The organism is Actinomadura luzonensis, from assembly GCF_022664455.2.
Taxonomy (GTDB): domain Bacteria; phylum Actinomycetota; class Actinomycetes; order Streptosporangiales; family Streptosporangiaceae; genus Nonomuraea; species Nonomuraea luzonensis.
In genome coordinates this window covers 624,315-680,655 of sequence record NZ_JAKRKC020000003.1, presented here as the reverse complement: position 1 = coordinate 680,655, position 56,341 = coordinate 624,315, and the positions used below count along the sequence as shown (strand labels likewise).

Sequence of the window (56,341 nt, the reverse complement as noted above, 5' to 3'; positions counted from 1 at the left end):
ACAAGCTGGCGGGCAAGCCGGAGCGGGGCGACATCGTGGTGTTCAAGGGCTGGAACGGCGAGGACACCATCAAGCGCGTCATCGGCGTCGGCGGCGACCACGTCAAGTGCTGCGACGCCAAGAAGCGCATCACCGTCAACGGCACGGCGCTGGACGAGACGTCCTATCTCCACCCCGGAGATTTCGCCTCTGGCGATAAATTCGACGTCACGGTGCCGGCCGGCAAGCTGTGGCTGATGGGCGACCACCGCAGCGCCTCGGCCGACTCGCGGGCCCACATGGAGGAGCCCGGTGGGGGCTTCATCTCGGAGAACGACGTGATCGGCAAGGCCGTGGTGCGCTACTGGCCGCTCTCGCGCGGCTACCTCTTCGCGCGTCCCGACATTTTCGACAACGTCAAGTAGAGGTGCTTTCGGTCGCGGGCTGCGGCGAATGGGGCGTACGCTGCCTCTGTCATGACAGTTGCGTTCCGCCCTCGACCGAGCGTCGTCCGGCGCGATTCCGGGCTCTACGCCTATGAGCGGGCGCTCGCCCGCCGCGGCCTCACCCCGATCGCCGGCGTCGACGAGGCCGGCCGCGGCGCCTGCGCCGGGCCGCTCGTGGTCGCGGCCGTCGTGCTGCGCAAGCAGATCGACGGCCTCGGCGACTCCAAGCTCCTCACGCCGGCCGTGCGCGAACACCTCTACGAGCGCATCATGCGCGTCTCCCACGTAGGCGTAGTGATCATCCCGCCGGGGGAGATCGATGCCAAAGGTCTTCACAAGTGCAACGTCTCGGGAATGCGGCGAGCCGTCGCACAGTTGCCCTGTGATCCGGAGTACATCCTGACGGACGGTTTCCCCGTTCCGGGGCTGCCCGCGCCGTCGCTGGCCGTGTGGAAGGGGGACCAGGTGGCCGCGTGCGTGGCGGCCGCGTCCATCGTGGCCAAGGTGACCAGGGACCGCCTGATGGTGGCGCTCGACGAGCGCTACCCGCAGTACGGTTTCGCCGAGCACAAGGGGTATGTGACCCCAGGGCACCGGCTGGCGCTGGGAACGCACGGCCCGTGTCCGGACCACCGTTACTCCTTCGTCACGGTGGCCAGGCAGATGGGTGAGAATGAAATGGGGGCCGGGGTTGCCTGAGCAGGCGAACCGGGGGACCGGTACGACAGGAGGACCGCGATGAGCGCAGAGGATCTCGAAAAGTACGAAACCGAGATGGAGCTGCAGCTTTACCGCGAATACCGCGATGTCGTCGGTTTGTTCACATATGTGGTGGAGACCGAGCGGCGGTTCTATCTGACCAACTCCGTCGACCTCGACGTCCGCACCGCGGAGAACGGCGACGTCTTCTTCGACGTCAAGATGCAGGACGCGTGGGTGTGGGACATGTACCGGCCGGCGCGTTTTGTGAAGAACGTCCGGGTGGTCACGTTCAAGGACGTGAACGTGGAGGAACTGGCCAAGGCTGACCTGGAGATGCCGAAGGAGGGCTTCTCCGGCTGACCCCCTCCTGCGCGGGCCCCACCCGCCCATCCGACGCCCTGTCCGCTTTCCGTGAGGTCCCAGCTGGGGTGAGCGACGTCCCGCCTGAGGCCAGCAGCCTTCTGCCGCTGTGAGCGGTCTCTTCTTGTCCGTGTGAGCGATTTCCTGCGGGCGTCATCGACCTCCTGCCGGCGGTGAAGGACGTCCGGCCAGACGTGCGCTATCTCTTGCTCCACGTTCACGGCCTGCTGCCATACGTTCGCGACCTGCTGCCTGAGGCCAGCAACCTCCTGTTCGACGTCTGCGACGTCCTGCGCGACGCCGGGGCCCTTCCGCTCAACATCTGTGACGTCCTACCTGACGTCAGCAATCTTCTGGACGTCAGCGATCTTCTGGACGTCAGCGACCTTCTGGACGTCAGCGACCTTCTGGACGTCAGCGACCTTCTGGATCTCAGCGACCTTCTGCCCGACGTCCGCGCCACCCTGCCTGAGGCCAGCGACCTACGCTCGGCATCTGCGACGTTCTGCCCACGTCCGCCCGACGTCAAGGCCGAGTCACGTCCACGTCCTGCATGAGATCCCGCCGCAGCAGCCGTCCGTCTGGCCACTTCCGCGGAGCCTCGGCCGCACAGAACCGTCTCCACTTCACCCTTGCGGCCTGCTGCTCGTCCTACAGCCACCACTCAACACACCCACCGTCCGGTCCGCCCTCCGCTCCTTAGCCCGCGCCCCGCGCCGCTTTGCCCGTCTTTCTCTTTGCCTATCTGTCTCTCCTTCCGCCCCCGTCCTCGCCCCCGTCCTCGCCCCCGTCCTCGCCCCCGTCCTCGCCCCTGTCCTCGCCCCCGCCAGGCCGCCCCCGCCAGGCCGCCCTCGCTGGGCCGCTCTCGCTGGGCCGCTCCCCGCCGCGCCCCCTGACCCCGCCGCACCAGCCGGGGCACCGCGCCCTCGCTCCTCTGCCCGTCCTTCGGTCCTCGGTCCGCCCCCTGCCGGCCTTCCCGCCTGCTCCTGGCCCCCCTCTGGCCGTCTGCCCTTGACCGTCCATCTTCTGGCCCTCCGCCATTCGCTTGTGCAAGCTCTCAACCGGCCTGTGGTGTGCGGCGACCACTGCCGTCTGGCTCTCGCGTCCATGCCACCCCTTGCCAGCGCCACCCCCCGCCGATGCGCTGGCCAGACCGCGCCGCCCTGCCTCGCCCATGCCCTGCGCCGCGCCTCTGCACGATGCGCCGCGCCTCTGCACGATGTCCCTGCGTGCCGCTCCTGCACCGCATCCGCGCCGCGCTCCTGTACCGCATCCTGCGACTTGCTCCTGCACAGCGTCCTTTAGACCCCCCTGTACCCGTTCGCCCCCTGCGTCACTTCGGACCGGCGTCCCGTGCGCCGTGCTCCGTCGGCGACCGCCCCAGCAGCGGTGCCACTGCTCCGGACCGCCACGTCCCGCTCCGCCCCAACCCGCGCCCCCACAAGCCCCAGCACCGCTTCACACGGCCTTGGCACCTACCGCAGCTCTTCCCACGAGACGGCCACAACCCCGCAGCCCACAGTCCGCGAACCGCAGCAAGTAGCCGCCCCACCCCCGACGCAGCTCGCCCGTGACTTCCTGCGCCCTGCCTCCCCAAGCCGCACCCACCCACCCCGTCATCCACAGGCACCCGCACCCGCGACACCTCTATCCCCAGAACCACATTCGGCCCCACGACCCCCGCCCCGCCTCCGGCAAGGTCGACCCGGCACGTCCCGAAGTCCCAGCGTCTGCACCACCGAAACAAGCCACCCACCCACCCACCAACCCGCAGGCCCCTCATGACCTCGACCCGACCGGAGGCAACGCCACATGGCCAAGAAGGACGAACTCGGCAAACAGGGCGAGCAACTGGCCGCCATCTACCTGGAGGCCAAGGGCATGAAGATCATCGACCGCAACTGGCGCTGCCGCCACGGCGAGATCGACATCATCGCCGAAGACGGCTCGACCCTCATCGTCGTCGAGGTCAAGACCCGCTCCAGCAGATCCCACGGCACCGCCCTGGAGTCGGTGAACCCCCGGAAGCTCTCCAGACTCCGCCTGCTCGCCGCCCAGTGGCTCGCCACCCAGCCCCGCACCTTCGAAGCCATCCGCGTGGATGTCGTCGCCCTGGAACGCTTCGCCGGTGACTTCGCCCTACGTCACATGCGAGGAGTGTTCTGATGGCCGTGGCCCGCACCCGCAGCGTCGCCCTCGTGGGCGTCACCGGCCGCACGGTGGAGATCGAAGCCGACGTGGGCAACGGCCTGGCGGGCATCCACCTGATCGGCCTTCCCGACACGGCCCTGAGCGAGGCGCGCGACCGGGTGCGATCCGCAGTGGTCAACAGCATGTACCCGTGGCCCGACGCCCGCATCATCGTCAGCCTGTTTCCAGCCACCCTTCCCAAACGCGGCTCGCAGTTCGACCTCGCCATAGCCATGGCGATCCTGGGCGCGGCCGGTGTGGTCCCGGCCGAACGCGTCGCGGACCCGTTCTTCCTGGGCGAGCTGGGTCTCGACGGCCGCATCAGGCCGGTACGCGGCGTCCTGCCCGCCGTCCTCGGCGCCGCCAGGCACGGAGACGCCACGATCGTCGTCCCCTCCGGGAACTCCGCCGAAGCGTCCCTGGTTCCCGACGTCAAGGTGATCCCCATGGCGTGCCTCCGCCAGCTGGTCGAATGGCTGCGCAAGGGCGACGAGGAGGCTCCCGAGCCCGGCCCTGAAGATGATTCCGAGCCCTGCTCGCCGCCCACGAACCCAGCCCTCGACCTCGCAGACGTCGTCGGCCAGCCGGTCGCCCGCCGGGCCCTGGAGGTCTGCGCCGCCGGCGGTCACAACCTGTGGATGCTCGGCCCGCCCGGCACCGGCAAGACCATGCTGGCCGAACGCCTCCCCACGCTCCTCCCCGACCTGGAGCTCGATCACGCCCTGGAGGTCACGGCCATCCACTCGGTCGCGGGCGTCCTGCCGCCCAGCGCCCCCATGATGAGCAGGCCGCCGTTCGTCTCCCCGCATCACACGGCGACCTCGGCCGCGATCATCGGCGGCGGCAGCGCGATCGTCCGGCCCGGGGCCGTTTCCCTCGCCCACCGGGGCGTGCTGTTCATGGACGAGGCCCCGGAGTTCCCCCGCCACGTCCTCGACGCCCTGCGCCAGCCCCTGGAATCCGGCCGCGTCACGGTGTCGAGATCGGCGGGTTCGGTCACCTTCCCGGCACGCTTCATGCTGGTCCTGGCCGCGAACCCATGCCCGTGTGCCCAGACCGACGAGCACGGCGACACCTGCAGGTGTTCCCCCACAGCCAGGCGCCGCTACCTGGGCAGACTTTCGGGTCCCCTCCTCGACCGCATCGACATGAAGGTCACCGTGGCCCGCGCGTCCCGCCGCGAGCTCATGGCCGACCGGCAGTTCACGGAGTCCAGCGCGACGGTGGCCGAACGCGTGCTGGCCGCTCGCGAACGCGCCGCCAAACGCCTCAGCGGCACCCCATGGCGCACCAACGCCGAAATCCCCTCATCCGTCCTCCACAGCGACTACCGCCCGTCGCCGGAGGCCATGAAGCCCATGACCACCTGCCTCGACGCAGGCACTCTGACCGCCCGCGGCCTCGACCGCGCCGTACGCGTCTCCTGGACCCTGGCCGACCTGGCCGACAAGGACCGCCCCGAGGAAGACGAAACGACCACCGCCCTCCACTTCTGGCTCGGAGTGACGTCCTGATGCCCATTCCCTCCGCCCTCCCCACACCACCTTCCAACCCCGACAAGCACCCCCACCCACCCCGACCAGCCTCCTCGACCAGCCACCAAGGCACTCCCCGCTCTCTCCCGTCCACCCACCCCCAACAGCCCCGCCCCGCACTACCACAAACCCCAGGAACCCCGCCACCAGGAACTTCAACGAAAGCAAGCCCACCCGACTCAGCTCCTCCAGATCTCCAATCCCCGCCTACCGCCCACACCACAGGCAGGCGCAACCAGCCCCAGCCGCTTGAGACAAGTCATCATGTCGGCCAGGACCCAACAGGCCACCCGCCAACAAACCGGACCTCCCCGCCCCTCCTCCCATCGCGTCACCACCCGGCCTCGCCGCCAACTGATCCGCACCTTCCAGACGAGCCCGAACCAGTCATCCCCACGCCTCACCACCGACCCGGCCAACCACCTCCTCCCGAAGCCGTCGGCAACACTGAAACCGCTCCATCGCCAACAACCGACCCCATGGCAACGGCTACCGCAAGGACTACGGCCGCATCGACCCGTCCCGCAACAGCCGCCTCGGCGATAAGGCAAAAGGACGTATCACCCGGCAAAACTGCAACAGCAGCAGTAACAGCAGCAGACACCTCTCAGCCCCGAGCCGAGTACGAAGCCCGAGCCGCCTTGATGCGCGCGGCGGATGTCGGCGATCCACTCATGGGCCGCCTGGTCACCCGTTACGGAGCAGCCGCAGCAGTGGAGGCCATCCGCAACCGAAGCCTCCCACCGCACTTCGCGCACCAGGAGACGACGCAACGCGACCGCCCTCAAGAGAGCCTGATATCCCGCCTGAACGCCTGGCACGCCCGCCTGGCGGCCTCCAACCCGATCGCCGACCTCGAGAACGGCCTCGCATCCGGTGCTCGCCTGATCATCCCGGGAGACGCCGAATGGCCCACTCAGCTCGATCAACTGGGCTCCAGTCGTCCCCTCGGCCTCTGGCTGCACGGCACAGCCGACCTCCGCTTCTCCTGCCTGAAGTCCGTGGCCGTGGTAGGCGCCCGGTCCGCCAGCGCCTACGGCGTGCACATGGCGGCCGAATTCGGAGTCGGCCTCGGCGAATCCGGCTGGACCGTCGTGTCGGGCGGCGCGTTCGGCGTGGACAGTGCCGCGCACAAGGGAGCGCTGGCCAGTGGCGGCCCGACCGTCGTCGTGCTGGCCTGCGGCGTGGACGTCTGCTATCCGAGCAGCCATGACGCCCTCTTCGCCGCCGTGCGCAAGCAAGGAGTGATCGTCAGCGAATGCCCTCCGGGAGTGCACCCCACCCGGGCCCGCTTCCTGATCAGAAATCGCCTGATCGCCGCCCTGTCGCGCGGGACGGTGGTAGTGGAAGCCGCCCTGCGCAGCGGCGCCCTGAACACCGCCACCCACGCCCTCACCCTCAACCGCCACCTGGCCGCCGTACCGGGCCCGGTCACCTCCCGCATGTCCGCCGGCTGCCACCGCCTCCTCCGCGAACGCAAAGCAGTCTGCGTCACCTCGCCGGAGGAGATGATCGACCTCGTCGGCGTGCTGGGCGACGACCTGGCCTCGCACTCCCGCCCTCCGGCGGTCGCCCGCGACAAGCTCAATGACCCCACCAAGCGGGTGCTCGACGCCGTGCCCACGCGGGGAGGGGCCGGGCCGGCGTCGATCGCGGTAGCGGCAGGCGTGAGTCTGGGAGAAGCGCTGAGCGCCTTGGGCGGCCTCGCCGCCGCCGGCTACATAGAGCGCTCAACGGACGGCTGGCGCCTGCGCAAAACAACAACGTCCTACCGCAAAGCCCCGGACTCCGCAGCCCTCGTGCCCCGGCGCGCGGACGACGACTCGGACCCGACCCAGGACCCGCCGTTCCCGGACGAGGACGACCTCGAAGACCACGATCACAACCGTGCGATCCCCGACAACCAACCCGACCAGGGCGACAACCCTCACCGGCCGACATGCCAGCCAGGAAGACTATGAACCGACGGTACGGACGAACAGCCTCCCGCAGCGGAACACGTGCGTGTCGTCGACGGCGATCGTGGTCAGGACGAAGACCTCTCGTGCCTCCTTCGGCACGCACGATGGAGCACGCGCCTCTGGCGAGGATGGAGCAGCAGGAGGGTTGTCGCGAAGGAGTGATCCCGCTTCTGAGGCACCTGGCCGGTGCAGGTGCAGCCCACCAGATGTACGCCTAGTTGATGAGGAGGCCCTGGCGGAAGAATCGGGCTCTCTGGTGCCGCCCCCTTTTCGTCCCCGTCCACCAATCCTGGTCCTACGAATAACGAATCATGGTGAAGCTGTGTCGTGGACGGAGGTTTGGGTTTGGGGGTGGGCGGGAGTGGCACGATCGGTGTGATGAATGGTGCTTGGAGGGGTGGGCTTGGGCAGGGATGAGGTCGTTGCGGCGTTCGGGCGGTACCTGCGCTTTGAGCGGGACCTTTCGCCGCACACGGTCAGGGCGTACCTGGTTGATGTCAACAGCCTGCTCGACCACCTACGCGGTCCCATTGAGGAACTCGACGTCGGTGTGCTGCGGGAGTGGCTCGCTCAACAGCACGATGCCGGGAAGGCGCGGGCTACTCTGGCGCGACGGGCGGCCTGTGCGCGTACTTTCACGGCGTTCTGTCATCGGGAGGGGTGGCTGCGGGCGGATCCCGGGCTGCTGCTGGGCAGTGCCAAAGCTCCCCGCGATCTGCCGACCGTGCTTGATCAGGAGCAGGCGCGGGAGGTTTTGGACGCTGCGTCTGGCGTTGAGCCCAAGGAATTGCGGGATCGAGCGATTCTAGAGTTGTTGTACGCCACCGGCGTCCGAGTCAGTGAGCTGTGCGGGCTCGATGTGGATGATGTGGACAGGGATCGGCACGTCATCCGTGTGATGGGAAAAGGGCGCAAGGAACGGTCGGTGCCCTTTGGCTTGCCGGCGCTCCGGGCGCTGGACCGGTGGTGTATTCACGGACGGCCGCTCTGGGTGCGGGCCGGGTCAGGGGCGGCGCTCTTTCTCGGGGTACGGGGAGGGCGGATCGACGCGGGGACGGTCCGGCGCGTGGTGCATGCGGGGCTGGCCCAGGTGGAGGGCGCTCCGGACATGGGGCCCCACGGGCTGAGGCACAGTGCGGCTACGCACCTGTTGGAGGGCGGGGCGGATTTGCGTAGCGTTCAGGAGCTTCTGGGGCATGCGTCGCTGAACAGTACGCAGATTTATACGCATGTTTCGATCGAGCGGTTGCGGGCGGCGTATAAGCAGGCGCATCCACGGGCGTGAGCAGGGGCGGGCGGTGATGTTGGACGGCTGGCGGTGATGTCCGCGGAATGGTTGCGGGGTCCGCCGGCCGGATGGCAATGATGCTTGGCGAATGGGAGTGGTTGCCAGGGTAGGCGAGTGTATCGTCGCTGGTCGCTGGTCGCTGGTCGCTGGTCGCTGGTGGCCTGTCGCCCGTCGCCCGGCGTCTGGCGCTCACTGTCCGCCTGCCGCCGTCCCTGCTTGGATGCTTTTGCTCGCCGTCCGGCCGCTCGCCGTCCGGCCGCTCGCCGTCCGGCCGCTCGCCGTCTGTCGCTCGTTGCTGGGCCATCCGTCGCTCGTCGCCTGGTGTGGTCGCCGGTCGCGTCCCGCGGGTGGTGTAGTTCGGCTCTCGCGTGAGGCTCTGCTGGTTTGACTATGCCGTCATCAGTTCGCTGCGCGGTGCTCGACGCTCACCATTGTCCGCGGTCGGTGTCGGGCGCCCAATGCCACCAGCCGCTGCCTTATTTCCGCTGTCCGTCCTGCCCGCTGGCCGCCGTCTGCGTAGGGCGTGCTACGTAAGGCGTGGCCTCTGTCTGTGAGTTTGCCTTTTGCCGTCTGGGCGTCGGCGTTCGTTGCCTGTCGCATTGCCGTTGTGGTTGGACCTTTCACCTGCGCTTTTGAGGCGGAGGGCTGTCTCGGTATTCAGAAGGAGGGGGTGGAGCGGCCTTTTCGGTGTCTTCGGTTGCCTTCGCTTTTGTGGGCTTCTTGTCGTCTTTTGCGGTGTCGGCCGCCCTGGGCTCGCGGAGAGGGGTTTTGGGGCGTTCGGCTACGGCGTTGGCGGCGGTTGGAATGGTTGCGATGGCGGCGCAGAGCGGTCAGAAGAAAGCACGAGGCGATCAGTAGGGCGATAGGGAGCGCCATTGTGGTCTTGTCTGCGAGGGCGGTGGATTTGCTGAGGCTGTAGGACCTTGGGAAAGGCGCTAGTGGGCGGTGCTGGAAAGAGGAGCGGCGGTTGGGGGTCGGAGGCAGTGTTGGTGATGAAGGGACGGTGATGTCGGAGGCGTCTGGGAGGGGAGTGGCGGGTGCTGCTTGCACGATGGGTTGGTTTGGGGTGAGGCGGAGGAGGTGGTTTGGGGTTGGTTGGGGGTTTTGGCGCAGGGCGGGGTGGAGGGGCTGGTTCTGGGGGCGCCAGGGGACGTGGTCTGGGGTTGGTTCGGGCCAGAGGGGCTTGTTGGCGGGGAGCCATGGAATCTGGTTGAGGGGGGTGGTTGGGCGGAGGGCGTCGTGCGGAGTAGGCCATGGAGCCTGGTCTGGGGTGGGCCAGAGGGGGAGGAGGCGGATGGGGGCTTGGCCTAGGAGGAGGAGAGGGTTCAGGTAGCGGGCTCCGCGGAGGAGGCCCCAATGGAGGCAGGACTCCTGGCAGTGCGGCTTCGTGGGTTGCAGGAGGCCTAGCTCTGTGCCTGGCGTGATGGTCTGGCCTCGTTTCACCGAGGGGGTCAGTGGCATGTAGGTGGTGCGTAGGCCGTCGGTGTGGGCGATGGTCACTACGCCCCTTCCGCCTACCTGGCCGGCGAAGCGGATCGTGCCTGCGCCTGCTGCCAGGACTGGCGTGAAGGGTGGGGCGGCCAGGTCTATGCCTCGGTGGCCGGCGAGCCAGCGCTCCGGGGGCGGGGTGAAGCGTCTGAGGATGCGGGGGTGGCCGGTCAGGGGCCAGCGCCAGTCGGGGGGTGAGGCTCTGGCCGGGGAGGCGGGCAGGGCCAGGAACGCGGTCGTCAGTAGCAGGGGGAAGAGGGCGGTGAAGGGGCGGAGGGTGAGGGCGTAGGTGCCGCGAGAGGCGCGGTGGGAGGTTCCGCGAAGGGAGCGGCGGAAGGTGTCATGAGGGGAGTAGCGGAGGGTGTCGCCTGAGGGGTGGTGGGCGGGGTCCTGTGCGGGGTCATGGGAGGAGGGGTTGGGGGTGACCTGCGAGGGGGTGTAGGCGGGAGAGGTGGGGTGGGGGTGCACGTGGGGAGTTTCGCGGGCGGTGGCGTTCGGTCGGGTGGGTGAACGGGGTTCTGTGGACAGCGGGGTGTTCTGCTGGTCGGCGTGGTGTGTTCCGGGGATTGGGTGGCACTGATTTTTCCTTTAGTGGGGATGTCTGTTTGGGGGGTCGGTTCTCGTCATCACTGTGTCGGGCCGCGGACGGCGGCTCCACCGGTACGGGACGAGGAGTGGCGGGATGGGCACCATCAGCGCCTTTGAGAGCGTCAGCTTGGACGGCGTCATGCAGGGTCCGGGGCGCGCGGACGAGGACACCAGGGACGGGTTCCGGCACGGCGGCTGGGGCGTGGGGTACGCGGACGAGGTGACCGGGCGGTTGGCCGGGTCGGGGATGGCCCGCACCACGGCGCTGCTTTTCGGGCACCGGTCGTACGACGATCTGCTGCGGCACTGGACGTCGGTCGCCGAGCCCAACCCGTTCACCGACTCGCTCCTGAAGCAGCGCAAGTACGTCGTGACCCGTGACGAGGGCGCCGAGCTCGCCTATCCCAACTCGACGCGGTTGGCGGGCGAGGCGGTCGAGACCGTCGCCCGGTTGAAGGCCGAGGTCGACGGGGTGATCACGGTGATCGGGAGCGGGGCGTTGGTGCGCTCGCTGCACGCGGCCGGGCTGGTCGACGAGTACGTCCTGCTGGTCCATCCCGTCGTGCTGGGAACGGGTACCCGGCTGTTCGGCGCGGGTGACGGCGGCCGTACTGATCTTGTGCTTGAGGAGTCGGTCACGTCCACGACCGGGGTCGTCGTCACGCGTTATCAGGTGAAGTGAGAAAGGATCGCGACATGCGTTACATGCTCCTGTTCCACTACAGCGAGGAAAGCGAAGAGTCGATCGGGGCGGAGATGATCGCCGCCGGCATGCGGGCGTTCGCCAGTTACGCCGCGACGCTGGAGCAGGCGGGCATCCTGGTGAGCGGGCAGGTGTTGCAGCCGTCGGCCGCTTCGACCACGCTGACCTGCGTCAGCGGGGAGCCGCGCGTCCAGGACGGGCCGTTCGCCGACACCAAGGAACAGCTCGGCGGCGTGATCATCATCGACGTCCCGGACCTCGACACGGCCCTGGAGTGGGCGCGGCAGGCGCCGCCGGCCTCCTGGGGTACGGTCGAGATCCGGCCCGGCGCCACGCACATCGAGGCCGGCGCGTGGGTGCCGTCGTCATGACCGGCGAGCCGGCCGCGGACGTCGCGGAGCGCACGGCGCGGACGTCCTTCGGCCGGCTCGTGGCGCTGCTCGCTGGATCCACCGGTGACCTGCAGCTCGCCGAGGACACGCTGGCGGAGGCGTTCGAGCAGGCGCTGACGACGTGGCCGCGCGACGGGGTGCCGGACAACCCGGAGGGGTGGCTCCTCACCGTGGCGCGCAATCGCCAGAGGGACTTCTGGAAGTCCGCCGCGTACCGTCGTTCGAGGCCCGGGTCCCTGGAGGACGTCGCTGGTCAGGGAGGCGCCGCGGGTCTCGCGGGTCATGTGGGCCGTGGAAGCCGCTTCGGGCACGGTGACAGCGGGGTCGAGGGCGGGCTCGGGAGCGACATCGGTCATGCGGACGGGCCCGGGGGCGGGAGTGACGGCGGGCGCGGGGGCGGGGGTGACGGCGGGCCCGGAGGTGGGGGTGACGGCGGGCCCGGGGGCGGGGGTGACGGCGGGGGCGACGGCGGGCTCGGGGGCGGGGCCGGGGCGGCGAGTGCTTCCGGTCCGCTGGACGGGCTCGACCCGGACGCGATACCCGACCGGCGTCTTGCCCTGCTCTTCGTCTGCGCGCACCCGGCGATCGCCGCGAACGTCCGCACGCCGCTGATGTTGCAGACCGTGCTCGGCTTCGACTCCGCCGAGATCGCCCGGGCGTTCGCCGTGCCCCCGGGGGCGATGTCGCAACGGCTGGTACGCGCCAAGCGGCGGATCCGCGACGCCCGCATCCCCTTCGTCGTCCCGGGCCGGCAGGCGATGCTCGAGCGGCTGGCGCCGGTGCTGGAGGCGGTGTACGGCTGCTACGCGCTGACCTGGCGGGAACGCGGCGACGGCCGGTCGCTCGCCGGCGAGGCCCGGTACCTCGCCACCACCGTGGCCACCCTGCTCGGGGACGAGCCGGAGGCGTGGGGGCTGGCCGCGCTGCTCACCCTGGCCTCGGCGCGGGCGGGGGAGCCGGGGCGGCCGTTCCAGCCGCTGGAGGAGCAGGACCCGTCAGGCTGGGACCGGCGGCTCATCGCCGCGGGCGAGCGCTACCTCCGCAGGGCCGAGCGTCCCGGGCGGGCGCCCGGGCGGTTCCAGCTGGAGGCGGCGATCCAGGCGGTGCACTGCGATCGCGCGAGGACCGGCAGGACGGACTGGGACGCGCTCCGCACCCTCTACGCCGCGCTGGTGGCCGTCGCGCCCAGCCTGGGGAGCCGGGTGGCGCAGGCGGCCGTGGCCGCGCGCACCGGCTCGCCCGAGGAAGCGCTCGGGCTGCTGGAGGCCCTGCCGCCGGAGCGGGAGCGCTTCCAGCCGTACCACGCGACCCGGGGCGAGCTGCTGGCGCGGCTCGGGCGGGGCGAGGAGGCGGCGAAGGCGTACGCGGAGGCCGCCGCGCTCACCGCTGACCCGGAGGTGCGGGCGTTCCTTGAGCGACGCGCGGCGGAAGCGCGCGCTTCCGCGAGCGGTGCGGTCGTGCGGACGTCTGCCGTGAGGGAGTGACGGGTTCTCGCTGGTCGGGCGGCAGACGAGGCGCGGGGTCAGAGCCGGCGGGTCAGGGCCAGAGGTGGCGCCGGGTGGCCATGAGGTGAGCCACGGTCTGCGGCTGCGGGTCCGGGAGGGAGACGCGGCCGCGGTACGGGCCGCGGGAGGCGGGCGGGCGTAGGGGAGAGGCCCAGATCCAGAGGGCGGCCAGGGCGATGCCCGCGGCGCACAGCAGGATCACCGGGCGCAGGCCCACGTGGTCGGCCGCCACGCCGCCGGCGAGGCCGCCGAGGGCCAGGACGCCCTGGGTGGCGAAGCTCATGGTGGCGTTGACGCGGCCGCGCAGCTCCGGGGGCGTCTCGCGGAGGGTGATGGCGCCCAGGCAGGTGGCGAAGGCGACGACGATGCCGCCGGTCATGAGCCCGGTCGCGGAGAGCGCGGTCAGCTTCCACCACAGGGGGCCGCCCAGGAGGCCCACCGTGAGGATCTCGGCGGGGAAGAAGAGCACGGTGACGAGGAGGATCCGGTTCTCGCCGAAGCGTTTGGTGAGGCGGGCGGTCAGCCAGGCGCCGAGCAGGCCGCCCGCGCCGCTGAGCGCGATCAGGGCGCCGATCAGGGCCTTGGGGATGCTCAGGGTGTTGAGCATGTAGAGCATGTGGACGGCGGTGTACGCCATCGCGAAGAAGTTGATGGTCACGCCGGCGGCCAGGAGGGCGCGCAGGGCCGGGTCGGTGAGGACGGCGCGCAGGCCCTCGGCGATCTCGCGCCGCATGCCGCGGGACGGCGCCGGCTCGTTGCGTTCCTCGGTGCGCATGGAGCGGAGCAGCAGGCCCGAGACCAGGAACGACACCGCCTCGGCCAGCACGGCGAGCGGCGCGGTGAGGAGCTGGACCAGCACGCCGGCCAGGCCGGGCCCGGCCACCGAGGCCAGCGAGTGACACGCCTGGAAACCGGCCATCGCCTCGACGCGCTGGGAGGGCGCGACCGTCCCCGCGACGTAGGAGAAGTTCGCGGACTTGAACACCACCGTCGCCGTGCCGATGAGCAGGGCGACCGCGACGAGCCAGGGGATGCTCAGCACGCCGAGGAGCCAGGCCAGGGGGACCGTGGCGGCCGCCGCGCAGGCGACGAGCTCGCAGGCGATCATCAGCGGCCGGTGCCGGGAGAGCCGGTCGGCGACGGCGCCCGCCTGCAGGCCGAACAGGAGCGCGGGCAGGGAGGCGGCGGCCGTCAGCAGCCCCATCTGGGACGGGGACGCGGTGAGCAGCGTGACGGCCGTCAGGGGGACGGCCACCTTGGAGACCTCGGAGCCGGTGACCGAGATCGTCCGGGCGGCCCAGAGGAGGCGGTAGTCGCGTTGCCGGCGGAGCGGCGGCGGGGTCGCGGGGAGGGCCGGCGAGGTCTGAAAGGTTTGCTTCACAATTTATGAAGGTAACCCTTCAGAGTTCTGAAGGCAATCCTTCATAGTGATTCGTCCTAGCCGGTACCTTGGGCGCATGAAGCGGGACAGTGGCGTGCTCAGCGACCCTAAGGCGATGCGGGCGCTGGCCCACCCGGCGCGGCTGATGATCCTCAACCGGCTCGAGGCGGAGGGGAGCGCCACCGCCACGGAGGTGGCGGAGATCGCCGGCATCACGCCCAGCGCGGCCAGTTACCACCTGCGGATGCTGGCCAAGTACGGGTTCGTCGAGGACGCGCCGCCCCGGGGGGACGGGCGGGAGCGGCTCTGGCGGGCCAGCGGCCGGCCGCTGAGCGTGGGCGTCCACCCCGAGGACCAGCCCGAGGTGCGGGACGCCAAGGTCGCGCTGATGATGGCCTTCCGGAGGGAGGCCAACCAGGAGGCCGACCGGGCGCTGGCCAACGTCGAGACGGAGCCGGAGGAGTGGCGGGACGCGACGGTGTTCAACCGGATCAGGGTGCGGGCGACCGCGGAGGAGCTGGTACGGCTCAACGCGGAGATCCGTGAGCTGGTCGAGCCGTACGCGGCGCGGCGGCGGCAGGCGGAGGGGGACGTGCCGAGCGGGGCCCGGATGGCCGAGGTGCAGGTCAACCTGTTCCCGGTGGCCAAGCGGCCGGTTCCCGGGCTGCCGACGGAGGACCACGGGAGCGGAGGGTGAGCGGCGCGAGGCTCGGCCCCGCCGGGGATCCGGCCGCACGGCGGTGGGCGGCCCGGAGGTGACGGCCCGGAGCACTGCGGGGCGTTCTGGATGGATATGCAGGATGCGGGCCGGCGTTTGACCTCAGGCGGTCAGGCCGGGGTGGTGTGCAAGGTAGACTTTTCGGTGGCCTGTAGCCGCAGGCCGACTTCGCATGCCTCATTGCGGACCGCGCCATCGGTCCGGGCCCAGTGCCCGGCTGGAGCGGGTTCGGGGCATCAGGGCGGCAGACAACGCGCTGCCGCGGCACAACCGAGAACCGCGCCCATCCGCAGGGCGCCCAGACCTGGAGGACCAGCAGATGGCCCCCGTCGTCACCATGCGACAGCTGCTCGAGAGCGGCGTTCACTTCGGTCACCAGACCCGGCGCTGGAACCCGAAGATGAAGCGCTTCATCTTCACCGAGCGCAACGGCATCTACATCATCGACCTGCAGAAGTCGCTCTCCTACATCGACCGCGCCTACGACTTCGTCAAGGAGACGGTCGCCCACGGCGGCACGATCCTGTTCATCGGCACGAAGAAGCAGGCCCAGGAGGCCATCTCCGAGCAGGCCGCCCGCGTCGGCATGCCGTACGTCAACCAGCGCTGGCTGGGCGGCATGCTCACCAACTTCTCCACCGTGCACAAGCGGCTGCAGCGTCTGAAGGAGCTCGAGGAGCTCGACTTCGACAACGTCGCCGGCTCGGGGCTCACCAAGAAGGAGCTCCTCATGCGCCGCCGCGAGAAGGACAAGCTGGAGCGCACGCTCGGCGGTATCCGTGACATGGGCCGCGTGCCCAGCGCGGTGTGGGTCGTCGACACCAAGAAGGAGCACATCGCGATCAGCGAGGCCAAGAAGCTTGGCATCCCGGTCGTCGCGATCCTCGACACCAACTGCGACCCCGACGAGGTCGACTACCCGATCCCGGGCAACGACGACGCCATCCGCGCCGTCGGCCTGCTGACCAGGGTCGTCGCCGACGGTGTCGCCGCCGGTCTCATGGCCCGCTCCGGCGCCGCCCGCGGCGACGAGAAGCCCGCTGCCGCCGAGCCGCTGGCCGAGTGGGAGCGCGAGCTGATCGAGCAGGGCACCGGTGAGGCCCCCGCCGCCGAGGCCGCCGAGGCCCCGGCTGCCGAGGCTCCCGCCGCTGAGGCCCCCGCCGAGGCTGAGGCTCCGGCCGAGGCTCCCGCTGAGGCTCCGGTCGCCGAGGCCAGCGCCGAGGAGAGCGCTCCGGCCGCCGAGGCCGAGGGCGAGGCCCAGCAGCAGGCCTGACCCGTACGCGCGCAGCGGCCGCGCTTCCGTCCCGAGTGCGGGACGGTGACGGTCGCGGCCGGCTCGATCGGGCCGGCCGCGGCCCTCGTCCCCGGCGGGGCGAGCGGGTGGCCCGGGCCTGACCAGGACGGCTGACATCTGAATCAGGGCGGAATCACCGGTCGGCGGTCCGTCGAGGTGCGCGGCACCGGTACGTGGTGCGCGCGCCGCCGGCGGTCAGGCGGCTGGACAACCGGCCCGCCGCGCTGTCGGATGGCTGGGCGGCCGGTCGGCGACGAGCCGGTGAGGGCGGCGGGTGAGCTGAAGTGGTGTGCCAGGTGGTACGGCGCGGCGAGGCTGGGCAGTATGCCAGCGAAGCAGCGGCGACCGGCCAGGCCCACCGCCCGACGGCCCGGCGCCCGCCGGACCCGGTGCCGAAGGCCCCAGGTTCGAAGGCCCAAGTTCGAAAGGCCCAGGTTCAAAAGGCCCAGGTTCAAAAGGCCCAGGTTCGAAGGCCGCAGGAAGGCCCGAAGGTCCGGGGCTCAGGGCCGGACGAGCGCGAAGGCCCGAGGCCGCGAGCAGGACGAAGGCTCCGGTACGGCACGCTCCTGCCGTACCGGCCACGAGGACGACAAAGGGCGGACGACCGATCAGGACGTCCACCCCGACCACGATGACGACGACGAAATCCCACGAGGAAAAAGAGCAATGGCTTCCGTGAACATGGCCGACGTCAAGCGGCTTCGCGAGATCACCGCTGCCGGCATGATGGACTGCAAGAAGGCGCTCGAGGAGGCCGAGGGCGACTTCGACCGCGCCGTCGAGCTGCTGCGCCTGAAGGGCGCCAAGGACGTGGGCAAGCGCGAGGCCCGCACCGCCTCCAACGGCCTGGTCGCGCTCAAGCAGGACGGCGACTCGGTCGCCGCGCTGCTGGAGCTCAACTGCGAGACCGACTTCGTGGCCAAGGGCGAGCGCTTCCAGGAGCTGGCGGCCCAGGTCGTCGCGCACGTCCTGGAGACCAAGCCGGCCGACGTGGCCGCGCTGCTGGAGTCCTCCTTCGACGGCAAGACCGTCAAGGAGCACCTCGACGTGGCCAACGCCGCGCTGGGCGAGAAGATCGAGATCCGCCGCTTCGCGGTGCTCGAGGGCGGCTACATCGGCTCGTACATGCACAAGACCGACCCGGCGCTGCCGCCGGCCGTCGGCGTGCTGGTGCAGCTCGACAAGCCGAACGCCGAGGTCGCCAAGGACATCGCGCAGCACGCCGCCGCGATGGCCCCGCAGTACCTGAAGGCCGACTCCGTGCCCGCCGAGGTCGTCGAGAAGGAGCGCAAGCTCTTCGAGGAGATGACCCGCGACGAGGGCAAGCCCGAGGCCGCCATCGGCAAGATCGTCGAGGGCCGCGTCAACGGCTGGTACAAGGACTTCACGCTGCTGCAGCAGGCGTTCGTCAAGGACAACAAGAAGAGCGTCGGCAAGTACGCCGAGGAGAACGGCGTCGAGGTCCTCGGCTTTGTCCGCTTCAAGGTCGGTCAGGCTTAGGCTTAGGCCAGCCACCACCGGGCAAGCCGCGAAGCCAGAGGATCGATCCACCGAATGAAGGAGGCCGCCGCCGTGCAGGACCACCGGGAGTCAGCCCACGAGACCGCACGGACGGCGGCCGACTCGTCTCCACATCCGCCCGGCAACCACCTCAGGTGGAAGCGGGTGATGCTGAAGCTGTCGGGCGAGGCGTTCGCGGGCAGCGAGCCGCTGGGCATCGACCCGACAATCGTCGACCACCTGGCCGACTCGATCGCCGAGGCGGTCAAGGAGGGCGTGCAGGTCGCCGTCGTGGTCGGCGGCGGCAACATGTTCCGCGGCGCCACCCTGTCGCAGGGCGGCATCGACCGGGCCCGCGCCGACTACATGGGCATGCTGGGCACGGTCATCAACTGCCTGGCCCTGCAGGACTTCCTGGAGCGGCGGGGCGTCGAGACCCGCGTCCAGACCGCCATCACGATGCAGCAGGTGGCCGAGCCGTTCCTGCCGCGCCGCGCGATCCGGCACCTGGAGAAGGGCCGCGTCGTGATCTTCGGCGCCGGGCTCGGCTCGCCGTACTTCTCGACCGACACCGCCGCGTCGCAGCGCGCCCTGGAGATCGGCGCCGAGGCGCTGCTGAAGGGCACGCAGGTGGACGGCATCTACGACTCCGACCCGCGCAAGAACCCGGACGCCGTCCGGTTCGACCACCTCGACTACGGCGAGGTGCTGCTGCGCGACCTCGCGGTCATGGACGCCACCGCGATCAGCCTGTGCAAGGACAACGATCTGCCGATCGTGGTCTTCGACCTGATGGGCGAGGGCAACATCCTGCGTGCGGTACGCGGTGAGAAAATCGGCACGCTGGTGAGTCCCGCAGGGAAATGACGGAGCGAGCCCGACACCGCCAGCTAGAAGACGACAGGGAGCCGCTGTGATCGACGAAACCCTCCTCGAAGCCGAGGAAAAAATGGACAAGGCCGTCTCGGTCGCGAAGGAGGACTTCGCGACCATCCGGACGGGCCGGGTCACGCCTTCGATGTTCAACAAGATCAGCGCCGAGTACTACGGGACGCCGACGCCCATCCAGCAGCTGGCGTCCTTCCACGTGCCCGAGGCGCGCATGGTGCTGATCCAGCCCTACGACAAGAGCTCGATGGGCGCCATCGAGAAGGCGATCCGCGACTCCGACCTCGGCGTCAACCCCACCGACGACGGCCAGGTGATCCGCGTGACGTTCCCCGAGCTGTCGGAGGAGCGCCGCAAGGAGTACATCAAGGTCGCCAGGAACAAGGGCGAGCACGCCAAGGTCTCCATCCGCAACATCCGCCGCACCGCCAAGGACGCCCTCGACAAGCTGGTCAAGGACGGCGAGGCGGGCGAGGACGAGGTCCGGCGCGCCGAGAAGGAGCTGGACGACCTGACGCAGAAGCACGTCGCCAAGGTCGACGAGCTGCTCAAGCACAAGGAAGCCGAGCTGCTCGAGGTCTGAGCGGCGCGCCCCGCGGCGGGCCGCCCCCATCCGGCGGGTCGCCGAGCAGGCGGCCGTCACACCGGGCGGATCGCCCGGCCGGGCGGGTCGCCGAGCAAGCGGGTCATGCCCCCTACGGCCCTCGCCTCGTGGCGGGGGCCGTGGCCCTTTGGAGAGGTCAGTGGAAGAACGTACGGCCGGCACCAGCCCGAGCGGCGGCAGCCGTACCGGTAGGAACCTGCCCGCGGCGATCGCCGTCGGCGTGGTCCTCGGGGCGCTCGTCCTCGTCACGCTCTACACGATCAAGGAGCTGTTCCTCGTGGTGGTCGTCGGCGCGGTCGGCGTCGGCGTGCTGGAGCTGGTCAAGGCGTTCGCGCTGCGCGGCATCAAGGTCCCGGCCGTGCCGGTGCTGGCGGGGCTGGCGGCGATGCAGGCGGCGGCCTACTGGGGCGGGCCGGTGTGGCTGCTGGCCGCGTTCGCGGTCTTCGCGTTCGTGCTGCTGGTGTGGCGGATGTTCAGCGACGGCACTGACGGCTACGTCCGCGACGCCACGGCGTCGGTGTTCACGCTCTTCTACCCGGCCCTGCTCGCGGCGTTCGCCGCCATGTTGCTGCGTGAGGCGGACGGCCACCACCGGGTGCTGATCTTCATCGCGGTGACCGTGGCCAGCGACATCGGCGGGTATGCGGCGGGCGTGCTGTTCGGCAGGCACCAGATGACCGCCATCAGCCCGAAGAAGACCTGGGAGGGCTTCGCCGGGTCGCTGGTGGCGTGCGTCGCGGTCGGCGGCTGGCTGGTGACGTGGCTGCTCGGCGGGCAGGTGTGGCAGGGCGCGCTGATCGGGGCCCTCGGCGCGCTGCTGGCGACGGTGGGCGACCTCATCGAGTCGATGATCAAGCGGGATCTCGGCATCAAGGACCTGGGCACGATCCTGCCGGGGCACGGCGGGCTGATGGACCGGCTGGACTCCCTGGTGACCACGCTGGTGCCGGTCTGGCTGCTGCTCACCCTTTTCTTCTAGGGGGGCCTCCGGCTCAGCGGTGCGCCTCCAGGGCGTCGTGCGTGACGGGGGTGAGCCAGAGCCACCGGACGGCCTCCCCACCGAACGCGAATCCTGACATGTCAGGCATGTGGGGGGCGTCGGCCGTCATCAGCACCCCCGAGTACTGCGGCCCCAGCGGAAACGTCGCCGGCTCGTGATACCACTTGGCGGTGTGCCCGTGCCCCAGCCAGGTCACCGAGTGCCACGGATACTGCGCCAGCCACACCAGCAGCAGCGCCGCGTCCCGCGGGTCCTCGCGGGTGGCCACGGCCAGCTCGATCCTGGCGTACGCGCCGGGCTTGTCGATCCACTGCTCGACCGTCGGCATGCGTTGGCAGCTCATCCCCACGGTCGACAGCACCGCGAAGTCCCGCTTGCCGTGCGGCGGGCGCTCGGTGATGCCGACCGTCGGCAGCCGTTCGCCGCTGGCGTCCCAGTACCGCCCGGCCGGCCCCAGCACCCGGTCCAGGTGCCCCATCACGAACTGCTGGAACGACGGCCACGACCCCTCGCTGTGCCGCCACCGCCAGTACGACCTGGCATTGGCGATACGGGGTTCGAGCCCTTCCAGCGCCTCCGACAGCGCCCAGGCGAACGGCGACTCGCCCACCGCGTCGCGGGCGTAGCCGGGCATGCCGCGGCTCATGTCCGCCCAGCCGGGGATGACCGCCAGCAGGTCGTCGTCCTCGTAGATCGCGACGCCGTCGCCCTCCTCGAACCACAGCGCGGTGAGCTGCCCGAGCGGGCGGCGGCCCGCCGGGTCCAGCGTGTACGGGCGCGGCATCAGCGGCGGCAGACCGGAGTTGAGCCGCGCGAGGTCCACCACGGCGGGGGCGGGCCGGTGGTTGGCCAGCCAGACGGCGCCGTGGACGGTGCCGTCGGGCGAGCACAGGTAAGCTACCGAGGCGTCCTCGTCCCGCTCGACGACGAGCGTGCGGCTCCCGTACGGGTTGCCGACGGCGAGAACCACCTCGGCGCCACCCTCGCCGGACGCCGACCGAAAAATCGCCATACGTGAGCACTGTAGATCCGGCGGAGACCAGGATGCGAGCCGTACGCCGACCAGGAATGCCGCCTCCGCCCCCGACGTTGATTACCCTGGTCCCATACCCCGAGCAAAGGCAGTAACGTGTCCCAGCCACCAGGTCAGCTCACCTTCGTCGCGCCGCGACGGGCCAAGCCCGCCCGGCACCTGGCCGACCTGCCGATGCCCGAGCGGCGGGCCGCGGTCACGGAGCTGGGCGAGAAGGCCTTCCGCGCCGACCAGCTCTCGCGCCACTACTTCGAGCGGCTGACGACGGACGTCGCGGCGATGACCGACCTGCCGGCCGCCGCCCGCGAGAAGCTGTCGGCGCTGCTGCCGACCCTGCTGACCCCGGTCAAGGAGCTGACCACCGACGGCGGCACGACGCGCAAGACGCTCTGGCGGCTGTTCGACGGGGCGCTGGTCGAGTCGGTGCTCATGCGCTACCCCGACCGGGTCACGATGTGCGTGTCCTCGCAGGCCGGCTGCGGCATGAACTGCCCGTTCTGCGCCACCGGCCAGGCGGGCCTGACCCGCAACATGTCCACCGCCGAGATCGTCGAGCAGGTCGTGGCGGGCGCGCGGGCGCTGGCGGCCGGCGAGGTGCCGGGCGGCCCGGGGCGGGTCAGCAACGTCGTGTTCATGGGCATGGGCGAGCCGCTGGCCAACTACAAGCAGGTCATCGGCGCGGTCCGGCGGCTGGTCGAGCCGGCCCCGCACGGGCTCGGCATCTCGGCGCGCGGCGTGACCGTCTCGACGGTCGGCCTGGTCCCGGCCATCGGCAAGCTCGCCGACGAGGGGCTGCCGGTGACGCTGGCGCTGTCGCTGCACGCGCCCGACGACGAGCTGCGCGACACGCTGGTGCCGATCAACACCCGGTGGAAGGTGGCCGAGGTGCTGGAGGCCGCGTGGGCGTACGCGGCGCGGACCAAGCGGCGCGTCTCCATCGAGTACGCGCTGATCAAGGACGTCAACGACCAGGAGTGGCGGGCCGACCTGCTCGGCAAGCTGGTCAAGAACAAGCTGGTGCACGTCAACCTCATCCCGCTCAACCCGACGCCCGGCTCCAAGTGGACCGCCTCGCGGCCGGAGGACGAGCGGGCGTTCGTGCGGCGGCTGCAGTTCCACGGCGTGCCGGTGACCGTGCGCGACACGCGCGGCCGGGAGATCGACGGGGCCTGCGGGCAGCTCGCCGCCGCCGAGTGATCAGCTCCTGAGGCGCCGCCAGGCGTACCAGGCCAGCGCGAGCAGGCACCAGAAGAGGGAGATCGCGGCCAGCTCCGGGAAGCGGGCGAGCAGCTCGCCGTCGGTGGCCGCGCGGATCCACACCACCAGCGGCACCGTCAGCCAGTACGCCGGCGAGAGGCTGAGCAGCAGCATCAGCAGGAACCCGAACACCAGCCCCATGATCGACAGGGCCGGGGAGGGCACGACGGCGCGGCTGGTGAGCGCGCCCAGCGCGGTGCCGACGAGCGCCGCGAGGGCGTGCAGCGCCACCCCGGCGGCGAGCACGCCGGACGGCGGCCGCGCGCTCACGCCGAGCAGCAGCGAGGCGGCCAGACCGACGGCGGCGAGCACCGCGCAGGCCGCGAACGCCGCCACGAGGCCCGCCGCGAGCTCCCTGCCCCGGCCGCCCACGCTCACCGCCGACATCTCCCGCTGCTGGTCGGGCTCGGTGTCGAGCAGGCTCCGGGCGGCCCAGGCCAGGATGGGGATGATCAGGATGGCGGTGGTGGCCAGCACGTTGGCCTCCTCGCCGCGCGGGGCCCGGCTGCCGTGCAGGATCGCCAGCATGGCGAGGGTCAGCAGGAGGCTCTGGTAGACCCGGTGCGAGCGCACGTAGGCGGCCACGCGGAAGACGGCGAGGGCGGTCATCGGGTGCTCTCCTCGATCTCGCGGGCCCGGTAGCCCTCCTCGCGCACTCGGGCGAGGAAGCCGGGCAGCTCGTCGCCGGGCAGGGTGACGGCGACGGTCACCAGCTCGTTCCCGGTGGACGGCGGCGCCTGCGGCTCGTACAGGCGGCCGTCGGCGACCGCCAGGTGGCGGAGGCCCGGCAGCGCGCGCAGGCCGCCCTGGTGGTCGCTGACGACGACGATGCCGCCCCGGCCGGCCACCTCCGCGGCGATCTCCGGCAGCGCGGCCCTGGTCTCGGCGTCCAGCCCGGCGAAGGGCTCGTCCATGATGAGCAGCCCCGGGTCGGCCATGAGCGCCTGGGCGAGCCCCACCTTGTGCCCGCTGCCCTTCGACAGCTCGCTCAGCGGCGTCTCCAGCAGGTGCTCCATGAGCAGCCGTTCGGCCCATGGCTCCCACCGCGCCCCGCCGCGCATGCGCGAGACGTGCCGCAGGTAGGCCGCCACGGTGAACGGCTGGGCGGTGGGGAACCGGTCGGGCGCGAACCCGACGACCGCCGGACGTCCGGTGATCGTGCCGCGCGTGGGGCGGGACAGCCCGGCCAGCAGCCGCAGCAGCGTGGACTTGCCGGCGCCGTTGACGCCGGTCAGCTCGATGACGTTGCCCGGCGCGAGCTCGGCGTCGGCGCCCTCGATGACGAAGGCGTCACGCCGTCGGTAGCGGAAAGAGACCTGGGACAGTCGCATGGTGGTGTAACGGTATATGTCGGGGTGCCTGACGGGCGTAAAGAGCCGCACAATGGTGGCACCCCGGCACGAGTCAGGAGGAGCGTGAGCTTGAACCGCTTTCCACGCGTCATGGGTATGCGTTCAGGCTATGACCCGGCGGAAGTCGACACGCTGATCGGCCGCATCGAGGCGACCCTGGGCCGCGGCCCCCGCTCCCTGGAGCCCGTCACCGCCGACGAGGTGCGCGCGGCCACCTTCCGCGCCCGGCGCGGCGGCTACCAGGAGACCGCGGTGGACTTCGCCCTGGAGGCGTTCGTGGTGGCGCTGGAGACGCAGGCCAAGTGGCCGGTCCGGCTGGCGATGGCCGAGCCCACGGGGGAGATGCTGCGCGAGGAGTGGTTCGAGACGCAGGCCGCCCGGGTGGAGCGCGTCGCCTTCCGCTCCGGCCGCATGGGCACCGGCTACAACGAGGACGAGGTCGACGCCTTCCTCGACCGCGTCGTGGCCACGCTGCGCGGCACCACCGACTACCCCGTGACGGCCAAGGACGTGCGGGAGGTCCGCTTCTCGACCGTGCTGCTGCGCTCCGGCTACCTCATCGCCGACGTGGACGCCTTCCTCGCCGGCATCGCCGACGTCCTGGACCAGCGCGGCGCCTAGCCGCTCTGCACGGCCGTGAGCAGGCCGTGCAGGTCGGGCAGCGCGCGCTGGATGATGCTGTCGTCGGGGGCGCGCTCGCCGAGCCGGTTGATCCACACCCGGCGGATGCCGAGCCGGTGCGCCGGCACCATGTCGTGGAAGTAGCTCTGCGCCACGTGCACCCAGTCGGACGGCTCGTGGGCCCGCCGGAACGTGGCGAAGTGCGCCTGGGACGGCTTGTAGTCGCCGGCGTCCTCGGCGGTCACCACCGCGTCGAACGGCACCGGCAGCCGCCGCAGGGTCCCGGCGATCAGGTCGCGGTCGCAGTTGGTGAGCAGCGCCAGGTTCCAGCCGGCCGCGCGCAGCGCCGACAGCTCGGCGCCGACCTCGGGGAAGACCGGCCAGTACGGGAGCGTGGCGGCCGCTACTGTCGCGTCGTCGTCGCTCAGCTCGATCTTCTCCTCCGCGCAGGCCCGGCGCAGCGTCTCGGCCAGCACGTGGCGGTAGCGGAGCCGCGGCGACTCGGCCTGCACCGCGTGCTCGTGCCGGTTGTACGCCTCCAGCAGCCGTTCCCCCTGGCCGGGGGCGATCAGCTCGGCGCTGGTGCGCAGGCCGTGCCGCCAGTCGACGAGAGTTCCGAAGCAGTCGAACGTCACCCATCTCATACGTCACATAATGGGCGACATGCGGCTGTCTGTACGACCCATCCGCCCCGACGACCACGACCGCGTCGCGGCGGTGCTGCGGGCGAGCTGGGGCGGCACGACCGTGGTCGCCCTGGGCCGGGGTGAGCTGCTGGACGCCGCCGCCCTGCCCGGCTTCGTGGCCGAGCTCGGCGGCGAGGTGGCCGGCGTCGTCACCTACCAGGAGCGGGACGGCGCGGTGGAGATCGTCACGCTCGACGCCACGCTGCCCGGCAGGGGAGCGGGGCGGGCGCTGCTGGACGCGGTCCGGGCGGCGGCCGCCGAGCGGGGCGCGGCCCGCCTGTGGCTGATCACCACGAACGACAACACCCACGCGCTCCGCTTCTACCAGCGTTACGGCTTCGACCTCGTGGCCCTGCACCGGAACGGGGTGGAGCGGGCCAGGAAGCTGAAGCCCGCCATCCCGGCCGCCGCCGACGGCATCCCGATCAGGCACGAGCTGGAGCTGGAGATCCTGCTCTAGGCGTGCAGCACGCGGCGCAGGACGTCCGCCAGCCGCTCGGCGTCCGGCTCGCCGTCGGCCGCCCAGGCGACGTACCCGTCGGGACGCACCAGGACGGCGTCGCGGCCGTAGCGCTCGGCCCAGCGGTGCTCGACGTCGCCCAGTTCGGCGCCGACCAGGTGGGCGCGCACGCCGTCCACCTTCCGCGCGGCGCGCGCCCACTCCTCGCCGCCCGGCCCGCACAGCAGCGTGAAGGCGTCGTGGAACAGGTCGTGGACGCCGATCCTGACGCCGTCGCGGTCCAGCCAGAGGTGCGGGGCGCGCACGCCGGGCCGGGCCACCTGCTCGACCCCGTCGCCGAACACCGGCGTCGGCCCCTCGCCGATCATGGCGGCGGAGGCGTAGCGCTGGCCGAGGATGCAGGTGATCGGGTCGGCCGGGTCGTCCTCGGGGTCGGGGCCGAAGCGAGCGGCCTGGCTGCGCACGGTCAGCTCGGCCAGCTCCAGGGCGACCGGGCGGCGCTCGGCCTCGTAGGTGTCGAGCAGGGCGTCCGAGGCCCGTCCGGCGAGCACGGCGGCGAGCTTCCAGGCCAGGTTGTGCGCGTCCTGGACGGCCGAGTTGGCGCCCATGGCCTGCGCCGGTGGCCAGACGTGGGCGGCGTCGCCGGCGAGGAGGACGCGGCCGGAGCGGAAGCGCTCGGCGATGCCGACGGCCTCCGTCCATGACGCCTTGCTGACCAGCTCGACGGGCAGGTCGCGGCCGATGAGCCGCCGGGCGGCGGCCAGGCAGCGCTCGTCGGTGAAGTCGGCGGGCGACTCGGTGGCGGGGTCGTAGGCGATCGCGATGCCCCAGTGGTCGCGCAGCGCGTGGGAGGCCATGGCTCCCATGGCGCCGGTGGCGGGGTCGCCGATGATCCAGAACAGGGCGCGCTTGGTGACGATCCGGGACAGGTCGGCGCGGATGACGAACGAGACGTAGTGGCGCAGCTCGCGCAGGCCGGGACGGGCGATGCCGAGCTGCTCCCTGATGCCGCTGCGGTAGCCGTCGGCGGCGACGACGTAGCGCGCCCGGACCGTGCGCGGCTCGCCGGTGGCCAGGTCGCGCAGCTCGGCGGTGACGCCGTCGGCGTCGGGCGCGATCGACTCGCACCGGGTGCCGAACCACAGCTCGGCGCCCTCGGCGCGGGCGGCCTCGACCAGGATCGGCTCGACCGTGCTCTGGTCGGCCAGGCAGAACTCGCCCGCCGTCAGCTCGGGCAGCGTGCGGGGGAACTCCTCGTCGAAGATCCACTGCCAGTCGTCCACGAGGCTCGCGCACCGGGCGACGCCGGCCTCGTCGGCGAAGGGGCGGCCCGCGTCCTTGACGCTCTCGGCCAGGCCGAGCGGGCGGTAGATCTCCAGCGTGCGCGGGTTGATGCCCCGCGCGCGGCCGAGCAGCGACACGTCGGTGTGGCGGTCGGCGAGCAGGCAGGGGACGCCCTGGTGGGCGAGGAAGAGCGCGGAGGCGAGGCCGGCGTAACCGCCGCCGACGATCAGCACGGGGGTTTCTCTCATGGCCTGATAGTCACACTGAAACTAGTTGCTCGTCAACTAGTAATGCTGCGGCTAGTATCGGTGTATGGCTCTCGACCGCGGCTCCCCGCTCGCTCTCACCGTGCTCGCCCTGCTGCGCTACCGGCCGCTCCACCCGTACGGCATCCAGCGCCTGCTCAAGCAGTGGGGCAAGGACCTGGTGGTGAACGTGGGCCAGCGGGCGAGCCTCTACCGCACCATCGACCGGCTGCAGGAGAGCGGGCTGATCCAGGTCCGCGAGACCGGCCGCGACCAGCAGTACCCCGAGCGCACGGTCTACGAGATCACCGACGAGGGCCACCAGACGCTCTACCGCTGGCTGGAGGAGATGCTGAGCGTGCCCAGGCAGGAGTACCCGCAGTTCCCGGCGGCGCTGGCCAGCGCGCTCATGCTCGCGCCCGAGGAGCTGGCCGGCGCGCTGGAGCGGCGCGAGCGGGCCCTCGCCGAGACGCTGGCCGGGCTGGAGGCGTCGCTGAGCGGCGAGGACGACCTGCCGCGCATCTCGGTGCTGGAGACGGAGTACCTGCGCGAGGTGACGGCGGCCGAGGCCAGGTGGCTGCGCGGGGTCGTCGAGGACCTGCGCGCCGGGCGGATCACCTGGTCGCGGGAGTCTCTGGAGGAGGCGGCGGCGCGGCGGGAGTGACCTTGTCCTCGGGCACGGAGTCCTCGGGCACGGGGTCCTCGGGCGCGGGGTCCTCGGGCACGGGGTCCTCGGGCACGGGCGCGACCTCGTCCTCAGGCACGGGGGCGGGCACGTCGTCGTGGTGCATCAGCGCGACGATCACCGACGCGACCGGCGCGGCCAGGAACGCGCCGGTGATGCCGGCGATCACGCTGCCCACCGCGATCGCCACCAGGATGACCGCGCCGGGTAGGTCGAGCGCCTTGCCGTAGATCTGCGGCGCGAGCACGTGCCCTTCGAGCTGCTGCACCGCGATGGTCACCGCGACCACGATGAGCGCCACCAGCCAGCCCTTGGCCACCAGCGCCACCACGGCCGCCAGCAGCCCGGCCAGGAACGCCCCCACCACCGGCAGGAACGCCCCCACGAACGTCAGCACCGCCAGCGGCAGCGCCATCGGCACGCCGAGGATCCACAGCGCGACGCCGATGAAGAAGCCGTCCACCGCGCCCACGATCGCGATGCCACGCACGTAGCGGCCGATCACCGAGAAGATCAGGTGACCGGCCGAGGTCAGCCGGCCCCTGGCCCGGGCGGGGGCGAGGCGGACCAGCCAGCGGAACAGGTGGTCGCCGCTGTGCACGAAGTAGATCGACAGGATCACCGCCAGCACCGCCCCGACCACGATCTCGCCTGCCGTGCGGACCCCGGCCAGCGCCCCCGTGGTGATCGTCTTGCTCTGCCCGGACAACCAGTCGGTGACCTGCTGGAGGAGCTGCTGGTCGTTGAGCCCGAACCTGGCGGTGAGGGTGTGCAGGTCGTTGAGCACCTGGCCGACGCTGGCCTGCAGCTCCGTCACGCTGTCGACGGTGGGCGGCACCAGCAGCGCGATGAGCGCCGCCGCCAGCAGCAGCGCGGTGACGAAGACGACGGTGGTGGCGAGGGCCCGGTTGAGGCCGTGCCGCCAGAGCCGGCGGGCCGGCGGCATCAGCAGCGCCGTCAGGAACACGCCGATGACGATCGAGATCGCCACCGTGCGCACCTGGTAGAGGCAGAAGCCGGCCACGGCGATCACGCCGGCCCACCCCAGCAGCCGCCACGGCCTCATCCGCTCGCCCCCCTGATCGTGCCCGGTGATGGTGCCTACCCGGCACGATCGGCCGCAATCCTCAGTCGGGCGGGGCCAGATGGAGGTGCTGCGCGCGCTTGCCTGCCGCGTACTCCTGCCTGATCTCCGCGGCCGGGCCCACCTGCGCCACGGGCACGTCCCACCAGGCCTCGGAGGACGGCACGTCGTCGGCCAGCCGGTCGGTCCGCACGTGGATGACCGTCGTGCCGTCGCCCGCGCGCGCCGCGTCGAGCGCCTTGCGCAGGTCGGCGACCGTCTCCGCGCGCACCACGGACGCGCCCAGGCTGGCGGCGTTGGCGGCCAGGTCGACCGGCAGCGGGCCGCCGTCGCGGCCGGTGTAGGCGGTGCCGAGCCGCCGCGCGCCGACGCTCTCCGACAGCCGCCCGATCGAGGCGAAGCCCGAGTTGTCCACCAGCACCACGGTCAGCTTGACGCCCTCGGCCACGGCCGTGACCAGCTCCTGCGCCATCATCAGGTACGAGCCGTCGCCGACCAGCACGAACACCTCGCGCTCCGGCGCGGCCAGCTTCACGCCCAGCCCGCCCGCGATCTCGTAGCCCATGCAGGAGTAGCCGTACTCGACGTGGTAGCTGCCCGGGCCGCTCGGCCGCCAGAGCTTGTGCAGGTCGCCCGGCATCGACCCGGCCGCGCACACGACCACGCCGTCCTGCCCGGCCGCCGCGTTGACCGCGCCGATCACCGCGGCCTGCGACGGCGGCGTGCCCTCCAGGGCGAACGCCGCGTCCACGGCCGCGTCCCACGCCCGGGTCAGCTGGCCGGCCCGCTCGCGCAGCGCCGGCGGGGCGCTCCAGCCGTCGAGGGCCGCGGCCAGCTCAGCCAGGCCCTCGCGGGCGTCGGCGACGAGCTGCAGGCCGGACAGCTTGGCCGCGTCGAAACCGGTGACGTTGACGTTGACGAACGCCGCGTCAGGGGCGAACAGGGTGCGCGAGGCGGTGGTGAAGTCGCTGTAGCGGGTGCCGACGCCGATCACCACGTCGGCCTCGCGGGCCAGCGTGTTGGCCGCCGTGGTGCCGGTCGCGCCGACCGCGCCGAGCGCGAGCGGGTGGCCGTGCGGCAGCGCGCCCTTGCCCGCCTGCGTCTCGGCCACCGGGACGCCGAACCGCTCGGCGAAGGCCCGCAGCTCCTCCGTGGCCTCGCCGTAGATCACGCCGCCGCCCGCCACGATGACCGGGCGTCCGGCCGAGCGCAGGCGGGCGGCGGCCCGGTCGAGGGCGGCCCGCTCCGGCCGGGGCCGCGGCACGTGCCAGACCCGGCGGGCGAACAGCTCATCCGGCCAGTCGTACGCCTCGGCCTGCACGTCCTGCGGCAGCGCCAGCGTCACCGCGCCGGTCTCGGCCGGGTCGGTGAGCACCCGCATGGCCGCCAGCAGCGCCGCCGGAAGCTGCTCGGGCCGGTTGACGCGGTCCCAGTAGCGGGAGACCGGGCGCAGACAGTCGTTCACCGACACGTCGTAGGAGCGCTGGTCCTCCAGCTCCTGCAACAACGGGCTCGCCACCCGCGTGGAGAACAGGTCGCCGGGCAGCAGCAGCACCGGCAGCCGGTTGATGGTGGCGCCCGCCGCGCCGGTGACCATGTTGGTCGCGCCGGGGCCGATCGAGGTGGTGCAGGCCAGCGTGGCCAGCCGGTTGCTGGCGCGGGCGTAGGCGGCGGCGGTGTGCACCATGGCCTGCTCGTTGCGGCTCAGCAGGTACGGCAGCTCGTCGTCGGCGGCGAGCGCCTGGCCGAGGCCCGCGACGTTGCCGTGGCCGAAGATGCCGACGCAGCCGCCGAAGAAGCGGCGCTCCACGCCGTCGCGCTCGCTCCACTGCCGCGCGAGGAAGCGCACGACGGCCTGCGCGACGGTCAACCGGGTCATGACGTCCTCCCGAACGGCAGTCTGGGGTCGATGGGCTGCCCGTCCCAGGAGGAGCGGATCCAGGCGTGGCGGGGGTCGTCGCAGAACGCCATCGACCGCTCTCCGGCCGGGCCGGCCAGCACGTTGAGGTAGTAGAGGTCGTAGCCGGGCGCGGCCATCGAGGGGCCGTGGTAGCCGTACGGGACCAGCACCACGTCGCCCGAGGACACCTCGGCGAGCGTGTCGATCTGCCCCCGCTCGGAGGAGTAGACGCGCTGGTAGCCGACGCCCTGGCCGGCGACCTCGAAGTAGTAGATCTCCTCCAGCACGGCCTCGCCCGGGTTGGGGGTGTCGTGCTTGTGCGGCGGGTACGACGACCAGTTGCCCGACGGCGTCAGCACCTCGACCGCCATCAGCTTCTGGCAGTCGAGGACGCCGGGGGCGCAGAAGTTGTTGACCTGGCGGCTGGCCTGGCCCGCGCCGCGCAGCTCCACCGGCACCTCGGCCGCCGCGACGTAGCGGGCGGGCAGGGCTTCGGTGGCGCGGGCGGACGGCAGCGCGATCCGCCCCGCCCCCTCGATGGTCACTTCCGTGGATATCGGGATATAGGCGAAATCGGAGGGCCCGTCGAACACCGACGGCCGCCCCGCCAGCTCGAACCGGTCCCCAGGGACGCGCACCGAGCACGACCCGGCGAGCGGCAGGACCAGCATCTCCTCCTCACCGGTCCCGAACGTCACCGGAGCGCCGGTCAGGTCGAGGATCCGCAGGCCGGAGTAGGTCCAGCCGGCCTGGGAGGGGGTGACCTCCACCGACCAGGGCCCGCCGGCGGTCTTGCCGTACGGAAGGTAGGTCATGCGCGCGCCTCTCGCACCAGGGCCGCGGCGCCGTCCACCGCGGCGGCCACGTCGTCGTCCGGGGGGTAGAGCAGGGCCCGGCCGACCACGAGCCCCCGGACACCGGGCAGGCGCAGGGCGCGGTCCCAGTCGGCGAAGGCGGCGTCGATGTCCGGGGGGTCGCCGCCGAGCAGCAGGGCGGGCAGCGTGGTGGCCGCCATCACCTGCTCCATCTCGGCGATCGCGGGAATCTTGAGCCAGGTGTAGGCCGAGGTCACGCCGAGGGCCTGGGCGACGCTGATCGCCCTGATCACCGCCTCCGGTGACAGGTCGTTGCGCAGGGCTCCCGACTCGGTGCGCAGCGACCAGAACGGCTCCACCATCGCGACCAGCTTACGCCGGGCCAGCTCGCTGACCGCGCGGGCGCACGACTCGAGGGTGTTGATCGTGCCGTGGTCGGCCGGGTCGATCCGGCAGAGCATCTTGCCGCCGTCCAGCCGCATCGCGTCGATGGCGGCGGCGTCGAAACCGGTGAAACGGTCGTCCAGCTCGAACACCGCGCCCTGGAGGCCGCCCCGGTTCATCGAGCCGAAGGCCAGCTTGCCCTCCAGCGCGCCGAGCAGCAGCAGGTCCTCCAGCACGTCGGGGGCGGCCAGGATGCCGTCCACGCCGGGCCGGGCCAGCGCGGTGCGCAGGCGGTCGAGCAGGTCGGCGCGGCTGGCCATGGCGAGCGGCCGGTCACGGACGGCGAGCGCGCCCCTGGCCGGATGGTCGGCGGCGATGACGAGCAGCCGCTCGCCGTCGGCGGGCAGCCCGCGCCGCTGCCGGCGGGCCGCGGCCTCGGCGATCTCCTCGGGACGGGTGGCGCGGATGTGGGTCAGGCCCTCGTACCCGCTGACCGCCGGCAGCGTGTCGCTCACGGGGTCACCCCGTTCAGCAGCTCCTCCACCTCGGCGGTGGTGGGCATGGCGTCGGCGCAGGCCAGGCGGGCGGCCACGAACGCGCCCGCGGCGTTGGCGAAGCGGATCGTGCGCTCCAGCGGCCAGCCGCGCAGCAGCCCGAGGCACAGGGCGCCGCCGAACGCGTCGCCCGCGCCTATCCCGTTGACCACGCTGACCTCCACCGGCTTGACCAGGCAGCTCTCCTCGGGGGTACGCGCGTACACGCCCTCGGGGCCCAGCTTGACGATCGCCACCCGCACCCCGGCGGCCAGCAGCGCCTCGGCCGCGGCCTCGGGCTCGCGCACGCCGACCGCGGTCTCGACCTCCTCCAGGTTGCCGACGGCGACGTCCGCCCGCGGCAGCGCGCGGGCCGCCATCGCGCGGGCGGCCTCCCGCGACTCCCACAACGAGGCCCGGTAGTCCAGGTCGAAGACCGTGAGCCCGGAGGAGCGCGCGGCCAGCGCCGCGGCGTGCGCGGACGCGCTCGGCTCCTTGCTGAGCCCGGTCAGCGAGAACCAGAACACCCGCGCCGCGGCGATCGCCTCCAGGTCGAGGGAGCCGGGCGTCAGGCGCAGGTCGGGCGGATGCTCGCCGCGGTAGAAGTAGATGGGGAAGTGGTCGGGCGGGAAGATCTCGCAGAACGTGACCGGCGTCGGCGCCTCGGGGTAGGTGGCCACGTACCTGTCGTCGACGCCGAACCCGCGGATCGCCCGCCGCACGTACTCACCGAAGGGGTCGGCGCCCACTCCGGTGATCACGGCGGAGCGCAGCCCGTGCCGGGCCGCCGCGACGGCCACGTTGGTCGGGCTGCCGCCGAGGAACTTGCCGAAGCTCTCGACGTCGGCCAGCCCGACGCCGGTCTGCAGCGGGTAGACGTCGACGCCGCAGCGGCCGATGGTGATCAGGTCGTACAACGCACCTCCTGAAGGGGAGCTTACCCACGACACTATGGCATATTGTCATGACATACGGATGTCCGCCACGTTACCCGGATGGCGTCCTGACGCAACCCTCTTCGGTCCGTCATCTCCTTGAAATATGGCCAGACCTTTACGTCATATGCATGTCATGACATATTGGCTAATGGCTCACCTCCTCTAGGGACGTGTCGGAGGGTTTGCATGGCAATGCGGAAGATCGCCGTGGTCCTCGCCGCGACCGGCCTCGGGCTCGCCGCCTGCGGCCAGTCGTCCGGCGGCGGAAACGGTGACACCATAGAGTTGACGATCACCCAGAACGCGATCGCCGGCGGCAAGAACGCCGCCGCGGCCGGTTTCGTGGCGAACTGGGTGATCCCCAAGTTCGAGGCCGCCCAGAAGGCGAAGGGGAAGGACGTCAAGGTCAAGTTCGTCCCCAGCGGCGTCGATGACGAGCAGTACAAGACCAAGCTCTCGCTCGACCTCAAGTCAGGCAAGGGCGCGGACGTGATCGACATCGACGGGATCTGGGCCGGCGAGTTCGCCCAGGCCGGCTACATCAAGCCGCTGGCCGACGTGGTGGGCCCCGAGGCGGAGAGCTGGGACGGCTGGTCGCAGATCCCCGAGTCCGTCCAGGGCCTGGCCACCTACGAGGGCAAGAAGTACGCCCTGCCGATCGGCACCGACGGCCGCGTGCTCTACTTCAACAAGACGTTGTTCGGCAAGGCGGGCCTGCCCGCCGACTGGCAGCCGAAGAGCTGGCAGGAGATCATCGACGCGGGCACCAAGCTCAAGTCGTCCGGCGTGCCCGTGCCGATCCAGATCAACGCGGGCACCGCCATGGGCGAGGCCACCTCGATGCAGGGCGTGCTGCCGCTGCTCGCCGGCGCGGGCGGCCAGGTGCAGCAGGACGGCAAGTGGACCGGCGCCTCGCAGGCGCTGAAGGACGCGCTCGGCCTCTACCAGAAGATCTACGGCGGCGGCCTCGGCGACCCCAAGCTCCAGCAGGAGGCCAAGGGCCGCGACAAGTCGTTCCAGCAGTTCGCCGAGGGCAAGATCGGCATCCTCATGGAGGGCGACTACTTCTGGCGCGGGGTCGTCAACCCCAAGGACGGCGTCGCCCCCATGGACGACCGCGACCAGAACGTCGGCTACGCGCTGATCCCCGCCATCGAGCCCGGCAAGGGCATCCGCGGCCAGGACTTCGTCAGCATGTCCGGCGGCGCGCTCCGCACGGTCAACCCCAACAGCAAGCACCCGAAGGAGGCCTTCGAGCTGCTGGCCTTCACGCTCTCCCCGGAGGCGCTGAAGGAGGAGACCAAGGACGGCAACGTGCGCATCACCCCGCGCACCGACGTCAACAAGGAGATCCTGGCCGGGCAGCCGCTGCTGACCTTCATCTCGGAGAAGGTGCTGCCGCTGACGGCCTACCGGCCGCCGGTCGCGGTCTACCCGCAGGTGTCGGTGGCGCTGCAGGAGGCCACCGCCGCGGTCGTCGGCGGCACCGCCCCCGACCAGGCGGCGGCCGACTACCAGAAGAAGCTCGAAGGAATCGTCGGTGGCGCAGGCAATATCGCCTCCTGAGGTACTCGACGACAAGGCGCCGGGCCGCGACCGCTACAGCTCCGACGCGGCGGGCCTCGGCAGGCTGCGCGCGGGGGTCTTCGTGGCCCCCGCCCTCCTGCTCATCGCGGCCTTCCTCGTCTTCCCCGCGCTCTGGGTGCTCTACCTGGGGCTGACCAACTACCGCCTGACCGGGGCCGCGGCCGCCGAGCCGCGGTTCGTGGGGCTGGACAACTTCCTCGACGCGATCGCCAACCCCACGTTCTGGAACTCCACGTGGCTGACCGTGCAGTTCGTGCTCGGCTCGGCCGTCATCGGCCAGGTCGTGCTCGGCTTCACCATCGCCTGGCTGCTGCGCGACCGGCGCGGGCCGCTCAAGCGGCTGGTCGAGGGCCTGGTCATCCTGGCCTGGATCCTGCCGAGCGCCGTGGTGTCGTTCCTGTGGGTGGCGCTGCTCGACCGCGACGGCGGCACGCTGAACGCGCTGCTCGGCATCCCGGGCTTCCCGTGGCTGCTCGACCACCCGATGTTGTCGATCATCATCTTCAACACCTGGCGCGGCACCGCGTTCTCGATGATGCTGTACGGCGCCGCCCTCGGCAACGTGCCCCCCTCGCACCTGGAGAGCGCCCGGCTGGCCGGGGCCTCGGGCTGGCAGCAGCTCCGTGACGTGGTCTTCCCGCACATCCGCGGCCACATCCTGACGAACCTGCTGCTCATCAGCCTGTGGACGTTCAACGACTTCAGCCCGTTCCTGCTCACCGCGGGCGGCCCGGACGGCCGCTCCGAGGTGCTGGCCGTGCACGTGTACAAGGTCGCGCTGCAGAGCGGCGAGCTGGGCTACGGGGCCGCCGTCTCCACGATCATCCTGCTCATCAATCTGGTCGTGGCGGTGTTCTACCTGCGGCTGCTGAGGAGCAAGAAATGACGCCCCGCTTCGTGCTCGGCCGGATCGGCTTCTACACGCTGATCGCGGTGCTGCTGGCGTTCTTCACGATCCCGCTGCTGTGGCTGGTGACCGCGCCGTTCACCTCCGACCCGACCTACGAGGTGCGCTGGCCCGACTTCACCTGGGAGAACTTCCAGGCGGTGGTGGAGCATCCGTACGCGCTGCCGTCGCTGTGGAACTCGCTGGTGCTGTCGGTGGGCACGGCGCTGCTGGTCGTGGTGATGGCGGCGCTGGCGGCGTACGCGCTGAGCCGGGTGCGGCTGCCGGGCCGCGACGCGCTGCTGTACGCGCTGCTCCTGCTGTCGTCGATCATCACCGGCACGGCGGCCATGGTGCCGCTGTTCCAGCTCGCCGTGGAGCTCAACCTCATCGACTCGCAGCTCGGGCTGATCCTCATCCTGACCGGCGGGCTGCTGCCGGCGGCGATCTTCATGCTCAAGGACTTCATGGACTCCACGCCCAAGTCGTACGAGGAGTCCGCGCGGGTGTTCGGAGCCTCGCCGCTGCAGATCGTGCGGCACGTGGTGGTGCCCCTGGTGCGGCCGGGGCTGGCGACCATCGCCGTGTGGGCGATCGCCAACGTGTGGGGGAACTTCCTCATGCCGTACCTGCTGCTCAGCGACGTGGAGAAGCAGCCGGCGGCGGTGATCACGTACACGCTGTACACCGAGGGCGGGCAGGCCAACCTGCGCATGTTGTCCACGTTCGGGCTGCTCTATTCGGTCCCCGTGGTGCTCATGTACCTGTTCGTCAGCAAGAAATACGGCTTCCGCTTCCACGGAGGGATCAAGCGTTAAATGGCCGCCATCGAACTACGCGGGCTGACCAAGGTCTACCCCGGCGGAGTGAAAGCCCTCGACGCGCTCGACCTGGTCATCCCGGACGGCGAGTTCTTCGCCCTGCTCGGGCCCTCCGGCTGCGGAAAGACCACCCTGCTGCGCACGATCGCCGGGCTGGAGGCCGCCACCGGCGGGTCCGTGCACATCGGCGAGCGCGACGTCACCGGCACCCAGCCGGGCGGCCGCGACGTGGCCATGGTCTTCCAGGACTACGCGCTGTTCCCGCACATGGACGTCACCGACAACATCGCCTACCCGCTGCGGATCAAGAAGGTCGCCAAGGGTGCCCGCCGCGACAAGGCCGCCGAGGTCGGGGCGCGGCTCGGGCTGGAGCACCTGATGGACCGGCGGCCGGGGCAGCTGTCCGGCGGGCAGCAGCAGCGCGTCGCGCTGGCCCGCGTCATGGCGACCCAGGCGCAGGCGTTCCTGTTCGACGAGCCGCTGTCCAACCTGGACGCCCGGCTGCGGCTGGAGGCGCGCACGTTCCTGAAGAAGCTGCAGCGCGAGCTGGGCGTCACCACCGTCTTCGTCACCCACGACCAGGCCGAGGCCCTGGCGATGGCCGACCGGATGGCCGTGATGGAAGCGGGGCACATCCGGCAGATCGGCACGCCGGCCGAGGTGTTCCGGCGGCCCGCGAACACGTTCGTGGCCGCGTTCATCGGCTCCACCCCGATGAACCTGCTCGACGGGAGCGTACGAGGTGACACGCTGGAGGTGGCAGGCTGCAAGGTGGCCGTCCCCGGCTCGGCGGAGGGACGGCTGAACGACGGAGAGAAGATCGTGTACGGCGTGCGTCCCGAGTACATGGCCTACTCGGCCGGGCCCGCGGAGGGCGCGCTCGGCGGGAAGGTGGCCATCGTGGAGAACCTGGGTGCCTCCCACCTGGTGACGCTCGACGTGAACGACGTCACGGTGCAGGCCGTCGTCCCCGAGGGCGCCGAGCCGGCCGTCGGCGACGACGGCTACGCCGTGCCGCGCCGCGACCGGGCGCTGGTCTACCGGGACGGGGAGCTGGTGTCGTGAGGGGCCGCTGGAGCCTGGACGACCGGCTGGAGCGGATCCTGCGCGAGGTGCCCTTCGAGGTCCCGCCGGGCACCGCCGCCGTCACCGTCCGCCTGTCCTACGACCGCGCGCAGGGCGTGCTCGACCTCGGCTGCGGCGCGCCCGGCGGCTTCCGCGGCTGGTCCGGCGGGGCCCGCGACACGTACACGATCACCCCGTCCTGGGCCACCCCCGGCTACCTGCCCGGCGAGCCCGAGCCCGGCACCTGGCACGTGTGGCTGCGGCTGCACCGCATCCCGCCGCAGGGCCTCGACTTCACCCTGGAGATCGAGACCTCCGCCACGGTCCCGGCGGAGCCGCCGGTGGCGGAGCCGCCGCACGGCGAGCGCCCGCCCCGCCGCGACCTGCCCGCCGTGGACGGCCTCCACTGGTACGCCGGCGACTTCCACGCCCACACCCTGCACAGCGACGGCGCGCTGACCATCGCCGAGCTGGCCGAGCTGGCCAAGGGCCGCGGCCTCGACTTCCTCGCCGTCACCGACCACAACACCGTCAGCCACCACCCCTGGCTGGCCAAGGCCGGGCGCGGCATCACGCTCATCCCCGGCCAGGAGGTCACCACCGACCGCGGCCACGCCAACGTCTTCGGCGACGTCGGCTGGGTCGACTTCCGCGAGCCCGCCGGGTCCTGGCTGGAGCACGCCGAGCGGGCCGGCGGCCTCATGTCGGTCAACCACCCGCTCGGCGGCGACTGCGCCTGGCTGCTGCCGCTCGAGCGCCGTCCCCGCCACGCCGAGGTGTGGCACTCCGGCTGGTGGGACCGCCGCTGGGGCGCCCCGATCGCGTGGGCCGAGGCGTGGCGCGACGACGTGATCGCGATCGGCGGCAGCGACTTCCACCGCCACGGCTCCGACGGCCTGCCCGGCGAGCCCACCACGTGGGTGCTGGCCGAGGACCCCGCGACCGTGCTCGACGGGGTGCGCGCCGGGCGCGTGGCGATCTCGGCGGGGCCGGACGCGCCGCTGCTGCTGCGCCTGGGCGACGAACTGCTGGCGCTCGACGCCGACGGGCTGGTCCTGGTCCGGCCCGGCGGCGAGCGCCAGGTGATCAGGGGCGAGCGCGTGCTGGTGCCCGCCGGTGACGGACCGTTCCGGCTCGAGACGTACGAGAATGAGGTGATGGCGCTGTGCCAGTGAAGGTCGCCAACGCTCCGGTCAGCTTCGGGGTGTTCGAGCTGAGCGACGCCCCGCCGCCGCTCGGCCCCGACGCCATGGTCCGCGCGCTGGCCGAGGCCGGCTACGAGGGCATCGACTCGGGCCCGATCGGCTATCTCGGCACCGGCTCCGCCCTGGCCGACCGGCTGTCCGGGCACGGGCTGCTGCTCGCCGGCGGCTGGGTCGACCTGCGCTACGGCGACGCCGAGGCGTACGCGCGGGGCCTGCCCGCGCTGGAGGCCGCGCTGGAGGTGTTCACGGCCGCGCCGTCCGCGCCCGAGGGGTTCGCGCCCCGGCCCACGCTGGCCTGCTCCGGCTCGCCCGAGCGTTTCGCGCGGCCCGGCGGGATCGTTCCAGGGCTGGCCGCGGGGGAGTGGCCGGCGTACGCCGCGCGCGTCCAGGAGGCCGCCGACCGCTGCCGCGAGCGCGGCCTCGAACCGGCCTTCCACCACCACCTCGGCACCTACGTCGAGACCCCCGAGGACGTCGAGCGCCTGCTGGAGCTGACCGACGTCAAGCTCTGCCTGGACACCGGCCACCTGCTGCTGGCCGGCGGCGACCCGGTCACCGCGCTGCGCGACTGGGCCGCCCGCGTCGACCACGTGCACATCAAGGACGGCGACACCAAGATCCAGGCCGCGGCCCTGGCCGACGGCGCCGACCTGCGCGAGCTGATGGGCCGCGGCGGGTTCGCCCCGCTCGGCGAGGGCGAGCTGGACCTGCCCGGCGTCGTGCGCGTGCTGGGCGAGATCGGCTACTCGGGCTGGCTCGTGATCGAGCAGGACACCCTGCCGGGCCGGCGCACCGTCGAGCAGAACATCGCCGACCAGGCCGCCAACCGCCGCAAGCTGAAGGAACTGGGACTGTGAGAATCGCGCTCATCGGATGCGGCGCCGTCACGCAGGCGGTGTACGTGCCGCTGCTGTCCAGGCGCCGCGACCTGTTCGAGGTGGCCGCCGTCTGCGACCTGTCGCGGACGCTGGCCGACGCCGTCGGCGACCGGCTCGGCGCCCCCGGCCGCTACACCGCGCTGGAGGACATGCTCGACGCCGGCGGCTTCGAGGCCGTGCTCGTGCTCGCCTCCGGCTCCCACGGCGAGACCGTGCGCCGCGCGCTCGCCGCCGGGTACGCCGTGCTGTGCGAGAAGCCGCTCGCGCTCACCCGTGCCGAGGTGGCCGAGCTGCCCGAGGGCCGGCTGATGGTCGGCTACATGAAGCAGTACGACCCCGCCGTGCGCCGGGCCGAGGAGCTGCTGGCCGAGCTGGGCGGCCCAGGCGTGATCCGCGCGGTCGAGGTGACCGTGCTGCACCCGAGCGGGGAGTCCCAGCTCGCCTTCGCCAACCTCACCCAGGCCCGCGACGTGGACCCCGGGCTGCTGGCCTCGCTGCGCGCCGCCGAGCGCGAGCTGGTGACCCGGGCGGTGGGCGGCTCCGCGGCCGTGCACAGCCTGTACGGCATCGCGCTCGGCTCGATCTGCCACGACCTGTCGCTGCTGCGCCGCTTCACCGGCTCGCCGGCCGAGGTCTCGCACGTCGAGACGTGGGACCCCGCGCCCGGCTCGGTGGAGATCTCCGGCCCGCTGCCCGAGCGGGGGCGCTACTCCATCCGCTGGCACTACCTGGAGGACTACCCGGCCTACCGGGAGACCGTGGCGATCCACCACGACACCGGCACGCTGGAGCTGGTGTTCCCCTCGCCGTACCTCATGAACGCCCCGACCGTGCTCACGGTGGTGTCGGGCGCGGAGAGCCGCACCGAGTACCGCGACGTCACCGAGGCGTTCGAGACGCAGCTCGCCGCGTTCCACGCCTTCGTCAACGACGGCAAGCCGCCGCTCACCGACGCGGCCGGCGCGCTCGAGGACATCGTCACCGCGCAGCGCATCGCCGCGCGCTACGCCGCGCAGCACGAGCTGCCGATCGGAGGAGAGGCCGCGTGACCACGGAGATCGTCGTCGTCCCGCACACGCACTGGGACCGCGAGTGGTACGAGCCGTTCCAGCGGTTCCGGCTGCGCCTGGTGGCGCTGCTGGACGAGGTGCTCGACACGATGGAGCGCGAGCCCGGCTACCACTTCACCCTGGACGGCCAGCTCGCCTGCGTCGACGACTACCTGGAGGTGCGGCCGGAGAACCGCGACAGGATCGCCGCGCTGGTCGAGGCCGGGCGGCTGGCGATCGGGCCGTGGCAGATCCTGCTGGACGAGTTCCTGTGCTCGGGCGAGAACATCGTGCGCAACCTCGAGCTCGGCATGGACCGGGCCGACAAGCTGGGCGGCGCGATGCCGGTCGGCTACCTGCCGGACATGTTCGGGCACACCGCCCAGATGCCGCAGATCCTGCGCAAGGCCGGGCTGCTGCACGCGTGCGTGTACCGGGGCGTGCCGTCCGCGGTCGTCACCGACGCCTTCGCCTGGGTCGCGCCCGACGGCACCGCGATCCGCACCCAGTACCTCCCGGCGGGCGGCTACGGCAACGGCGCCCACCTGTTCCACGACCCCGCCGGGCTGGCCGAGCGGGCGGCGGCGTTCGTCGCCACGATGCGGCGCTGGCACGGGCCCGAAGGGCCGCTGCTGGCGATGTACGGCACCGACCACTCGGCGCCGGTGCGCGGGCTGCCCGAGATGGTGGCGGCGATCGGCGCCCGCATGGACACCTTGTCCGGCTATATCACTGCAAATAACGGCGCATATGACGGCGACGTGGACGGGCTGCCGCGCGTCACCGGCGAGCTGCGCTCCCACGCCCGCGCCAACATCCTGCCCGGCGTCATCTCCGTCCGCGCCCACGTCAAGCAGGCCATGGGCCGCGCCGAGCGCATGGTCGAACGCTACGCCGAGCCGCTGGCCGCGCTCTGGGGCGGCGAGTGGCCCGGCCGCTTCCTCGACATGGCCTGGTGGCGGCTCGTGGACGCCAGCGGCCACGACTCGGTGACCGGCTGCGGCGTCGACGAGACCGCCCAGCAGGTGGCCGCCCGCATCGCCGAGGCCGAGCACCTCGGGCAGGCCGTCCGCGACATGGTGACCGCCCGGCTGGCCGCCGGCGTGCCGTCGGACGGCGTCCTCGTCGTCAACCCGACGCCCGCCGCCCGCGCCGGCGTCGTCCTGCTGGACGTGGCCGGCAGCGACCCGCTCGTGGACGCCGCCGGCGCCACCGTGCCCCTCCAGCCGCTGGAGTACGCGCCCACGCTGCTGCTCGACGAGGAGATGGACCCCGCCACGGCGCTCACCTTCATTCACGGCACCGAGCTGTACGGCCAGCACATCACCGGCTGGTCGGCCGAGGACGGCGTCCTCACCTTCACCGTGGCCAGGGAGAGCGCGCTCGCCTTCGACGTCGCCGACCTGCGCGACGCCCTCGACGGCGTGACCCGCGTCCGCATCCTCGCCGAGCCCCGGCGCACCGTCGCCGCCCTGGTGCAGGCCCCGCCGCTCGGCCACACCAGCCTGCGCCCGCGCCCCGCCGACCAGGTGTTCACCGCGTCCCGCACCGAGGGCGCGGTGCCCGCCGGCTCCCACGACCCGGCCTGCTGGCTCGCCTCCGGGTCCGCGCCCCTGCCGGTGCGCTGCGACGGCCAGACCCTCGACAACGGCCTGCTGCGCGTGACGATCGCCGCCGACGGCACGCTGACGCTGTTCGGCGCGGACGGCACGACCGTGACCGGCGCGGGCCGCATCGTGGACGGCGGCGACGTCGGCGACACCTACAACTACGCGCCGCCGGCCGAGGACCTGCTCGTCACGGACCCCGTCCAGATGGAGAGCGAGCTGGTCCACTCCGGGCCGCTGGTGGCGGCGGTGGACGTGCGCCGTGCCTACCGCTGGCCGGCCGCCGGCGACGGCGTCCCCGACACCCCCGAGGTGCCCGCGCCGCGGCGGGCGTCGCGCACCGAGGAGGTCGTGGTCGCCACGCGCGTCGAGCTGCGCGCCGGGGAGCCCTTCGTGCGGCTGCACGTCGAGTTCGACAACCGCTGCGCCGACCACCGCGTCCGCCTGCACGTGCCGCTGCCCGAGCCCGCCACGCAGTCGCACGCGGAGGGGCAGTTCGCGGTCGTCACCCGCGGCCTGACCGCGGAGGCGGGCTGCGGCGAGACCCCACTGCCCACCTTCCCCGCCTCCGGCTGGGTGGCCGCGGGCCGCGTCGCCGCCCTCCTCGAACACGTCACCGAGTACGAGCTGACCGGCGACGGCGACCTCGCGCTCACCCTGCTCCGCTCGGTCGGCTACCTCTCCCGCAACCGCAACGCCCTGCGCCCCGAACCCGCCGGCCCTCAGCTGCCCACCCCGGCCGCCCAGTCACGCGGCCTCCGGACGGTGCGGCTGGCCCTGATGCCGTGCGCGTCCTGGCAGGACGTCCCGCCCGCCGCCGAGGTCTTCCGCCACGACCTGCTCACCGTCGCCGGCACCGCCGAGCCCACCCGCCCCCTCCCGGCCCCGGCCGCCGGGCTGTCGGTGACGGGCGACGGCGTGACGATGACCTCCCTGCGCATGCGCGACGACTGGCACGAGCTTCGCGTCGTCGCCCTCACCCCCGACCCGACGGAAGCCGTCATCACCGGCGACCTGGCTGAGGCCCGCCACGCCGACCTCCGCGGCCGCCCCGGCGACCCTGTCCCGGTCCAGGACGGAACGGTGCGGCTCCCCCTGAAGCCCTGGGAGATCGCCACCATCCAATTCCGCAAACTGTAGGTAATGAATCGAACACAAGTAGTAATGTCTGCGGCATGGTCACGTCGCAACACGAGGGTCTGACCAAGGTCGCGACCTTCGATGTGGATTACACCCGACATATGCTGCTTGCCCTGTTCGACCTCCCGATCCCGAAGTCGGGCGAGGGCCGCCTGGCCTCGCCCGACCTCTCGGAGGCCGACCCGGCGGTCTGCCGAGACCGTGAGAGCCTCGACACCTGGGTGCTCCGGGCGATCACCGTCGACACGGCAGGAGCCCTCTTTGAGTGAGCCGTTCTACTGGGACGAGTCCGCCGGAGAACGGGCCGACGAGCGGCTGGCCGGGCGGAAGTACGACTACAAGCGCCGCTGTCTCGAGTGGATGCGTGTGGAGGCGGAAGACGTCCTCGATGATCTGGAGCGCAGGGGGCTGCCGGTGTCCTACGCGATGCGCGCCCATGTCCAGCTCAGCTTCAGCCCGTGCAGCCTGGATCTCTGGAAGCAGAAGCTCTGGAGGGTCGAGACCGCAGAAGAACTGTTCGCCTTGGATCGGGCCCTGCTCGACCAGCTCGTCAAGGATGCGCGCCTGCTGCTAGACGGGCCAGAGGCCGAGTTGGCGGGCGGCGCGGAGGGCGAGCCAGACCTCGGCGAAAGCGCCGCTTGACGACAGGTCGCGGCCGGTCAGGGTCGCGAAGCGGCGCAGGCGGTAGGACAGCGTGTTCGGGTGGATGTGGAGGGCCGCGGCGGCGTCGTCGGTGTGGCGGTTGTGCTCCATCCAGACGCGCGCGGTCGCGAGCAGGTGGGAGTCGTGGGCGGCGTCGTAGGCCAGCACCTCGCCGAGGACGTGCTCGACCAGGGCGCGCAGGGTGGCGGGGTCGTCGGGGAGCCAGCGGCCGGTGGTGTCCTCGCCGTAGTGGACCAGCGGCTTGCCTGATTCGGCGGCGTGCGAGGCGGCCCAGACGGCCTCGCGTTGCGGCAGGCGCAGCGAGGCGCCGGCCGGGAACGGGCGGCTGGCCCCGGCGCGGGCGGCCGGGACCGTGGCGACGGCCGGGCCCAGCGCGGGCGGCCCGAGCACGTAGTGGTCGTCGGCGCGGCGCAGCAGCAGGTGCGGGAGGTCGTCCAGGGCGCGGCGCAGCGCGTCGTCGCCGGCGTGCCGCACCACCAGCAGGATCAGGTCGGAGCCGAGGCCGAGGCGGGCCAGGCGGCGGCGGGCGGCCGCCGGGTCGAGGACGTCCTGCAGCAGCTCGGCCAGCGTCTCGGCGCCCTCGCGGCGCAGCGTCTCGCGTTCGTGGCGGGCCATCGCGACCTGGAGCGCCGCCACCGTGGCGATGTGCTGGACGACGGCGAGCCCGGCGGGACGGGCGCCCTCGCGTTCGAAGGCGACCAGGAACCCGGCCGGCCCGCCCGGCGCCGAGACCGGCAGGGCGAAGCCGCCCGTGATGGTGGGCGGGGCGTCGGGCTCGGCGGGCAGCACGTCGAGGCTGGGCGGCACCGGCACCCCGGCGAGCAGCGGCCGGCCCTGCGGCGTGCACAGGTAGACGTCGTAGCCGGACAGCCGTTCGAGGCGTTTGAAGAGGGTGGCGGTGTCGAGGTCCTCGGCGGCGAGCCAGCGCAGCGCGCCGAAGACCTGGAGCTGGGCGCCGAGCCGGTGGCTGGCGTCCTCCTGGAGCGCCGCCGCCACCTCCTGCGAGATCGCGATGAACGGCACCGCCAGCGGCACCTCCAGCACCGGGATGCCGCGCTCCTCGGCCGCCTCGAAGAACGCCGGGTGCAGCGGCGGGACATGGAGCTGGGCGGACAGCGCGAGCGCCGAGACGCCGGCGTCGTCGAGGCGGCGCAGGTAGGCGCGCTGCCGGGCGGCCGAGCGGGGCACGCCGAGCCCGGTCGTCATGATGAGCTCGGCCCCGAGCAGCCAGGGCGTGGGGTCGTCCAGCTCGCTGACGTGCGCCCAGGAGACCGAGCGGGACAGGCCCGCCTCGCCGGCGAGGAGGCGGAGCTGGAGGGCGGGGGAGCGGAGAAGGTCCTCGACCGTCAGCTTGTGGTCGCGCCGGCGGTCGAGGCCGGGGCTGTTGTGGTCCGGCACAACACACACCGTATTACTTCGTGGACGCTACAATTGCCGCAGGTCAGAAGCATGACGAACACTGGCCGACATGACTATCGGTCCCGTCGACTCCTCCCGGGTCCCGCGTTTCGCCGGGCCCGCCACCTTCGCCCGCCTGCCCCGCCTCGACCAGGTGGAGCGGGCCGACGTCGCCGTCGTGGGCGTGCCGTTCGACACCGGCGTGTCCTACCGGCCGGGCGCCCGGTTCGGGCCCGCCGCGGTCCGGGAGGCGTCCCGGCTGCTGCGGCCCTACCATCCGGGGCTCGACGTCTCGCCGTTCGAGTCGGCGCAGGTGGCCGACGCCGGCGACATCGCGGCCAACCCGTTCGACATCGGCGCGGCCATCGAGGCGATCGAGGAGGGGGCGAGCTCGATCGACGCCCGGCTGGTGACCATCGGCGGCGACCACACGATCGCGCTGCCGCTGCTGCGGGCCGCCGCGAAGAAGCACGGACCGGTCGCGTTGCTGCACTTCGACGCGCACCTCGACACCTGGGACACCTACTTCGGCGCGGAGTACACCCACGGCACCCCGTTCCGGCGGGCGGTGGAGGAGGGGCTGGTGGACACCGAGGCGCTCGGGCACGTCGGCATCCGCGGCCCCCTGTACGGCAAGAAGGACCTGGAGGACGACCGCCGCCTCGGCTTCGGCATCCTGACCGCCGCCGACGTGCTGCGGCGCGGCCTGGACGAGGTCGTCGACGTGCTGCGGCAGCGCGTCGGCGACCGCCCCTTGTACGTCTCGGTCGACATCGACGTGCTCGACCCCGCCCACGCCCCCGGCACCGGCACCCCAGAGGCCGGCGGGCTGACCAGCCGGGAGCTGCTGGAGATCCTGCGCGGGCTGGCCGGCTGCGACCTGGTCGGGGCCGACGTCGTCGAGGTGGCCCCGGCCTACGACCACGCGGAGATCACCTCGATCGCCGCCTCCCACGTGGCCTACGACCTCGTCAGCCTGCTGGCCCTGAACCCGAAGAAGGACGCGCGGACATGAGCGACACCATCACCGAGATCGAGACCTACGGGGTCGAGCGCATCCCCGACGCCGACCGCACGGCCCGCCCGCTCGACCTGTTCCGGGTGGCCTTCGGCGGCGCGAACACGTTCGCCACCTGCGTCCTCGGGGCCTTCCCCATCCTGTTCGGCCTGTCGTTCTGGCAGGGGCTCGCCGCGACCGTGCTCGGGCTGGTGGTGGGGGCGCTGATCCTGGCGCCGCTGTCGTTGTTCGGGCCGCTGAACGGCACCAACAACGCGGTGTCGTCCTCGGCGCACCTGGGCGTGCACGGGCGGGTCGTGGGCTCGTTCCTGTCGCTGCTGACCGCGATCGCGTTCTTCTCGATCTCGGTGTGGTCGTCGGGCGACGCGCTGGTCGGCGGCGCGCACCGGCTGGTGGGGCTGCCGGACACGGACGTGTCGTACGCGGTCGCCTACGGGATCTTCGCGGTCCTCGTGCTGGTCGTGTGCGTGTACGGCTTCCGCTTCATGCTGTTCGTCAACAAGATCGCGGTGGCGGCGGCGTCGCTGCTGTTCGTCCTCGGGCTGTTCGCCTTCGCCGGGGACTTCGACCCGTCCTACCCGGGCACGCTGGCGGCCGGCGACCCGCTGTTCTGGCCGTCGTTCATCGGCGCGGCGCTCATCGTGTTGTCGAACCCGGTGTCGTTCGGCGCCTTCCTCGGCGACTGGTCGCGCTACATCCCGGCCGACACGCCGCGCCGGCGGGTGATGGCGGCCGCGTTCCTGTCGCAGCTCGCCACCGTCCTGCCGTTCTTCTTCGGCCTGGCGACGGCCTCGATCATCGCCGCCAAGGCCGCGGACTTCATGGACCCGGCGGCGCCCAACTACGTCGGCGGCCTGCTCGCGGTCTCGCCCGGCTGGTACTTCGTGCCGGTCTGCCTGATCGCCCTCATCGGCGGCATGTCCACCGGCACCACCTCCCTGTACGGCACCGGCCTGGACTTCTCCAGCGTGTTCCCCCGGTTCAGCCGCGTGCAGGCCACGGTCTTCATCGGTACGCTGTCGATCGTGTTCATCTTCGCCGGCCGCTTCGCCGCGAACCTGACGCAGAGCATCTCGACGTTCGCCACGCTCATCATCACGTGCACCGCCCCGTGGATGGTGATCATGATGCTCGGCTACGTGACCCGGCGCGGCTGGTACGACCCGGAGGCGCTGCAGGTCTTCAACCGCCGCCAGCGCGGCGGCCGCTACTGGTTCAGCCACGGCTGGAACTGGCGGGGCCTGGCCGCCTGGCTGGTCTCGGCGGGGCTCGCGCTGATGTTCGTCAACCTGCCGGGGCAGTTCGTCGGCCCGCTCGGCGAGCTGGCCGGCGGCGTGGACGTCTCGCTGCCGCTGGGCCTGGCCGCCGCCGCGCTGCTCTACCTGGCGCTGCTGACCGCCTTCCCCGAGCCGCGCGAGGTCTACGGCCCGCTGGGGCCGCGCCTGGTGCGCGCCGCCGACACCCCGGTGCCGCCCATCGTGGACGGCCGCGCCACCGAGCCGGTCGCCCCGTGAGCGAGCTGGCCGACCTGTCGGTGCCGGTCGAGACCGGGATGCCCGTCTACCCGGGCGACCCGGAGGTGTCGATCGGCCCGGCGCTCACCGTGGCCCGCGACGGCGTCAACGTGCTGGCCGTGCACATGGGCTCCCAGTCGGGCACCCACGTGGACGCGCCCTACCACTTCGGCGACGACCTGCCCACGCTGGACGACCTGCCGCTGGAGCGCTTCACCGGCCGGGCGACGGTGGTGGACGCCCGGGGGCTCGCGCCCCGCGCCGCGATCGGCGCGGCGGCCTTCGCGCACGTCAGCGCGGGCGCGATCGTGCTGGTCGCCACCGGCTGGTCGGCGCACTGGGGCACCGGCGCCTACCTGGAACACCCGTACCTGGCGGCGGAGGCGGCGGAGCTGCTGGTGGAGCGGGGGGTCAGGACGGTCGGCATCGACGCGCTCAGCGTCGATCCCACCCCGGCCGGCGACTTCCCGGCGCACCGGGCGCTGTGCGGTGCGCACGCCGTCATCGCGGAGAACCTGACCGGCCTCGGCCGCCTGCTCGACGCGCAGGAGCGCGGCCGGCCGATCGAGGTGTCGCTGTTCCCCGTCCGGCTGGCGGGCGCGGACGGCGCGCCGGTCCGCGCGGTGGCCAGGATCGGCTAGCGAGTGCCCCAGGAGTAGGTCTGTTTGCGCAGCTTCAGGTACACGAACGACTCCGTGGCCCGCACCGCGGGGATGGCGCGGATCTTGCTGAGGATCTCCAGCAGGTGACCGTCGCCCTCGCACACGACCTCGACGATGACGTCGAACGAGCCCGCGGTGAGCACGACGTAGTCGATCTCCTCGATCGCGGCCAGCTCGTCGGCGACGGACTCGAGGTCGCCCTCGCAGTTGACGCCGATCATCGCCTGCCGGGGGAAGCCCAGCGTGAGCGGGTCGGTCACCGCGACGATCTGCATGACGCCCGACTCCTGCAACCGCTGCACCCGCTGCCGCACCGCGGCCTCCGACAGGCCGACCGCCTTGCCGATCGCCGCGTACGGCATCCGCCCGTCGCCCTGGAGCTGCTCGATGATCTGCTTGGACAGGTCGTCGAGCACGACGGGACCCTGGGCCGGGCTGCTGCGGCGGACGCGGGGCGGCGACGTCATCGAGAGGAATCCTCCTAGCGGTCCGGCATTACGGGGGCGTTCCCGCTTGGTTGCCGTCCTGGTGCGACATGTTGTCAGTTCCTGGCGGTCTGTCAAGCGAATTCGTAGCAATTTGATATCTTCGCCACGAAATCCCTTGTCCCAATGCTTCCACTCTGTAAGAGTCGCGGCATCTCAGCCACCTCACGAGGAGGGCGCATGACCACCCGTCTGCAGAACTTCGTCAACGGGGAGTTCGTGGACGCCAAGAGCGGCCGATTCTCCGACATCATCGATCCGTGCACGGGTGAGGCGTACGTCCAGGCTCCCGTCTCGGGTCCCGAGGACGTCGACGCCGCCTACGCGGCCGCGGCCGCCGCGTTCGAGTCGTGGGGCAGGACCACGCCCGGGGAGCGGGCGAACCTCCTGCTGAAGGTGGCCGACGCCATCGACGCCCGCGCCGGCGAAATCAACGAGGCCGAGTGCCGCAACACCGGCAAGCCCCGAGCCCGCATGGCCGAGGACGAGACCCCGATCGCCGCCGACCACTTCCGCTTCTTCGCGGGCGCGGCCCGCACGCTGGAGGGCCCGACGGCGGGCGAGTTCCTCGCCGAGCACACCAGCGTCATCCGGCACGAGCCGATCGGCGTGGTCGGCCAGGTCACGCCGTGGAACTACCCGATGATGATGGCGGTCTGGAAGATCGCCCCGGCGCTCGCGGCGGGCAACACCGTGGTGCTGAAGCCGTCCGACACGACCCCGGTCTCCACGCTCAAGCTGGCCGAGATCCTCGGCGAGGTGCTGCCGCCCGGCGTCTTCAACGTCGTCACCGGCGACCGCGAGACCGGCGCCCTCGTCGTGAGCCACCCGGCCGCGTCCATGGTCGCGATCACCGGCTCGGTCGGCGCGGGCATGTCGGTCGCCAAGAGCGCCGCCGACGACCTCAAGCGGGTGCACCTGGAGCTCGGCGGCAAGGCCCCGGTCGTGGTCTTCGAGGACGTCAAGGACCTCGCCAAGGCCGCCGCCGACATCGCCACCGCGGGCCTGTACAACGCCGGCCAGGACTGCACCGCGGCCTGCCGGGTGCTGGTTCAGGAGAGCGTGCACGACGAGTTCGTGGCCGCGCTGACCGAGGCCGCCGCGGCCACCGTCACCGGCGACCTCGGCAACGAGGACGCGCTCTACGGCCCGCTCAACAACGAGAACCAGCTCGCCCGCGTCCAGGGCTTCATCGACCGGGTCCCGGCGCACGCCAAGGTCCTCACCGGCGGCCACCGCGTCGGCGACAAGGGCTGGTTCTTCGCCCCGACCGTCGTGGACGGCCTCAGGCAGGACGACGAGATGGTGCAGAACGAGGTCTTCGGCCCGGTCATCACCGTCCAGACCTTCACCGACGAGGCCGACGCCCTCGCCAAGGCCAACGACGTCAGGTACGGCCTCAGCGGCTCGGTCTGGACCTCCGACCACGGCCGGGCGATGCGCATGTCGAACCGGCTCGACTTCGGCGTCGTCTGGGTCAACACGCACATCCCGTTCGTCTCCGAGATGCCGCACGGCGGCTTCAAGCACTCCGGCTACGGCAAGGACCTGTCGGTCTTCGGCCTGCACGACTACACGAGGGTCAAGCACGTCATGCACTACATCGGTGAATAGCGCGGATGACCAGCGCCATCGAGCTTGAGGACGTCGTCAAGGAGTACCTCGCGCACGGCGAGGTGGTCCGCGCCGTCAAGGGCGTCTCCCTGGACATCGAGGAGGGGGAGTTCTTCTCCCTCCTCGGCCCGTCCGGCTGCGGCAAGACCACCACCATGCGGATGATCGCCGGCTTCGAGGCCCCGTCGAAGGGCCTGGTGAAGCTGCACGGCCAGGACGTCACGAACGTCCCGCCGAACAAGCGCGACGTCAACATGGTCTTCCAGTCCTACGCGCTCTTCCCGCACATGAGCGTCTGGGACAACGTGGCCTTCGGGCTGAAGCAGCGCAGGACGCCGCAGGAGGAGATCAGGCGGCGGGTCGGCGAGATGCTGGAGATCGTCGACCTGGCCGGCCGGGAGAAGCGCCGGCCGCGCGAGATGTCCGGCGGCCAGCAGCAGCGCGTGGCCCTCGCCAGGGCGCTGGTCAACCGGCCCAGGGCGCTGCTGCTGGACGAGCCGCTCGGCGCGCTCGACCTCAAGCTGCGCCAGGCCATGCAGATCGAGCTGAAGCGCATCCAGCGCGAGGTCGGCATCACGTTCGTGTACGTCACGCACGACCAGAACGAGGCGCTGACCATGAGCGACCGCATCGCGGTCATGAACGACGGCCTGGTCGAGCAGCTCGACCGGCCGCGCGAGATCTACGAGCGTCCGGCCACCGCGTTCGTGGCCGGCTTCATCGGCACCTCCAACCTGCTCACCGGGGCCGCCAGGGCCGGCGAGCTCAAGATCGGGGACGGCCGGGTGCTGGTGCCCGGCCAGGACGGCGACGTGACGGTCACCGTCCGCCCGGAGAAGATCACCATAGGCACGGACGAGCCCGGCGCGGGCGTCAGCTCGGTCTCCGGCACCGTGTCCGAGGTGGTGTACCTGGGCACCTACAACAGCTACACCGTGCGTCTCGCTGACGGGGCCGAGATGACGGTGTTTCAGCAGAACGCGCACGACGCGACGGCCACGGCGGAGCGGGGCGACTCCGTGTGGCTGTCCTGGCAGGCGCAGCACTCGTACGTGATTGGAAGTTGATAGCACGCCATGAACCCCCGTCTCCCCCTCTCCCCCCGGGGTCTCCCGCGCCGTGACGCCCTCCGCCTGGCCGGTCTGTCGGCCGCCGGGCTCGCGCTCGCCGCGTGCGGCGTGCAGGGCCAGAAGGCCGCGCCGCCGAAGGCCGACCAGGTCCAGGACTTCTGGTCCAAGCAGACCAAGCACGGCAAGGTCGTCTTCGCCAACTGGCCCGAGTACATGCCCGAGGACAAGGCCCCGCTGGAGCGGTTCGCGAAGGACACCGGCATCTCCTACGAGTACAAGGAGGTCATCCAGGAGAACGCGGAGTTCTTCGGGAAGGTCGACCCCGTGCTCCGCGCCGGCCAGTCGCTCGGCTACGACATCGTCGTCATGACCAACGGCATCCAGCTCCAGCACATGATCGAGCTGGGCTACTGCGTGCCGCTCGACCACTCCAAGCTGCCGAACTTCGCGGCGAACGCCGGCCAGAAGTACAAGGAGCGGGCCTACGACCCGGGCAACAAGTACACCGTGCCCTACACCTCGGGCGTGACCGGCATCGCGTACAACACCAAGTACGTCAAGGAGGACATCACCAGCATCCAGGCCCTGTTCGACCCCAAGTACAAGGGCCGGATCGGGATGATGGCCGACGCGCAGGAGATCGGCAGCTTCGGCATGTTCGCCCTCGGCATCGACCCGGAGAAGTCGACCGAGGCCGACTGGAAGAAGGCCGGGGAGAAGCTGAAGGAGCAGCGCGACAACGGCCTGGTGCGCAAGTACTACGACCAGAGCTACATCGACGCGGTCGCCAAGGGCGACGTGTGGCTGACCATGGCCTGGTCGGGCGACGTGTTCCAGCGCCAGCTCGCCGGCGAGCCGGTCAAGTTCGTGGTGCCCGAGGAGGGCGGCACGATCTGGACCGACAACATGCTCATCCCGAAGGGCGCCGCCAACCCGGTGGACGCGCTCATGCTGATGGACTACCTCTACCAGCCGGCCGTGGCCGCCGAGCTGGATGAGTTCATCCAGTACGTCACCCCCGTCCCGGCCGTGCAGGACCTGCTGCGGGAGAAGGCGAAGAGCGCCAAGGGCGAGGACAAGAAGGCGCTGGAGGAGATGGTCGACAGCCCGCTGATGTTCCCGACCGAGGCCGACTACGCCCGGCTGCGCGGCTACACGCCGCTCGACAACAAGCAGCAGCAGATCTTCAACCCGATCTTCCAGTCGGTCACGCAGGCGTAGCGATGCGGCGGCTCACCCCCTACCTGCTGGCGCTGCCGGGCTGGATGTGGCTGGCGATCTTCCTGGTCGTGCCCATGGCGGCCATGGCGTCGGTGTCGCTGCAGACCGGCAACGCCATCGACGGCTACGCGATGACGTTCGCCGTGTCCAACTACACCGACGCGCTCGGCCGCTACAGCACCCAGCTCGTGCGCTCGCTGGTGTACGGCGGCCTGGCGACGGCGGCGATGCTGGTCATCGGGTACCCGGTGGCGTACTGGATCGCCTTCAGGGGCGGCCGGCGCAAGTCGGTCTACCTGTTCCTGCTCCTGCTGCCGTTCTTCGTGTCGTTCGTGCTGCGGACGATCTCGTGGAACTTCCTGCTGGCGGACAACGGCATCCTGTTCGGCACGCTGAAGAGCTGGGGGGTGCTGCCGGCCGACTTCCACGTGCTGGCCACCACGGTCGCCGTGGTGGGCGGCCTGACGTACAACTTCCTGCCGTTCATGATCCTGCCGATCTACGTCGCGCTGGAGCGGGTGGACCCGCGCGTGGTCGAGGCCGCCCAGGACCTGTACGCGACCCGGACGGCGGCCTTCCGGCGGGTGGTGCTGCCGCTGTCGCTGCCCGGCGTGTTCGCCGGGGTGCTGATGACGTTCGTGCCCGCCACGGCGGACCCGATCAACGCGGCCATCCTCGGCGGCACCGCGAACACCATGATCGGCAACATCATCCAGACCGAGTACCTGACCAACCTCAACTACCCGACGGCCTCGGCGCTGTCGTTCACGCTGATGGCGGTGCTGCTCGTGGGCATCTTCGTCTACGCCCGCGCGCTCGGCACCGAGAACGTCCTCGAGGCGGCGGCCCGATGAGGGGCGGCCGCGTCGGCGACCGGCTGCTGCACCTCTGGACGTGGCTGGTCATCGTCTGGCTGTCCTCGCCGATCGCCGTGATGATCCTGTTCGGCTTCAACGACAAGAAGAGCAAGTCGAACACCACCTGGCAGGGCTTCACCCTCCGCTGGTACGGCGAGCTGTTCGACATCGACGACCTGACCACGGCGCTGACGAACTCGCTGGTCATCGCCGTGGTGAGCACGGCCGTCACGGTGGTGATCGGCACCATGCTGGGCCTCGCGCTCGGCCGGCACCGCTTCCGCGGCAAGGGCGTGACGAACTTCCTGGTCTTCGCCGCGATCTCCACGCCCGAGCTGGTGATGGGCGCCTCGCTGCTGTCGTTGTTCGTCTCGGGCAACGTGCCGCGCGACTCGGTCACGATCATCATCGCGCACGTGCTGTTCTCGCTGTCGTTCGTGGTCGTCACCGTGCGGGCGCGGGTGGTCGGGCTCGACCCGTCGCTGGAGGAGGCGGCCAGGGACCTCGGGGCGTCGGCGTGGGGGACGTTCCGGCAGGTCACGCTGCCGTCGATCCTGCCGGGCGTGCTGGCGGGGGCGATGTTGTCGTTCGCGCTGTCGATCGACGACTACGTGGTCACCAGCTTCGTCAACGGCTCGACGGTGACCTTCCCCCTGTGGATCGTCGGCGCGGTCAAGACGGGAATCCCGCCGCAGGTGAACGTCATGGGTACGCTGATCTTCGGCATCGGGGTGCTGATCGCGATCGGGAACGCGGTCGCGGCGCGGCGCCGCACCTGAAACACCTGACCTTCGTAGGGAAGTGGGATTTGTGGATCCGCTGAAGGCGCTTGCTGACGCGGAGCGCAAGCCGTACTGGCTGGACAACCCGGCCAGACCCGAGCCGCAGGAGCGGCTCACCGACCACACCGCCGCCGACCTCGCCGTCGTCGGCGGCGGATTCTCAGGGCTGTGGACCGCCCTGATGGCCAAGGAACGCGACCCGTCGCTGGACGTCGTGCTGCTGGAGGGCCGCCGCATCGGCTGGGCGGCCACCGGCCGCAACGGCGGCTTCTGCATGGCGACCCTCACCCACGGCCTGGCCAACGCGCTGGAGCGGTGGCCGGAGGACGTCGGGCGCCTGGAGCGCATGGGCGTGGCCAACCTCGACGAGATCGAGGCCACGCTGGAGCGGCACGGCATCGACTGCTCCTTCGAGCGCACCGGCGAGCTGCACGTCGCCACCGAGCCCTGGCAGCTCGACGGCCTGAGCGAGCACCTGGACCTGATCACCGAGCTGGGGCTCGACTACGTGCCGCTGGACCAGCGGCAGGTGCGGGCGGAGGTGAACTCGCCCACCTACCTCGGCGGCCTCTGGGAGCGCAGCGGCTGCGCCATGCTGGACCCGGCGCGGCTGGCGTGGGGGCTGCGGGAGGCGTGCCTGCGGCTCGGCGTGCGGGTGTACGAGCGCTCGCCGGTGCGCTCGCTGCGCGACGACGGCGTCCGCATCGAGCTGCGGACCCCGCTCGGCGGCGTCACCGCGCCCAAGGTCGCGCTCGGCACCGGCGTCTTCCCGCCGCTGCTGCGCCGGCTCAAGCACTTCGTGGTGCCCGTCTACGACTACGCGCTGATGACCGAGCCGCTGAGCGCCGATCAGCTCGCCGCGGTGGGCTGGCACAACCGGCAGGGCGTCGGCGACTCCGGCAACCGCTTCCACTACTACCGCCTGACCGACGACAACCGCGTCCTGTGGGGCGGCTACGACGCCGTCTACTACAACGGCGGCCTGGTCAGGCCCGAGTACGACCAGCGCGACGAGACGTT

The 56,341-nt window shown here is 71.6% G+C and carries 54 protein-coding genes (2 of these 54 only partly in view); 40 read left to right on the top strand and 14 right to left on the bottom strand.

Translation table 11 applies throughout. The features are described from left to right. From lepB to MF672_RS48125, 8 genes are all read left to right on the top strand, one after another. On the top strand, positions 1-404 hold the 3' portion of the coding sequence (gene lepB, locus MF672_RS48160; protein WP_242374523.1) for a signal peptidase I. 190 nt of this gene lie to the left of the window's left edge; only the last 404 of its 594 coding nucleotides appear in the window; its start codon lies off the left edge, out of view; the stop codon is at positions 402-404. A gap of 51 nt (positions 405-455) precedes the next feature. Next, entirely contained in the window at positions 456-1,124 is a 669-nt protein-coding gene (locus tag MF672_RS48155; RefSeq protein WP_242374522.1) for a ribonuclease HII, read from the top strand. A gap of 39 nt (positions 1,125-1,163) precedes the next feature. Further along, positions 1,164-1,487, top strand: coding sequence for a DUF2469 domain-containing protein (locus tag MF672_RS48150; RefSeq protein WP_026215037.1), 324 nt, complete (start codon positions 1,164-1,166; stop codon positions 1,485-1,487). A gap of 194 nt (positions 1,488-1,681) precedes the next feature. Continuing rightward, positions 1,682-2,044 (top strand): hypothetical protein, encoded by a 363-nt coding sequence (locus MF672_RS48145; RefSeq protein WP_247815800.1) that lies wholly within the window; start codon positions 1,682-1,684, stop codon positions 2,042-2,044. A gap of 1,255 nt (positions 2,045-3,299) precedes the next feature. Then, positions 3,300-3,653: a YraN family protein gene (locus MF672_RS48140; protein ID WP_242374520.1), complete on the top strand. Its 354-nt coding sequence runs from the start codon at positions 3,300-3,302 to the stop codon at positions 3,651-3,653. After that, the gene (locus tag MF672_RS48135) at positions 3,653-5,191 is read left to right on the top strand and encodes a YifB family Mg chelatase-like AAA ATPase (RefSeq protein WP_242374519.1); all 1,539 of its coding nucleotides are present in this window, start codon (positions 3,653-3,655) and stop codon (positions 5,189-5,191) included. The genes MF672_RS48140 and MF672_RS48135 overlap by 1 nt, the downstream gene beginning before the upstream one ends. A gap of 665 nt (positions 5,192-5,856) precedes the next feature. After that, the gene (gene dprA / locus MF672_RS48130; RefSeq protein ID WP_308210677.1) at positions 5,857-7,173 is read left to right on the top strand and encodes a DNA-processing protein DprA; all 1,317 of its coding nucleotides are present in this window, start codon (positions 5,857-5,859) and stop codon (positions 7,171-7,173) included. Positions 7,174-7,576: 403 nt separating this feature from the next. Next, positions 7,577-8,458 carry a tyrosine recombinase XerC gene (locus MF672_RS48125; RefSeq protein ID WP_407654820.1) on the top strand — a complete coding sequence of 294 codons (882 nt, stop codon included), beginning with the start codon at positions 7,577-7,579 and terminating at the stop codon, positions 8,456-8,458. A gap of 660 nt (positions 8,459-9,118) precedes the next feature. Here the strand turns inward: MF672_RS48125 and MF672_RS48120 are convergent. Continuing rightward, positions 9,119-10,417: a M23 family metallopeptidase gene (locus tag MF672_RS48120; protein ID WP_242374515.1), complete on the bottom strand. Its 1,299-nt coding sequence runs from the start codon at positions 10,415-10,417 to the stop codon at positions 9,119-9,121. 214 nt (positions 10,418-10,631) lie between these two features. Between MF672_RS48120 and MF672_RS48115 the strand changes: the two genes are divergently transcribed. The 3 genes from MF672_RS48115 to MF672_RS51715 are packed head-to-tail and all read left to right on the top strand — an operon-like array spanning position 10,632 to position 13,116. After that, on the top strand, positions 10,632-11,219 hold the full coding sequence (locus MF672_RS48115; RefSeq protein ID WP_242374514.1) for a dihydrofolate reductase family protein: 588 nt from the start codon (positions 10,632-10,634) through the stop codon (positions 11,217-11,219). A gap of 14 nt (positions 11,220-11,233) precedes the next feature. Then, the gene (locus MF672_RS48110; protein ID WP_242374513.1) at positions 11,234-11,611 is read left to right on the top strand and encodes a YciI family protein; all 378 of its coding nucleotides are present in this window, start codon (positions 11,234-11,236) and stop codon (positions 11,609-11,611) included. Further along, positions 11,608-13,116, top strand: a complete 1,509-nt coding sequence (locus MF672_RS51715; protein ID WP_302893425.1) for an RNA polymerase sigma factor — start codon at positions 11,608-11,610, stop codon at positions 13,114-13,116. The genes MF672_RS48110 and MF672_RS51715 overlap by 4 nt, the downstream gene beginning before the upstream one ends. A 52-nt stretch (positions 13,117-13,168) precedes the next feature. On the opposite strand, the gene MF672_RS48100 is transcribed toward MF672_RS51715, so the two are convergent. Then, positions 13,169-14,518, bottom strand: a complete 1,350-nt coding sequence (locus MF672_RS48100; protein ID WP_242374512.1) for an MFS transporter — start codon at positions 14,516-14,518, stop codon at positions 13,169-13,171. Positions 14,519-14,594: 76 nt separating this feature from the next. Between MF672_RS48100 and MF672_RS48095 the strand changes: the two genes are divergently transcribed. The 6 genes from MF672_RS48095 (at position 14,595) to MF672_RS48070 (ending at position 20,501) form a co-directional block, all read left to right on the top strand. After that, positions 14,595-15,215, top strand: a complete 621-nt coding sequence (locus MF672_RS48095; RefSeq protein ID WP_242374511.1) for an ArsR/SmtB family transcription factor — start codon at positions 14,595-14,597, stop codon at positions 15,213-15,215. Between the two features lie 340 nt (positions 15,216-15,555). Beyond that, positions 15,556-16,509: a 30S ribosomal protein S2 gene (gene rpsB / locus MF672_RS48090; protein WP_242374510.1), complete on the top strand. Its 954-nt coding sequence runs from the start codon at positions 15,556-15,558 to the stop codon at positions 16,507-16,509. Between the two features lie 687 nt (positions 16,510-17,196). Further along, entirely contained in the window at positions 17,197-18,030 is an 834-nt protein-coding gene (gene tsf / locus MF672_RS48085) for a translation elongation factor Ts (RefSeq protein ID WP_242374508.1), read from the top strand. A 168-nt stretch (positions 18,031-18,198) separates the two neighbouring features. Continuing rightward, a complete protein-coding gene (gene pyrH / locus MF672_RS48080) occupies positions 18,199-18,897 on the top strand; it encodes a UMP kinase (protein ID WP_020545359.1) in 699 nt (232 codons plus the stop codon). A 46-nt stretch (positions 18,898-18,943) separates the two neighbouring features. Continuing rightward, positions 18,944-19,501, top strand: a complete 558-nt coding sequence (gene frr / locus MF672_RS48075; protein WP_242374507.1) for a ribosome recycling factor — start codon at positions 18,944-18,946, stop codon at positions 19,499-19,501. Positions 19,502-19,661: 160 nt separating this feature from the next. Further along, on the top strand, positions 19,662-20,501 hold the full coding sequence (locus tag MF672_RS48070) for a phosphatidate cytidylyltransferase (protein ID WP_242374506.1): 840 nt from the start codon (positions 19,662-19,664) through the stop codon (positions 20,499-20,501). Between the two features lie 13 nt (positions 20,502-20,514). Here MF672_RS48070 and MF672_RS48065 read toward each other — a convergent pair whose 3' ends face one another. After that, complete coding sequence (locus MF672_RS48065; RefSeq protein WP_242374505.1) at positions 20,515-21,534, bottom strand: suppressor of fused domain protein; 1,020 nt, start codon at positions 21,532-21,534, stop codon at positions 20,515-20,517. 117 nt (positions 21,535-21,651) lie between these two features. Between MF672_RS48065 and rlmN the strand changes: the two genes are divergently transcribed. Continuing rightward, entirely contained in the window at positions 21,652-22,752 is a 1,101-nt protein-coding gene (gene rlmN, locus MF672_RS48060) for a dual-specificity RNA methyltransferase RlmN (protein ID WP_242374504.1), read from the top strand. Here the strand turns inward: rlmN and MF672_RS48055 are convergent, their stop codons facing one another. Next, the gene (locus MF672_RS48055; protein ID WP_242374503.1) at positions 22,753-23,421 is read right to left on the bottom strand and encodes a hypothetical protein; all 669 of its coding nucleotides are present in this window, start codon (positions 23,419-23,421) and stop codon (positions 22,753-22,755) included. It lies immediately after the preceding gene. Continuing rightward, a complete protein-coding gene (locus tag MF672_RS48050) occupies positions 23,418-24,143 on the bottom strand; it encodes an ABC transporter ATP-binding protein (RefSeq protein ID WP_242374502.1) in 726 nt (241 codons plus the stop codon). Before MF672_RS48050 ends, MF672_RS48055 begins: the two co-directional genes overlap by 4 nt. Positions 24,144-24,260: 117 nt before the next feature. Here MF672_RS48050 and MF672_RS48045 point away from each other — a divergent pair, with 117 nt between their 5' ends. Beyond that, complete coding sequence (locus MF672_RS48045) at positions 24,261-24,785, top strand: DivIVA domain-containing protein (protein WP_242374501.1); 525 nt, start codon at positions 24,261-24,263, stop codon at positions 24,783-24,785. Here MF672_RS48045 and MF672_RS48040 read toward each other — a convergent pair. Next, positions 24,782-25,429, bottom strand: coding sequence for an HAD family hydrolase (locus tag MF672_RS48040; RefSeq protein ID WP_242374500.1), 648 nt, complete (start codon positions 25,427-25,429; stop codon positions 24,782-24,784). The genes MF672_RS48045 and MF672_RS48040 overlap by 4 nt on opposite strands. Positions 25,430-25,448: 19 nt before the next feature. Between MF672_RS48040 and MF672_RS48035 the strand changes: the two genes are divergently transcribed. Continuing rightward, entirely contained in the window at positions 25,449-25,931 is a 483-nt protein-coding gene (locus MF672_RS48035) for a GNAT family N-acetyltransferase (protein ID WP_242374499.1), read from the top strand. On the opposite strand, the gene MF672_RS48030 is transcribed toward MF672_RS48035, so the two are convergent. Further along, a complete protein-coding gene (locus MF672_RS48030; protein ID WP_242374498.1) occupies positions 25,928-27,463 on the bottom strand; it encodes an FAD-dependent monooxygenase in 1,536 nt (511 codons plus the stop codon). The genes MF672_RS48035 and MF672_RS48030 overlap by 4 nt on opposite strands. 64 nt (positions 27,464-27,527) lie before the next feature. Here MF672_RS48030 and MF672_RS48025 point away from each other — a divergent pair, with 64 nt between their 5' ends. Beyond that, positions 27,528-28,124 carry a PadR family transcriptional regulator gene (locus MF672_RS48025; protein WP_242374497.1) on the top strand — a complete coding sequence of 199 codons (597 nt, stop codon included), beginning with the start codon at positions 27,528-27,530 and terminating at the stop codon, positions 28,122-28,124. Here MF672_RS48025 and MF672_RS48020 read toward each other — a convergent pair. The 5 genes from MF672_RS48020 to iolC all read right to left on the bottom strand — a co-directional run bounded on the left by MF672_RS48020 (position 28,075) and on the right by iolC (position 33,778). Continuing rightward, the gene (locus MF672_RS48020; protein WP_242374496.1) at positions 28,075-29,211 is read right to left on the bottom strand and encodes an AI-2E family transporter; all 1,137 of its coding nucleotides are present in this window, start codon (positions 29,209-29,211) and stop codon (positions 28,075-28,077) included. The two genes, MF672_RS48025 and MF672_RS48020, sit on opposite strands and share 50 nt — an antisense overlap. Before the next feature lie 61 nt (positions 29,212-29,272). Further along, entirely contained in the window at positions 29,273-31,108 is a 1,836-nt protein-coding gene (gene iolD, locus MF672_RS48015; protein ID WP_242374495.1) for a 3D-(3,5/4)-trihydroxycyclohexane-1,2-dione acylhydrolase (decyclizing), read from the bottom strand. Further along, positions 31,105-31,944, bottom strand: coding sequence for a 5-deoxy-glucuronate isomerase (gene iolB / locus MF672_RS48010; protein WP_242374494.1), 840 nt, complete (start codon positions 31,942-31,944; stop codon positions 31,105-31,107). The genes iolD and iolB overlap by 4 nt, the downstream gene beginning before the upstream one ends. Then, positions 31,941-32,843 carry a Cgl0159 family (beta/alpha)8-fold protein gene (locus MF672_RS48005; protein ID WP_242374493.1) on the bottom strand — a complete coding sequence of 301 codons (903 nt, stop codon included), beginning with the start codon at positions 32,841-32,843 and terminating at the stop codon, positions 31,941-31,943. The genes iolB and MF672_RS48005 overlap by 4 nt, the downstream gene beginning before the upstream one ends. Then, positions 32,840-33,778 (bottom strand): 5-dehydro-2-deoxygluconokinase, encoded by a 939-nt coding sequence (gene iolC, locus MF672_RS48000; RefSeq protein WP_242374492.1) that lies wholly within the window; start codon positions 33,776-33,778, stop codon positions 32,840-32,842. The genes MF672_RS48005 and iolC overlap by 4 nt, the downstream gene beginning before the upstream one ends. Positions 33,779-33,985: 207 nt before the next feature. On the opposite strand from iolC, the gene MF672_RS47995 reads away from it, so the two are divergent. From MF672_RS47995 to MF672_RS47950, 10 genes are read left to right on the top strand one after another with little or no spacing between them, the layout of a single operon-like run. Next, on the top strand, positions 33,986-35,365 hold the full coding sequence (locus MF672_RS47995) for an extracellular solute-binding protein (protein WP_242374491.1): 1,380 nt from the start codon (positions 33,986-33,988) through the stop codon (positions 35,363-35,365). Beyond that, positions 35,340-36,272: a carbohydrate ABC transporter permease gene (locus MF672_RS47990; RefSeq protein WP_242374490.1), complete on the top strand. Its 933-nt coding sequence runs from the start codon at positions 35,340-35,342 to the stop codon at positions 36,270-36,272. The genes MF672_RS47995 and MF672_RS47990 overlap by 26 nt, the downstream gene beginning before the upstream one ends. Next, positions 36,269-37,090, top strand: coding sequence for a carbohydrate ABC transporter permease (locus tag MF672_RS47985; RefSeq protein WP_242374489.1), 822 nt, complete (start codon positions 36,269-36,271; stop codon positions 37,088-37,090). Before MF672_RS47990 ends, MF672_RS47985 begins: the two co-directional genes overlap by 4 nt. Next, entirely contained in the window at positions 37,091-38,158 is a 1,068-nt protein-coding gene (locus MF672_RS47980; protein ID WP_242374488.1) for an ABC transporter ATP-binding protein, read from the top strand. Further along, entirely contained in the window at positions 38,155-39,333 is a 1,179-nt protein-coding gene (locus MF672_RS47975; protein WP_242374487.1) for a CehA/McbA family metallohydrolase, read from the top strand. The genes MF672_RS47980 and MF672_RS47975 overlap by 4 nt, the downstream gene beginning before the upstream one ends. Next, positions 39,324-40,220 (top strand): TIM barrel protein, encoded by an 897-nt coding sequence (locus tag MF672_RS47970; protein ID WP_242374486.1) that lies wholly within the window; start codon positions 39,324-39,326, stop codon positions 40,218-40,220. Before MF672_RS47975 ends, MF672_RS47970 begins: the two co-directional genes overlap by 10 nt. Continuing rightward, positions 40,217-41,290: a Gfo/Idh/MocA family protein gene (locus tag MF672_RS47965; protein WP_242374485.1), complete on the top strand. Its 1,074-nt coding sequence runs from the start codon at positions 40,217-40,219 to the stop codon at positions 41,288-41,290. The genes MF672_RS47970 and MF672_RS47965 overlap by 4 nt, the downstream gene beginning before the upstream one ends. Then, a complete protein-coding gene (locus MF672_RS47960) occupies positions 41,287-44,037 on the top strand; it encodes a glycoside hydrolase family 38 N-terminal domain-containing protein (RefSeq protein ID WP_242374484.1) in 2,751 nt (916 codons plus the stop codon). Before MF672_RS47965 ends, MF672_RS47960 begins: the two co-directional genes overlap by 4 nt. 35 nt (positions 44,038-44,072) lie before the next feature. After that, complete coding sequence (locus MF672_RS47955) at positions 44,073-44,306, top strand: hypothetical protein (RefSeq protein WP_242374483.1); 234 nt, start codon at positions 44,073-44,075, stop codon at positions 44,304-44,306. After that, a complete protein-coding gene (locus MF672_RS47950) occupies positions 44,299-44,679 on the top strand; it encodes a hypothetical protein (protein ID WP_242374482.1) in 381 nt (126 codons plus the stop codon). The genes MF672_RS47955 and MF672_RS47950 overlap by 8 nt, the downstream gene beginning before the upstream one ends. Here the strand turns inward: MF672_RS47950 and MF672_RS47945 are convergent. Then, positions 44,608-46,098 carry a PucR family transcriptional regulator gene (locus MF672_RS47945; RefSeq protein WP_242374481.1) on the bottom strand — a complete coding sequence of 497 codons (1,491 nt, stop codon included), beginning with the start codon at positions 46,096-46,098 and terminating at the stop codon, positions 44,608-44,610. The genes MF672_RS47950 and MF672_RS47945 overlap by 72 nt on opposite strands. A gap of 70 nt (positions 46,099-46,168) precedes the next feature. Here MF672_RS47945 and speB point away from each other — a divergent pair, with 70 nt between their 5' ends. The 3 genes from speB to MF672_RS47930 are packed head-to-tail and all read left to right on the top strand — an operon-like array spanning position 46,169 to position 49,271. Next, positions 46,169-47,113, top strand: a complete 945-nt coding sequence (gene speB / locus MF672_RS47940; RefSeq protein ID WP_242374480.1) for an agmatinase — start codon at positions 46,169-46,171, stop codon at positions 47,111-47,113. Continuing rightward, positions 47,110-48,630, top strand: coding sequence for a purine-cytosine permease family protein (locus MF672_RS47935; RefSeq protein WP_242374479.1), 1,521 nt, complete (start codon positions 47,110-47,112; stop codon positions 48,628-48,630). The genes speB and MF672_RS47935 overlap by 4 nt, the downstream gene beginning before the upstream one ends. After that, positions 48,627-49,271, top strand: a complete 645-nt coding sequence (locus tag MF672_RS47930; RefSeq protein WP_242374478.1) for a cyclase family protein — start codon at positions 48,627-48,629, stop codon at positions 49,269-49,271. Before MF672_RS47935 ends, MF672_RS47930 begins: the two co-directional genes overlap by 4 nt. On the opposite strand, the gene MF672_RS47925 is transcribed toward MF672_RS47930, so the two are convergent. Further along, a complete protein-coding gene (locus tag MF672_RS47925) occupies positions 49,268-49,759 on the bottom strand; it encodes an Lrp/AsnC family transcriptional regulator (RefSeq protein WP_242374477.1) in 492 nt (163 codons plus the stop codon). The two genes, MF672_RS47930 and MF672_RS47925, sit on opposite strands and share 4 nt — an antisense overlap. Before the next feature lie 198 nt (positions 49,760-49,957). Between MF672_RS47925 and MF672_RS47920 the strand changes: the two genes are divergently transcribed. The 6 genes in view from MF672_RS47920 to MF672_RS47895 are tightly spaced (at most 31 nt apart) and all read left to right on the top strand, a layout consistent with a single transcriptional unit that may run on beyond the window. Then, positions 49,958-51,391: a gamma-aminobutyraldehyde dehydrogenase gene (locus tag MF672_RS47920; RefSeq protein ID WP_242374476.1), complete on the top strand. Its 1,434-nt coding sequence runs from the start codon at positions 49,958-49,960 to the stop codon at positions 51,389-51,391. 5 nt (positions 51,392-51,396) lie between these two features. Next, on the top strand, positions 51,397-52,458 hold the full coding sequence (locus tag MF672_RS47915; RefSeq protein WP_242374475.1) for an ABC transporter ATP-binding protein: 1,062 nt from the start codon (positions 51,397-51,399) through the stop codon (positions 52,456-52,458). Positions 52,459-52,467: 9 nt separating this feature from the next. Further along, positions 52,468-53,682 carry an ABC transporter substrate-binding protein gene (locus tag MF672_RS47910; protein ID WP_242374474.1) on the top strand — a complete coding sequence of 405 codons (1,215 nt, stop codon included), beginning with the start codon at positions 52,468-52,470 and terminating at the stop codon, positions 53,680-53,682. A gap of 2 nt (positions 53,683-53,684) precedes the next feature. Further along, positions 53,685-54,536: an ABC transporter permease gene (locus tag MF672_RS47905; protein ID WP_242374473.1), complete on the top strand. Its 852-nt coding sequence runs from the start codon at positions 53,685-53,687 to the stop codon at positions 54,534-54,536. Beyond that, positions 54,533-55,318, top strand: coding sequence for an ABC transporter permease (locus tag MF672_RS47900; RefSeq protein WP_242374472.1), 786 nt, complete (start codon positions 54,533-54,535; stop codon positions 55,316-55,318). The genes MF672_RS47905 and MF672_RS47900 overlap by 4 nt, the downstream gene beginning before the upstream one ends. 31 nt (positions 55,319-55,349) lie before the next feature. Beyond that, positions 55,350-56,341: the 5' portion of an NAD(P)/FAD-dependent oxidoreductase gene (locus MF672_RS47895; RefSeq protein WP_242374471.1), read on the top strand. 403 nt of this gene lie beyond the right edge of the window; 992 of the gene's 1,395 nt are visible here — the first part of the coding sequence; it begins with the start codon at positions 55,350-55,352; its stop codon lies beyond the right edge, outside the window.

What these genes read in the sequence shown, in the direction of transcription:
- MF672_RS48155 (WP_242374522.1), top strand. Translation starts at nt 456, where the DNA reads ATGACAGTTGCGTTCCGCCCTCGACCGAGCGTCGTCCGGCGCGATTCC.
- MF672_RS48150 (WP_026215037.1), top strand. Translation starts at nt 1,164, where the DNA reads ATGAGCGCAGAGGATCTCGAAAAGTACGAAACCGAGATGGAGCTGCAG.
- MF672_RS48140 (WP_242374520.1), top strand. Translation starts at nt 3,300, where the DNA reads ATGGCCAAGAAGGACGAACTCGGCAAACAGGGCGAGCAACTGGCCGCC.
- MF672_RS48135 (WP_242374519.1), top strand. Translation starts at nt 3,653, where the DNA reads ATGGCCGTGGCCCGCACCCGCAGCGTCGCCCTCGTGGGCGTCACCGGC.
- dprA (WP_308210677.1), top strand. Translation starts at nt 5,857, where the DNA reads ATGCGCGCGGCGGATGTCGGCGATCCACTCATGGGCCGCCTGGTCACC.
- MF672_RS48115 (WP_242374514.1), top strand. Translation starts at nt 10,632, where the DNA reads ATGGGCACCATCAGCGCCTTTGAGAGCGTCAGCTTGGACGGCGTCATG.
- MF672_RS48110 (WP_242374513.1), top strand. Translation starts at nt 11,234, where the DNA reads ATGCGTTACATGCTCCTGTTCCACTACAGCGAGGAAAGCGAAGAGTCG.
- MF672_RS51715 (WP_302893425.1), top strand. Translation starts at nt 11,608, where the DNA reads ATGACCGGCGAGCCGGCCGCGGACGTCGCGGAGCGCACGGCGCGGACG.
- MF672_RS48095 (WP_242374511.1), top strand. Translation starts at nt 14,595, where the DNA reads ATGAAGCGGGACAGTGGCGTGCTCAGCGACCCTAAGGCGATGCGGGCG.
- rpsB (WP_242374510.1), top strand. Translation starts at nt 15,556, where the DNA reads ATGGCCCCCGTCGTCACCATGCGACAGCTGCTCGAGAGCGGCGTTCAC.
- tsf (WP_242374508.1), top strand. Translation starts at nt 17,197, where the DNA reads ATGGCTTCCGTGAACATGGCCGACGTCAAGCGGCTTCGCGAGATCACC.
- pyrH (WP_020545359.1), top strand. Translation starts at nt 18,199, where the DNA reads ATGCTGAAGCTGTCGGGCGAGGCGTTCGCGGGCAGCGAGCCGCTGGGC.
- MF672_RS48065 (WP_242374505.1), bottom strand. Translation starts at nt 21,534, where the DNA reads ATGGCGATTTTTCGGTCGGCGTCCGGCGAGGGTGGCGCCGAGGTGGTT.
- MF672_RS48055 (WP_242374503.1), bottom strand. Translation starts at nt 23,421, where the DNA reads ATGACCGCCCTCGCCGTCTTCCGCGTGGCCGCCTACGTGCGCTCGCAC.
- MF672_RS48050 (WP_242374502.1), bottom strand. Translation starts at nt 24,143, where the DNA reads ATGCGACTGTCCCAGGTCTCTTTCCGCTACCGACGGCGTGACGCCTTC.
- MF672_RS48045 (WP_242374501.1), top strand. Translation starts at nt 24,261, where the DNA reads ATGCGTTCAGGCTATGACCCGGCGGAAGTCGACACGCTGATCGGCCGC.
- MF672_RS48040 (WP_242374500.1), bottom strand. Translation starts at nt 25,429, where the DNA reads ATGAGATGGGTGACGTTCGACTGCTTCGGAACTCTCGTCGACTGGCGG.
- MF672_RS48035 (WP_242374499.1), top strand. Translation starts at nt 25,449, where the DNA reads ATGCGGCTGTCTGTACGACCCATCCGCCCCGACGACCACGACCGCGTC.
- MF672_RS48030 (WP_242374498.1), bottom strand. Translation starts at nt 27,463, where the DNA reads ATGAGAGAAACCCCCGTGCTGATCGTCGGCGGCGGTTACGCCGGCCTC.
- MF672_RS48025 (WP_242374497.1), top strand. Translation starts at nt 27,528, where the DNA reads ATGGCTCTCGACCGCGGCTCCCCGCTCGCTCTCACCGTGCTCGCCCTG.
- MF672_RS48020 (WP_242374496.1), bottom strand. Translation starts at nt 29,211, where the DNA reads ATGAGGCCGTGGCGGCTGCTGGGGTGGGCCGGCGTGATCGCCGTGGCC.
- iolD (WP_242374495.1), bottom strand. Translation starts at nt 31,108, where the DNA reads ATGACCCGGTTGACCGTCGCGCAGGCCGTCGTGCGCTTCCTCGCGCGG.
- iolB (WP_242374494.1), bottom strand. Translation starts at nt 31,944, where the DNA reads ATGACCTACCTTCCGTACGGCAAGACCGCCGGCGGGCCCTGGTCGGTG.
- MF672_RS47995 (WP_242374491.1), top strand. Translation starts at nt 33,986, where the DNA reads ATGGCAATGCGGAAGATCGCCGTGGTCCTCGCCGCGACCGGCCTCGGG.
- MF672_RS47985 (WP_242374489.1), top strand. Translation starts at nt 36,269, where the DNA reads ATGACGCCCCGCTTCGTGCTCGGCCGGATCGGCTTCTACACGCTGATC.
- MF672_RS47980 (WP_242374488.1), top strand. Translation starts at nt 37,091, where the DNA reads ATGGCCGCCATCGAACTACGCGGGCTGACCAAGGTCTACCCCGGCGGA.
- MF672_RS47955 (WP_242374483.1), top strand. Translation starts at nt 44,073, where the DNA reads ATGGTCACGTCGCAACACGAGGGTCTGACCAAGGTCGCGACCTTCGAT.
- speB (WP_242374480.1), top strand. Translation starts at nt 46,169, where the DNA reads ATGACTATCGGTCCCGTCGACTCCTCCCGGGTCCCGCGTTTCGCCGGG.
- MF672_RS47935 (WP_242374479.1), top strand. Translation starts at nt 47,110, where the DNA reads ATGAGCGACACCATCACCGAGATCGAGACCTACGGGGTCGAGCGCATC.
- MF672_RS47925 (WP_242374477.1), bottom strand. Translation starts at nt 49,759, where the DNA reads ATGACGTCGCCGCCCCGCGTCCGCCGCAGCAGCCCGGCCCAGGGTCCC.
- MF672_RS47920 (WP_242374476.1), top strand. Translation starts at nt 49,958, where the DNA reads ATGACCACCCGTCTGCAGAACTTCGTCAACGGGGAGTTCGTGGACGCC.
- MF672_RS47915 (WP_242374475.1), top strand. Translation starts at nt 51,397, where the DNA reads ATGACCAGCGCCATCGAGCTTGAGGACGTCGTCAAGGAGTACCTCGCG.
- MF672_RS47910 (WP_242374474.1), top strand. Translation starts at nt 52,468, where the DNA reads ATGAACCCCCGTCTCCCCCTCTCCCCCCGGGGTCTCCCGCGCCGTGAC.
- MF672_RS47905 (WP_242374473.1), top strand. Translation starts at nt 53,685, where the DNA reads ATGCGGCGGCTCACCCCCTACCTGCTGGCGCTGCCGGGCTGGATGTGG.
- MF672_RS47900 (WP_242374472.1), top strand. Translation starts at nt 54,533, where the DNA reads ATGAGGGGCGGCCGCGTCGGCGACCGGCTGCTGCACCTCTGGACGTGG.